Origin of the sequence: Phyllobacterium zundukense (genome assembly GCF_025452195.1) — a bacterium.
Lineage (GTDB): Bacteria > Pseudomonadota > Alphaproteobacteria > Rhizobiales > Rhizobiaceae > Phyllobacterium > Phyllobacterium zundukense_A.
In genome coordinates, this window is the sequence record NZ_CP104973.1 from 2875428 (window position 1) to 2931305 (window position 55878).

59 protein-coding genes and 1 pseudogene (2 of these 60 running past the window's edge) are annotated in these 55878 nt (G+C 56.7%); 31 read left to right on the plus strand and 29 right to left on the minus strand.

Going from position 1 to position 55878, the window contains the following annotated elements:
• On the plus strand, nt 1–215 hold the end of the coding sequence (locus N8E88_RS26440; RefSeq protein WP_262293182.1) for an epoxide hydrolase family protein. The gene continues 1084 nt to the left of window position 1, outside the view; 215 of the gene's 1299 nt are visible here — the last part of the coding sequence; its start codon lies beyond the left edge, outside the window; its stop codon occupies nt 213–215.
• Between the two features lie 7 nt (nt 216–222).
• Here the strand turns inward: N8E88_RS26440 and N8E88_RS26445 are convergent, their stop codons facing one another.
• The 3 genes from N8E88_RS26445 to N8E88_RS26455 all read right to left on the minus strand — a co-directional run bounded on the left by N8E88_RS26445 (nt 223) and on the right by N8E88_RS26455 (nt 2280).
• Nucleotides 223–867 carry an FMN-binding negative transcriptional regulator gene (locus N8E88_RS26445; RefSeq protein ID WP_262293183.1) on the minus strand — a complete coding sequence of 215 codons (645 nt, stop codon included), beginning with the start codon at nt 865–867 and terminating at the stop codon, nt 223–225.
• A gap of 76 nt (nt 868–943) precedes the next feature.
• A complete protein-coding gene (locus tag N8E88_RS26450) occupies nt 944–1438 on the minus strand; it encodes an anthrone oxygenase family protein (RefSeq protein ID WP_262293184.1) in 495 nt (164 codons plus the stop codon).
• Nucleotides 1435–2280, minus strand: coding sequence for an NmrA family NAD(P)-binding protein (locus tag N8E88_RS26455; protein ID WP_262293185.1), 846 nt, complete (start codon nt 2278–2280; stop codon nt 1435–1437). Before N8E88_RS26455 ends, N8E88_RS26450 begins: the two co-directional genes overlap by 4 nt.
• 125 nt (nt 2281–2405) lie before the next feature.
• On the opposite strand from N8E88_RS26455, the gene N8E88_RS26460 reads away from it, so the two are divergent.
• The 3 genes from N8E88_RS26460 to N8E88_RS26470 all read left to right on the plus strand — a co-directional run bounded on the left by N8E88_RS26460 (nt 2406) and on the right by N8E88_RS26470 (nt 5814).
• Complete coding sequence (locus N8E88_RS26460; protein ID WP_262293186.1) at nt 2406–3026, plus strand: TetR/AcrR family transcriptional regulator; 621 nt, start codon at nt 2406–2408, stop codon at nt 3024–3026.
• Nucleotides 3027–3030: 4 nt separating this feature from the next.
• Complete coding sequence (locus tag N8E88_RS26465) at nt 3031–3468, plus strand: SET domain-containing protein-lysine N-methyltransferase (RefSeq protein ID WP_262293187.1); 438 nt, start codon at nt 3031–3033, stop codon at nt 3466–3468.
• A 132-nt stretch (nt 3469–3600) separates the two neighbouring features.
• Nucleotides 3601–5814, plus strand: a complete 2214-nt coding sequence (locus N8E88_RS26470) for an adenylate/guanylate cyclase domain-containing protein (RefSeq protein WP_262293188.1) — start codon at nt 3601–3603, stop codon at nt 5812–5814.
• 8 nt (nt 5815–5822) lie between these two features.
• On the opposite strand, the gene N8E88_RS26475 is transcribed toward N8E88_RS26470, so the two are convergent.
• The 5 genes from N8E88_RS26475 to N8E88_RS26495 form a co-directional block, all read right to left on the minus strand.
• A complete protein-coding gene (locus tag N8E88_RS26475) occupies nt 5823–6347 on the minus strand; it encodes a YHS domain-containing (seleno)protein (RefSeq protein ID WP_262293189.1) in 525 nt (174 codons plus the stop codon).
• A 47-nt stretch (nt 6348–6394) separates the two neighbouring features.
• Nucleotides 6395–6952: an ankyrin repeat domain-containing protein gene (locus N8E88_RS26480; RefSeq protein WP_262295635.1), complete on the minus strand. Its 558-nt coding sequence runs from the start codon at nt 6950–6952 to the stop codon at nt 6395–6397.
• Nucleotides 6953–7223: 271 nt separating this feature from the next.
• Nucleotides 7224–9167 (minus strand): elongation factor G, encoded by a 1944-nt coding sequence (locus N8E88_RS26485; protein WP_262293190.1) that lies wholly within the window; start codon nt 9165–9167, stop codon nt 7224–7226.
• 79 nt (nt 9168–9246) lie between these two features.
• Nucleotides 9247–10536, minus strand: coding sequence for a CynX/NimT family MFS transporter (locus N8E88_RS26490; RefSeq protein WP_262293191.1), 1290 nt, complete (start codon nt 10534–10536; stop codon nt 9247–9249).
• Nucleotides 10533–11210: a FadR/GntR family transcriptional regulator gene (locus N8E88_RS26495; RefSeq protein ID WP_262293192.1), complete on the minus strand. Its 678-nt coding sequence runs from the start codon at nt 11208–11210 to the stop codon at nt 10533–10535. Before N8E88_RS26495 ends, N8E88_RS26490 begins: the two co-directional genes overlap by 4 nt.
• 153 nt (nt 11211–11363) lie before the next feature.
• Between N8E88_RS26495 and gatB the strand changes: the two genes are divergently transcribed.
• The 5 genes from gatB (at nt 11364) to N8E88_RS26520 (ending at nt 14854) form a co-directional block, all read left to right on the plus strand.
• Complete coding sequence (gene gatB / locus N8E88_RS26500) at nt 11364–12866, plus strand: Asp-tRNA(Asn)/Glu-tRNA(Gln) amidotransferase subunit GatB (RefSeq protein ID WP_262293193.1); 1503 nt, start codon at nt 11364–11366, stop codon at nt 12864–12866.
• On the plus strand, nt 12867–13376 hold the full coding sequence (locus tag N8E88_RS26505) for a GNAT family N-acetyltransferase (RefSeq protein ID WP_262293194.1): 510 nt from the start codon (nt 12867–12869) through the stop codon (nt 13374–13376).
• Nucleotides 13373–13855: a GNAT family N-acetyltransferase gene (locus N8E88_RS26510; RefSeq protein ID WP_262293195.1), complete on the plus strand. Its 483-nt coding sequence runs from the start codon at nt 13373–13375 to the stop codon at nt 13853–13855. Before N8E88_RS26505 ends, N8E88_RS26510 begins: the two co-directional genes overlap by 4 nt.
• Before the next feature lie 69 nt (nt 13856–13924).
• On the plus strand, nt 13925–14323 hold the full coding sequence (locus N8E88_RS26515) for an NADH:ubiquinone oxidoreductase subunit NDUFA12 (RefSeq protein WP_112531299.1): 399 nt from the start codon (nt 13925–13927) through the stop codon (nt 14321–14323).
• An 84-nt stretch (nt 14324–14407) separates the two neighbouring features.
• Nucleotides 14408–14854, plus strand: coding sequence for a DUF2155 domain-containing protein (locus N8E88_RS26520; RefSeq protein ID WP_262293196.1), 447 nt, complete (start codon nt 14408–14410; stop codon nt 14852–14854).
• An 18-nt stretch (nt 14855–14872) separates the two neighbouring features.
• Here the strand turns inward: N8E88_RS26520 and N8E88_RS26525 are convergent, their stop codons facing one another.
• The 8 genes from N8E88_RS26525 to N8E88_RS26560 form a co-directional block, all read right to left on the minus strand.
• Nucleotides 14873–15286: a VOC family protein gene (locus tag N8E88_RS26525; RefSeq protein ID WP_262293197.1), complete on the minus strand. Its 414-nt coding sequence runs from the start codon at nt 15284–15286 to the stop codon at nt 14873–14875.
• A gap of 130 nt (nt 15287–15416) precedes the next feature.
• Nucleotides 15417–16031, minus strand: coding sequence for a leucyl/phenylalanyl-tRNA--protein transferase (gene aat / locus N8E88_RS26530; protein WP_410010619.1), 615 nt, complete (start codon nt 16029–16031; stop codon nt 15417–15419).
• Nucleotides 16032–16034: 3 nt separating this feature from the next.
• The gene (gene accC, locus N8E88_RS26535; protein WP_262295637.1) at nt 16035–17396 is read right to left on the minus strand and encodes an acetyl-CoA carboxylase biotin carboxylase subunit; all 1362 of its coding nucleotides are present in this window, start codon (nt 17394–17396) and stop codon (nt 16035–16037) included.
• Between the two features lie 10 nt (nt 17397–17406).
• On the minus strand, nt 17407–17874 hold the full coding sequence (gene accB / locus N8E88_RS26540; protein WP_262293198.1) for an acetyl-CoA carboxylase biotin carboxyl carrier protein: 468 nt from the start codon (nt 17872–17874) through the stop codon (nt 17407–17409).
• Between the two features lie 36 nt (nt 17875–17910).
• The gene (gene aroQ / locus N8E88_RS26545) at nt 17911–18354 is read right to left on the minus strand and encodes a type II 3-dehydroquinate dehydratase (protein WP_262293199.1); all 444 of its coding nucleotides are present in this window, start codon (nt 18352–18354) and stop codon (nt 17911–17913) included.
• Nucleotides 18355–18480: 126 nt separating this feature from the next.
• A complete protein-coding gene (locus N8E88_RS26550; protein WP_262293200.1) occupies nt 18481–19278 on the minus strand; it encodes a DsbA family protein in 798 nt (265 codons plus the stop codon).
• Nucleotides 19279–19327: 49 nt separating this feature from the next.
• Nucleotides 19328–20713, minus strand: coding sequence for a M48 family metalloprotease (locus N8E88_RS26555; protein WP_262293201.1), 1386 nt, complete (start codon nt 20711–20713; stop codon nt 19328–19330).
• 331 nt (nt 20714–21044) lie between these two features.
• Nucleotides 21045–23963, minus strand: a complete 2919-nt coding sequence (locus N8E88_RS26560) for an Rne/Rng family ribonuclease (protein WP_262293202.1) — start codon at nt 23961–23963, stop codon at nt 21045–21047.
• A gap of 704 nt (nt 23964–24667) precedes the next feature.
• On the opposite strand from N8E88_RS26560, the gene N8E88_RS26565 reads away from it, so the two are divergent.
• The 3 genes from N8E88_RS26565 to N8E88_RS26575 all read left to right on the plus strand — a co-directional run bounded on the left by N8E88_RS26565 (nt 24668) and on the right by N8E88_RS26575 (nt 27202).
• Complete coding sequence (locus tag N8E88_RS26565; protein ID WP_410010705.1) at nt 24668–25873, plus strand: N-acetylmuramoyl-L-alanine amidase; 1206 nt, start codon at nt 24668–24670, stop codon at nt 25871–25873.
• A 14-nt stretch (nt 25874–25887) separates the two neighbouring features.
• Nucleotides 25888–26694, plus strand: coding sequence for an alpha/beta fold hydrolase (locus N8E88_RS26570; protein ID WP_262293204.1), 807 nt, complete (start codon nt 25888–25890; stop codon nt 26692–26694).
• 328 nt (nt 26695–27022) lie between these two features.
• A complete protein-coding gene (locus N8E88_RS26575; RefSeq protein WP_262293205.1) occupies nt 27023–27202 on the plus strand; it encodes a hypothetical protein in 180 nt (59 codons plus the stop codon).
• 32 nt (nt 27203–27234) lie between these two features.
• Here the strand turns inward: N8E88_RS26575 and N8E88_RS26580 are convergent, their stop codons facing one another.
• The gene (locus N8E88_RS26580) at nt 27235–28767 is read right to left on the minus strand and encodes an acyl-CoA carboxylase subunit beta (RefSeq protein ID WP_262293206.1); all 1533 of its coding nucleotides are present in this window, start codon (nt 28765–28767) and stop codon (nt 27235–27237) included.
• A 129-nt stretch (nt 28768–28896) separates the two neighbouring features.
• A complete protein-coding gene (locus N8E88_RS26585; RefSeq protein WP_262293207.1) occupies nt 28897–29337 on the minus strand; it encodes a VOC family protein in 441 nt (146 codons plus the stop codon).
• A gap of 267 nt (nt 29338–29604) precedes the next feature.
• On the opposite strand from N8E88_RS26585, the gene N8E88_RS26590 reads away from it, so the two are divergent.
• From N8E88_RS26590 to N8E88_RS26610, 5 genes are all read left to right on the plus strand, one after another.
• Nucleotides 29605–30186, plus strand: coding sequence for a cold-shock protein (locus tag N8E88_RS26590; RefSeq protein ID WP_262293208.1), 582 nt, complete (start codon nt 29605–29607; stop codon nt 30184–30186).
• A 160-nt stretch (nt 30187–30346) separates the two neighbouring features.
• Nucleotides 30347–30835: a DUF192 domain-containing protein gene (locus N8E88_RS26595; RefSeq protein WP_262293209.1), complete on the plus strand. Its 489-nt coding sequence runs from the start codon at nt 30347–30349 to the stop codon at nt 30833–30835.
• 11 nt (nt 30836–30846) lie between these two features.
• Nucleotides 30847–31602 (plus strand): alpha/beta fold hydrolase, encoded by a 756-nt coding sequence (locus N8E88_RS26600; RefSeq protein ID WP_262293210.1) that lies wholly within the window; start codon nt 30847–30849, stop codon nt 31600–31602.
• Between the two features lie 211 nt (nt 31603–31813).
• Nucleotides 31814–32638, plus strand: a complete 825-nt coding sequence (gene cysE, locus N8E88_RS26605; RefSeq protein ID WP_262293211.1) for a serine O-acetyltransferase — start codon at nt 31814–31816, stop codon at nt 32636–32638.
• A gap of 108 nt (nt 32639–32746) precedes the next feature.
• Nucleotides 32747–32953 (plus strand): DUF3126 family protein, encoded by a 207-nt coding sequence (locus N8E88_RS26610; RefSeq protein ID WP_099999261.1) that lies wholly within the window; start codon nt 32747–32749, stop codon nt 32951–32953.
• Between the two features lie 31 nt (nt 32954–32984).
• Here N8E88_RS26610 and N8E88_RS26615 read toward each other — a convergent pair whose 3' ends face one another.
• The gene (locus tag N8E88_RS26615; RefSeq protein ID WP_262293212.1) at nt 32985–33710 is read right to left on the minus strand and encodes a hypothetical protein; all 726 of its coding nucleotides are present in this window, start codon (nt 33708–33710) and stop codon (nt 32985–32987) included.
• 134 nt (nt 33711–33844) lie between these two features.
• Here N8E88_RS26615 and N8E88_RS26620 point away from each other — a divergent pair, with 134 nt between their 5' ends.
• Nucleotides 33845–34372 carry a gamma carbonic anhydrase family protein gene (locus tag N8E88_RS26620; protein ID WP_262293213.1) on the plus strand — a complete coding sequence of 176 codons (528 nt, stop codon included), beginning with the start codon at nt 33845–33847 and terminating at the stop codon, nt 34370–34372.
• 45 nt (nt 34373–34417) lie between these two features.
• On the opposite strand, the gene N8E88_RS26625 is transcribed toward N8E88_RS26620, so the two are convergent.
• From N8E88_RS26625 to N8E88_RS26635, 3 genes are all read right to left on the minus strand, one after another.
• Nucleotides 34418–35014 (minus strand): transglutaminase-like cysteine peptidase, encoded by a 597-nt coding sequence (locus N8E88_RS26625; protein ID WP_262293214.1) that lies wholly within the window; start codon nt 35012–35014, stop codon nt 34418–34420.
• A gap of 370 nt (nt 35015–35384) precedes the next feature.
• Entirely contained in the window at nt 35385–35993 is a 609-nt protein-coding gene (locus N8E88_RS26630; protein ID WP_262293215.1) for a PilZ domain-containing protein, read from the minus strand.
• 106 nt (nt 35994–36099) lie between these two features.
• Entirely contained in the window at nt 36100–36732 is a 633-nt protein-coding gene (locus N8E88_RS26635; RefSeq protein WP_262293216.1) for a PAS domain-containing protein, read from the minus strand.
• A gap of 309 nt (nt 36733–37041) precedes the next feature.
• Between N8E88_RS26635 and N8E88_RS26640 the strand changes: the two genes are divergently transcribed.
• Nucleotides 37042–37776 (plus strand): rhomboid family intramembrane serine protease, encoded by a 735-nt coding sequence (locus N8E88_RS26640; RefSeq protein WP_262293217.1) that lies wholly within the window; start codon nt 37042–37044, stop codon nt 37774–37776.
• 106 nt (nt 37777–37882) lie between these two features.
• Nucleotides 37883–38314 (plus strand): CBS domain-containing protein, encoded by a 432-nt coding sequence (locus N8E88_RS26645; protein WP_262293218.1) that lies wholly within the window; start codon nt 37883–37885, stop codon nt 38312–38314.
• 6 nt (nt 38315–38320) lie between these two features.
• On the opposite strand, the gene N8E88_RS26650 is transcribed toward N8E88_RS26645, so the two are convergent.
• The 3 genes from N8E88_RS26650 to folE form a co-directional block, all read right to left on the minus strand.
• The gene (locus N8E88_RS26650; protein WP_262293219.1) at nt 38321–39289 is read right to left on the minus strand and encodes a patatin family protein; all 969 of its coding nucleotides are present in this window, start codon (nt 39287–39289) and stop codon (nt 38321–38323) included.
• Between the two features lie 291 nt (nt 39290–39580).
• Nucleotides 39581–40003: a phosphoribosyl-AMP cyclohydrolase gene (hisI, locus tag N8E88_RS26655; protein WP_262293220.1), complete on the minus strand. Its 423-nt coding sequence runs from the start codon at nt 40001–40003 to the stop codon at nt 39581–39583.
• A gap of 16 nt (nt 40004–40019) precedes the next feature.
• Nucleotides 40020–40646, minus strand: coding sequence for a GTP cyclohydrolase I FolE (folE, locus tag N8E88_RS26660; protein WP_112531326.1), 627 nt, complete (start codon nt 40644–40646; stop codon nt 40020–40022).
• A gap of 274 nt (nt 40647–40920) precedes the next feature.
• Here folE and N8E88_RS26665 point away from each other — a divergent pair, with 274 nt between their 5' ends.
• The 4 genes from N8E88_RS26665 (at nt 40921) to N8E88_RS26680 (ending at nt 44756) form a co-directional block, all read left to right on the plus strand.
• On the plus strand, nt 40921–41367 hold the full coding sequence (locus N8E88_RS26665) for an iron-sulfur cluster assembly scaffold protein (RefSeq protein WP_262293221.1): 447 nt from the start codon (nt 40921–40923) through the stop codon (nt 41365–41367).
• A 4-nt stretch (nt 41368–41371) separates the two neighbouring features.
• Nucleotides 41372–41737: a membrane protein insertion efficiency factor YidD gene (gene yidD, locus N8E88_RS26670; protein WP_262293222.1), complete on the plus strand. Its 366-nt coding sequence runs from the start codon at nt 41372–41374 to the stop codon at nt 41735–41737.
• A gap of 115 nt (nt 41738–41852) precedes the next feature.
• Nucleotides 41853–43841 carry a threonine--tRNA ligase gene (thrS, locus tag N8E88_RS26675; protein ID WP_262293223.1) on the plus strand — a complete coding sequence of 663 codons (1989 nt, stop codon included), beginning with the start codon at nt 41853–41855 and terminating at the stop codon, nt 43839–43841.
• Between the two features lie 96 nt (nt 43842–43937).
• Nucleotides 43938–44756, plus strand: a complete 819-nt coding sequence (locus tag N8E88_RS26680; protein WP_262293224.1) for a lysophospholipid acyltransferase family protein — start codon at nt 43938–43940, stop codon at nt 44754–44756.
• 6 nt (nt 44757–44762) lie between these two features.
• On the opposite strand, the gene N8E88_RS26685 is transcribed toward N8E88_RS26680, so the two are convergent.
• Nucleotides 44763–45725, minus strand: a complete 963-nt coding sequence (locus N8E88_RS26685) for an RgsD C-terminal domain-containing protein (RefSeq protein ID WP_262295638.1) — start codon at nt 45723–45725, stop codon at nt 44763–44765.
• Between the two features lie 344 nt (nt 45726–46069).
• On the opposite strand from N8E88_RS26685, the gene N8E88_RS26690 reads away from it, so the two are divergent.
• Nucleotides 46070–46663 (plus strand): nitroreductase family protein, encoded by a 594-nt coding sequence (locus tag N8E88_RS26690; protein WP_262293225.1) that lies wholly within the window; start codon nt 46070–46072, stop codon nt 46661–46663.
• 8 nt (nt 46664–46671) lie between these two features.
• Nucleotides 46672–47286, plus strand: coding sequence for a flavin reductase family protein (locus tag N8E88_RS26695; protein WP_262293226.1), 615 nt, complete (start codon nt 46672–46674; stop codon nt 47284–47286).
• Here the strand turns inward: N8E88_RS26695 and N8E88_RS26700 are convergent.
• Nucleotides 47275–48141, minus strand: coding sequence for an HpcH/HpaI aldolase/citrate lyase family protein (locus N8E88_RS26700; RefSeq protein ID WP_262295639.1), 867 nt, complete (start codon nt 48139–48141; stop codon nt 47275–47277). The two genes, N8E88_RS26695 and N8E88_RS26700, sit on opposite strands and share 12 nt — an antisense overlap.
• Complete coding sequence (locus N8E88_RS26705) at nt 48141–48596, minus strand: MaoC family dehydratase (protein ID WP_262293227.1); 456 nt, start codon at nt 48594–48596, stop codon at nt 48141–48143. Before N8E88_RS26705 ends, N8E88_RS26700 begins: the two co-directional genes overlap by 1 nt.
• Nucleotides 48597–48757: 161 nt before the next feature.
• Here N8E88_RS26705 and N8E88_RS26710 point away from each other — a divergent pair, with 161 nt between their 5' ends.
• From N8E88_RS26710 to lpdA, 5 genes and pseudogenes are all read left to right on the plus strand, one after another.
• Nucleotides 48758–49900, plus strand: coding sequence for a DUF2336 domain-containing protein (locus N8E88_RS26710; RefSeq protein ID WP_262293228.1), 1143 nt, complete (start codon nt 48758–48760; stop codon nt 49898–49900).
• 425 nt (nt 49901–50325) lie between these two features.
• Entirely contained in the window at nt 50326–51576 is a 1251-nt protein-coding gene (locus N8E88_RS26715; protein ID WP_262293229.1) for a thiamine pyrophosphate-dependent enzyme, read from the plus strand.
• Nucleotides 51577–51579: 3 nt separating this feature from the next.
• Nucleotides 51580–52593, plus strand: coding sequence for an alpha-ketoacid dehydrogenase subunit beta (locus N8E88_RS26720; protein WP_262293230.1), 1014 nt, complete (start codon nt 51580–51582; stop codon nt 52591–52593).
• Nucleotides 52594–52597: 4 nt separating this feature from the next.
• A pseudogene (locus N8E88_RS26725) lies at nt 52598–53900 on the plus strand (dihydrolipoamide acetyltransferase family protein).
• A 3-nt stretch (nt 53901–53903) separates the two neighbouring features.
• Nucleotides 53904–55301: a dihydrolipoyl dehydrogenase gene (lpdA, locus tag N8E88_RS26730; RefSeq protein ID WP_262293231.1), complete on the plus strand. Its 1398-nt coding sequence runs from the start codon at nt 53904–53906 to the stop codon at nt 55299–55301.
• Between the two features lie 373 nt (nt 55302–55674).
• Here lpdA and N8E88_RS26735 read toward each other — a convergent pair whose 3' ends face one another.
• Nucleotides 55675–55878 carry the 3' portion of a RidA family protein gene (locus N8E88_RS26735; RefSeq protein WP_262293232.1) on the minus strand. 192 nt of this gene lie beyond the right edge of the window, so the window shows 204 of its 396 coding nt (coding positions 193–396); its start codon lies off the right edge, out of view; it ends in the stop codon at nt 55675–55677.

Below are 55878 nucleotides of genomic sequence, written 5' to 3' on the forward strand. Positions count from 1 at the left end.
CGGCGGTCGAGATGACGTCCGAGATATCGCTGCCGGTGGCGATCACGGTATTTCCTTTCGAAAACTATCGCGCCCCCGAGACCTGGGCGCGGCGCGCCTATCGCAACCTGATCTACTTCCACGAGGTCGACAAGGGCGGGCACTTCGCCGCGTGGGAACAACCGGCGCTTTTCAGCGCCGAGCTGCGGGCCGCGTTCAAATCGCAGCGTCAGTAGCAGACAATCAGGACTTGGCCCCGCCAGCCCGGACCAAGCCGGCCATGGCGCGCGCTTCCGTCGTGTGCTGATCGGCTTCGAGCCCGTCCGCGACGCCGGTGCGGTCGTTTTCGGGACGATTCTGGCTGACCTTCCACTTGCCTTCAATCTCGGCGATTTCGATCTCGATGCCGACAATGCCTTTCAGCTGCGAGTCGATATAGGTTTCCGGGGCGTCATTAACCGCCCATGGCGCGGCGCGGGGCGCTTCGTTGCGGGCGGTAAGCTGCGAGACATGGGTCCGCAGCCAGTTGCGATCCTCGATGATTTTCGCCGTGCCGCGCACCTGCACGATGGCATAGTTCCATGTGGGCACGACCTTCCCAGTCTCCTGCTTGGTCGCATACCAGGATGGCGTCACATAGGTCTGTGGCCCCTGAAAGACTATGAGCACGCGGCCGTCACTCGCGAGCTGGCGCCATTGCGGATTGGCGCGGGCCACATGGGCGAAGAGCGTGCCCTTGGGCGAGGCCCCTGCATCGAGCAGGAAGGGAATGGCATTGGCGTTCGGGCCGTCTTCACCGCTGTTGATCAACAGACCGAGCGGATGCGCCCTGATGAGCGCGTGCTGGATTTCGAGCCTTTCCTCGCGGAAATGCGGCGGCTGATACATGGTATGCTCCTTGGCATTTTGGCGCCGGAGTGTGCATCAGGACCGGGCTTTGCACAAGGCGGCGAGGCGCCGCGGTTTACGTGGCGGCGGCCTGCCTGCCATAGGCGAGGATGAAGGCGATGAGCGCGCCGATACTGGCGAAGGTGCGGACATGGTTCCACGGCAACCACTCGGCAAGATAGCGGGTCCACAGGGCGGCGCCTTCCGGGCTCGTTGGCGAGACGGCGGCGAGCGCATCATTGAGCGGGACGTTGAACACCATGGTGACGACGATGACACCGGCAAGATAGAGCAGGCTGCCGACAAGCAGCCAAGCGGAGCCCGGCTCGACCCAGCGCAGGATGCTGGCGATGCCGAGGCCAAGGCAAAGCACCGCCGTACCGAAGAAGGCGAGGCCGAACGTGGCGTTGAGGATCGTCACATTGATCGAATTCATGGCGGCGATGCCCTGTTCTGGCGGCAGTTTTGCCAGCGCCGTCATGATGAAGCTGGAGAAGGCGAAGAACAGGCCGGCCATCAGGCCGCTGCCGAGCGCGGCAAGAAGGGTCAGAAGCGGGATGAGGGCGATCATTGCGCGCCCTCCCAGATGCCGGTCGCAGCGGCTTCGCTGGCGTAGGCGGTGAAATCGCGCGGCGCGCAGTCGAGCGCTTCGCGGACGCCGTCGGTCAAATATTCGTTGCGCCCGTCGAGCACCACGGTGAAGAGCTCATTGACGAGAGCGGCGATATCGGCCGGCACCTGATGTTGTTGGAGACCTTGCATGAATTCCTCCGGACTGATGGTTGCGTAAGTTACAGGGCGCCCGGCGGCCTTGGCAATCTCGGCGGTGGCTTCGGCGAAGGTCAGTGCGCGCGGGCCGGTGACCTCATAAAGCTGGCCGATATGGCGATCATCGGTGAGCGCGGCGGTGACGATATCGGCGATGTCATCGGCATGGATGAAGGGTTCGCGCACCGTGCTGGCCGGCAGCGCCATCTCGCCGGCGAGAATCTGGCCGAGCAGCATGCTTTCGCTGAAATTCTGCATGAACCAGCTGGCACGGACAATGGTCCAATCGGCGCCGGAGGCCCGCAAGACTTGCTCGGCGCGCTGGGCTTCCGGTTCGCCGCGGCCGGAGAGGAGGACGAGACGCTTGACGCCTTTGGCGATGGCGAGACGGGCGAGGTCGCCTACGGCTTCGGCAGCGCCGGGGGCGGCGAGATCGGGATAATAGGTGATGTAGCAGGCCGAGATGCATTCAAGCGCGGGTGCCCAGGTTTCGCGGTTTTCCCAATCGAAGGCAGGGTTAGCACTGCGCGAGCCGATGCGCACGGGGACGCCTTGCGCGGTCAGGCGCTCGGCGACGCGGCGGCCGGTCTTGCCGGTGCCGCCGATGATCAGAACCGGGAATTTCGAGGTGCGGAAGGTGGTCATTTTCATCTCCATATGTCTCGCCGCAGCGACTTTCTAAACGGGCTCTTAAACATGAGTAAGTCTCATATTTGCAAATGTGATAAATCCTCATATTATAGGAGTCAAGCAAAATGTGAGGAATGCTCATGAATGAGATTGGACCCATCGAGAGCGTGCGGCGCGAGCCGACGCAAAAACGCAGCCGCGAGCGGGTGGAGCGGATATTGAGCTGCGCCTCGACGGTAATCAAGAAGAGCGGCAGCGATGCCATGCGCATGAGCGACGTGGCGGAGATGGCGGGGATTTCGATCGGTTCGCTCTATCAGTATTTTCCCGACAAGGGCGCGGTCATCCGCACGCTGGCGGAGCGCTACAATGTGCTTGGCCAGCAATGTATTGCGGAAGGCCTGCAGGATGTGCAGGGCAGGGAAGGTTTGCGGCGGGCGTTCGGCGAACTGATCGATGTCTATTACGCGATGTTCCTCGCCGAGCCGGTGATGCGCGACATCTGGTCGGGGACGCAGGCTGACAAGGCGCTGCGCGATATCAGTCTTGCCGACAGCCGTATCAATGGCGCGGTGCTCGCGGCGGCGCGAGCGCGCGTCGATCCCAAGGCGGACCGCGATGAACTGGAGGCATCGAGCTTTCTGATCATGCAGCTCGGCGAGGCGACGATGCGCCTCGCGATCTCGGTTGAGCGCGGCGAGGGCGATGCGCTGGTCGAGCATTTCAAACGTATGGTGCTGCGCGAGATGATGGAGGGGTGAGGTGATGATCGAAGCCACTATCGACACCTGCGCCGAGATTTTCCTCAACGGTGAGGCGCTGATCGAGACCATTCCGGACACCTATCTCGCGCCAAGCAAAACGCAGGGACGAGGGCTGCACACGTACCGGGCATGGGCGAAGGATGAGGTGCTTTGCGTGCTCGACGGGCAGGTGGTGGAAGCAAACCGTTATCCCGTGCTACTGACCGAAATGGAGTGGAACGCCCTGCCGGGTGAGATGCTGCTGGTGCGTCCACTACGTACAAGCTACGGTTTCATCAATCACAGCTTTGATCCGAACTTGGAGATCGGGCTTGACTATCGGACGATCAGTGCTCTTCGGGCGATAACGGCGGGCGAAGAATTGAAGCTCAATTACGCCGCGCAGCCTGTGCCGAAAGGCTATCTTGAGCGCGATGATACCGATTTCCTGAGGGATTGAGGATCGACACCCACCGCCGCAATGGTATCGCTCGCTGACCTGCTGTAGGATACGGCGGGAGCCGTTGTGCTCCTTGTTTTTACGCAATTCCGGACGGAAAATCGCCGGAATTGTTCTAAGGGGCCCGGGGGCATGGAGCGCCGTCTTGCAGCCGTTCTGATCGCTGATGTCGTCGGTTACAGCCATTTGAGCCAGATCGACGAGGAGGGAACGCGCGCCCGTTTTCAGGATGACCTCAGCGAAGTCTTCGAGCCGAAGATCGCCGAGTATAGTGGGCGGCTGGTCAAGACCATGGGTGACGGCCTGCTGGTCGAGTTCCAGAGTGTGGTTGCCGCCTTGCGTTGTGCGGTCGAGGTGCAGCGCGAAAAGGCCGAGCGCAATGCTGCCGCTCCACGGGAAAATCGCCTGGTTTTTCGCATTGGTGTCAATCTCGGGGACATCATGGTCGAGGGCGAGGATATTCACGGCGACGGCGTCAATATTGCCGACCGGATACAGACGCTCGCGGAACCAGGCGGCATTGCGATTTCCGGAACGACCTACGATCAGGTGAAATCGAAGCTCCCGGTTGGCTATGTGTCGCTCGGTGAGCAGAGGGTTAAAAATATTGCCGAGCCGATTCGGATATATCGCGTCGTGCTCGATCCTGCCGGAGCGGGCAAGACAGTCGGCACGAAAAAAAGCCTGTGGCGATGGCGCGTGCCTGCCGTTGCGGTGCTTGTCCTGGCGCTGCTCGGTGCGGGATTGCTGTGGTGGAAACCTGCAGCGTTGTTCCAGCCTGCGTCACTTGTCGAGCGATTTGCCTATCCGCTGCCGGACAAGCCTTCGGTGGCGGTGCTGCCCTTTATCAATGTGAGCGGCGACACGGGTCATGACCACCTTGCGGCGGGGCTGACAGACGATCTCATCACCGAACTCTCAAAGGTCTCGGGCCTGTTCGTGATCGCACGGCATTCGGTTTTCGCCATCCAGGATACGGCCGGAAAGATCCAGGATGTGGCCGCAGAACTCGGCGTTCACTACGTTCTTGAGGGAACCTTGCAGCGTGCAGATTCCCGGCTGCGGATCAACGTCAAGCTGATCGACGCGCTTACCGGTCTTTCTTTGTGGGCCGAGCGATATGACCGCCAATATGCCGACCTTTTCGCGGTTCAGGACGACGTCATTGGCAAGATCATTTCTGCGCTTGAAGTCAAGCTGAGCGAAGGCGAGCGTGACCAACTGGCGCGAATACCGACAGAAAACCTCGAGGCCTATGACTACTATCTCCGAGCGGAACAGGAAGGTTTTTATTACAGTGACGTCGAGACTTACCGGCGAACATTGTCATATTACCAGAAGGCGCTCGATCTCGATCCAAGCTTTGCCAATGCCCATGCGGGGATCGCCCGCGTGGCTGTGGATGTCTGGCGCAACGATTACAACTATCTCTGGTCGGCAGCAGTGGCGCGAAAGATAGCCTACGATGCAGCCGGTCAGGCCCTGAAGCTGGATCCAAACAACGCTCGTGCGCATACGGTGCTCGCGCTTCTGCAACTGGTCGACGGGCGCGAGACAGAGGCAAGGGATTCCGCCAACAGGGCGGCGGCGGCACAGCCAAACGACGCGGAGATCGTCGGCAATCTGGCCCTTATCCTGGCACAAACCGGCAGCCGCGCGGAGGCGGTGACCGAGATGGAAAAGGCGTTGCGGCTCGATCCCACGCCGCCGCCAAGCCTTCAGTTACTTGCTGGCATTGTTTTTTATACGGCGCGCGACAGCGAACGGGCGGTTCCCCTGATGGAGACCGCGCGCGATGCTCTTCCCAAAGCGGAGCCAGCGCGCGAGTATCTCGCTGCTGCCTATGTGGATCGCGGCGACCAGACGCTTGCATCCCGGGAAACGGGAAAATTGCTGGAACTGTTTCCAGACACCAATCTGACCTATTACGGTTATCTCTATGATTATTGGCGGGAAGACGATCTGCGCCATCATCTGGACGGGCTACGCGCTGCCGGGGTGCCTGAATGGCCGTTCGGCTTTGAGGCCAACCCAGCCGACCGGATCGAAGAGGCGGAATTGAGCGCGATGGTCAATAACAAGACCTGGACGGGCAAGCACAAGAACGGCACCGAGTTCATCCAGTATTTCGATACGGCCGGAAACACCGCATACCGCAGCGCCAACACGAATATAACCGGCTTCATCGAAGTTCGCGGCAATCGCCTATGCGAGCGGTTCGGCGGCTATTTCCTGGATCGGATGGTATGCGGCTATGTTTACCGCAATACGGCGCCGGAGCAGCGCGACGCGAAATATGTCCATGTCACGCCGCGCGCCTTGATGTATTTTTCCATTGCCCCGTGACGTATCTTTCAGTTGGCGGGGCCCTTCTGCCAATCCGTCTGCAACTTCTCGGCAACGAGCGTGTTCTCGACGTCGGACCAGTGCTTGCGCGAGTCGGTGAGCTTGGTCGGGTTCTTTTCAAACCCATCCGCGGCTCCCGGATCATAGCTTATGTACAGTTTGCCTTCGATGATCCGCCAGGCTTTTGGGTCCACGTTGGTCGTGACCGTCCCGAACGAAACGCCGTCTGCGCAATAGCCGCCATATTGCGGCGCGTACTTGGCTGGATCTGCGATGAAGAGATCGCGATTTTCTGCGCTGGCGAAATGCCACGTCGCGCCGAGCCATCGATGTGAGTATTTGTCGGATCCCTGGACGGCCTGGTTCTGCGTGAAATAGGCGACCGGGTCGTAGCCCTTGATCGCCACGTCGCCGAAATAGCCGGTGTTGACGAATTCTTCGGCCCCGGCAGGTGGCGTGAACGAGAGCAGCATTGCGGCCGCAGCCATAGATGCAGCAATTTGAAACTTGCGTTTCAAGCGGTGTTCCAGCATTTCAGTTTCTCCCTTGGTTCCGGTACGGCGTTACCGGCGACCAGCCGTCATTTGCGCTTGGTGCACTCGGTAAAAAGCCATTGGCCAACCAGATCGGCCTTCTGGCATTCAGCCCCCGCTTTCATCAGCAGGGCAGCCGCATCCCAATGTTCCCGCCATCCAGCCTGGGTGAGTGGCGTATAACCGTTGCGTTCTTTTGGTTCGACTTCAGCCTTGTTGGTCAATAGAAATGCGACCACATCGGCATGGCCCTCTTCGGCAGCAGCATGCAGAGGTGTCATATGATAGAAGTTCTTCTCGTCATTGACTGCTGCGCCCTTCTCAACCAGCAACTTTACCGTATCGAGATTTCCGCCATAGGCAGCAGCGTGCAAAGCCGTCAGGCCGCCTTTGTTGCGAATTTCGATGTTCGAGCCGCGTTCGAGCAGAAGTGCCACCACGTCCGGCTTTCCGGCCAGCGAGGCGATGAGGAGAACCGGCTCGCCGGCGTCATCCGGTTGCGCGATGTCAGCGCCCTGATCCAGCAATTGTTTAACGGTGGCGACATCGCCATTTTTGGCAGCCTCATGCAGCGGCCCCGCCAGCGCGGACGAGACCCCCAACATTCCCCCGATAAATGCAACGCAAAAAAGGTTCACCGAACGTCCCCCGTTTCAGCATCTTGAGCGGCGCGGGAACGTATCACATCGAGGCCTGAACCGGAATTAACCCCTAGGGATTAGAGTCCGTCTTGAACGTCTACTGCGGTGGTCATCTGACGCGGTTTTCTGCGCTTCCGGTGCTCACGTACCAAAATGTACGCTGCGCTCCGGTTCTCGAGAACCACGCCATATGCCTCGCCGCAGCGACTTTCCAGGCGGACTCTCGGCCTAGCATTCAGCTTGCATGCGCGCTGATGATGGCATCGGCTTCTTTCCCATAAAGCTCTTCGAAATGATCGAAGTTCTTCGCAAATGTGCCGATGCCCTGTGTAGCGGAGCGCAGCGAGCGCGCCAGTTCGTCGAGCGCACTGCCGGGAATGAGCGCGCGGAAGACATCCCATCCCTTGGCGGATTCATCGCGGTCGAAGCCCAGAACCTGGCCCTTGAAGGAGGAGACGATGGGTACGAGGCTGCCGGAATAGATGGAGGGGATGTGGATCTCCACACGGAAGATCGGCTGCATCAGTACGGCGGATGCCTGGGCGAGCGCGTCCCGGACCCCCATTTTCCCCGCAGCCCGGAATGCGAATTCGGAACTGTCCACGGAATGGTGCTGGCCGTCGGTCAATATCACGCCGACATCGATGACCCGAAGACCCAGCGGGCCTTTCTCCATCGCTTCGCGCGCTCCGGCCTCGACCGCGGGAATGAAATTGCGCGGAACAGCACCACCCTTGACGGTTTCGCCGAAGCTGAAGCCTTCGCCGCGTTCATTCGGGTGGATGCTCAGTTTCACATCGGCAAATTGTCCGGCACCGCCGGTCTGCTTGCGATGGCGGTAGTGAACATCCGATGTCTTGGAGATCGTCTCGCGGTAGACCGGGCTTGGCTGGCGGTCGGTTACGTTGACGTGAAAGACCTCCGCCAGGGTCTTGCACAGATCGCGCAAATGTACCGGTCCCTGGACGCAGACCAGTTGAGCGCCGGTCCCTTCCTCCTGCATGACCTTGAGGCCGTGATCGGTCTCTGCGAGCTTTGCCAGCGTTTCGGAGAGCTTGGTTTCGTCCCGTTCGCTATCGGGTACCAGTATGCGTTCCAGCATGGGGGTAGGCGGCTCTGTCCATGCCGGTGATGGGACAGCTGCATCAGCCGTCAGCAGCGACGGAACAGGCAAATGGTCGGATTTGACCGTGGCGAAAACGTCGCCGGGGAGTATCGCCGCTGGAACGGGTTTGCCGGTTCCGGGATCCTGCACGGGTCCCAGACGGGAGCCGGCAAGCACGGACCCCTGCTTGAGGCCGTCGCCGAGAGCACGGACAAGCACCGACTTGCCGACGTTCTGGCGGTGATAGCCGTGGAAGCTCACGCCGACCAACGCCGTCTCCTTGATGCTGACGGCCGCTGCCAGCCGTGCGCGAAGAGCATCGCATTGCGGCGCTTCGTGACGCAGTGCCTTCATCAGGCGCATGATGCCATTGCTATGGCTTGCGGCGCCGACGAGAACGGGGATGACACGGTTTTCCCGCAGAACGCGCGAAGAGATGGCATAAATGGCATCGCTGGCCGGTTCGCGGTCCTCGATGAGTTCCTCGAGCAGCCAGTCGTCGAATTCGGAGAGAGATTCGAGAAGTTCCGCCCGCGCTTCGTGTTCGCGCTCCACGACATCGGTGGGAATTTCGACCAGCGCGGATGTCTGGCCCTCGCGGTAACGCCAGGCACGCTCCGAAATAAGGTCGCAGCTGCCGACGATCTTGTCGCCTTCGCGGATCGGGATCTGCCGCAGGAGCAAGGTGTGGCTGGCAAAGTCCTGAAGCGAAGCTATGACGTCTCGGAGCCGTCCCCTTGGTTCATCCATCCGGTTCACGAACACGATACACGGTGTTCCCGAAGCTTCGATCACCCGCAGATAGGGAGCCGCAAGAACAGCTTCCTCGGGGTTCGGCGACACACACAAGATGCACGCATCACTGGCCAAAAGTGCGTGCTGGGCGTGGGCCAGGGCCTCACCTGAGCCGGGCGCATCCAGTGCACACCACGCTTCGTTTCCGAACTCGAATTCCGTCAGGCCCAATCCGTATGGAGAGATGGATTTTTTCGATGTACCTTCCAGTGCGGCCAGTTTTTCCACGAGCGTGGATTTCCCGGCCTGCGAGGGGCCGAGTACCGTAAAGCAGCGCATGGCGTTCCTCCCTGCCACGAACAACAATCTCCAATGCTAGGATGCCCTAGACCGCCCTAAAGCGCTAGAGCGGAAGGCATTATGAGAGTTCGATTGTTTTCGCACCGACGTGGATCGAACGCCCGGCGCCCCAACCGAACAGGGCCGCTCCAAGCCCCAGAAGCACGAACAGCACAGCTGTGGCGGAGAAACTCCCGGTGAGGCTGTGAATGAGCCCGACCAGAAGCGGACCCGTTGCGGCAAGCATATAGCCGATGCATTGCGCCATGCCGGAAAGATGCGATGCCACATGTGCATTAGGTGATCGCAAAACGATGATGGTCATGGCAATGGCAATCAGCCCACCTTGACCAAGGCCCTGGACGACAGCCCACACCCAGACCATTGACAAGGGTGCGAACAGAAAACCGAGCAGACCGATGACCGCAAGCGCAACGAGCGCCACATTGAGCAGCCGCTGGTCCCTGCAGCGCACTGCGATCGATGGAACGAGGAGGCAAGCACAAACCTGCGCCATAACCGACACGGATACGACGACGCCCGCCGTAACGCCGTCGAGCCCGCGCTCGCGCAGGATCGGCGATAGCCAGCCGAAGACGCAGTAAGCCAAAGCCGATTGCAGCCCCATGAACAGGGTGACCTGCCAGGCAAGGCGATCGCGCCAGAGACCTTCGACCCTGAACCCGGCATGTTTCGTGCGGACTTTCCTGAAGAAGGCATGCGGGAACCAGATCACCGCAACGAGTATCGCCGGCAACGCCCATGCACCTAGCGCCAGCGACCACGAGCCGCCGAGCACGCGCTGCAACGGCAGGGTGAAACCGGCTGCGCTGGCTGCTCCTGCACAGAGCGCCATCGTGTAAAGGCCGGTCATCATGCCGGTTCTCGAGGCGAAGTCGCGTTTCACAAGGCCCGGAAGCAGAACATTGCCGACGGCGATACAGGAGCCGGCAAGGGCGGTCCCAAAGAATAGCAATGGCAGCGAGCCGAAGCCGCGCAACGCGGTACCCAACGCCAGAAGCAACAGCACGGCCAACAGTGTGCGTTCGGAGCCGATGCGCTGTGCCAGCCTTGGCGCGAGCGGGGCGAAGACGCCAAGGCAGACGACGGGCAGGGTTGTCAGAACGCCGGCGCCGAAAGAGGACAGCCCCGTCTGTTCGATGATCTCCGGCAAAAGCGCAGACGCGCTGGAAAAGACCGGACGGAGATTGAAGGCGATGAGGACGAGGCTCAACCCCGTGACGATCTGCGCGGCGCGGCTTGCAAAAACCGGAGGCCTGGGCTGTGGAACGCTGTCGGCTTCGGCATCGATCAATTGTTCGCTGGCGATATCCTGTGGTCCGGAGCTGGGGGATATATGCTGGTTCATGATGCGAGAAGCCGATCGAGTTCAAGAAGAATGGGAGCCATGAAGGCCCGGGTAGTGAGAGTTGCTTTCTCCGGATCGCCCGAGGCGATGGCATCGATGATGGCGGAATGAGCAGCCATGTCGGGTTCGGGGAGTTCGCCGGTCACCGTGGCCTTGATGATTTCCTGGGTCGAAGCCGAGAAGAATTCGTAGACCTCGATGAGTGCGCTGTTTCCGGAAGCCGCAACAACCGCCTTGTGAAATGCAAGGTCCTGTTCGACATAGCGATCATGATCGGCGGGGTTGTACTCGCCGCGATCGCTAAGCATTTGCCGAAGTTCGGCGACGACCTCCGGTGTATGGCGTGTTGCTGCAAGACGCGCGCCCTCCACTTCGAGCGCACAACGCGTCTCGACCTGATCGCGAAGCCCGGTGCGCCGGATTCGGAGCAGACTGTCCTCCGCGTCGATCACCGAACGCACATAGGTCCCCGAGCCCTGTCTGGTTTCAAGGATGCCCTGAGAAACGAGGACGCGAACGGCTTCCCGCACGGTGCCGCGACTGACGCCCAGCATGTCGGCAAGCGTCGCCTCATTCGGGATGCGCTCTCCGATCTGCCAGCGGCTGGCGGTGATTTCAGCACGAATATTTTGAATCGCAGTATCTGCAAGATTGGTACGCATGGCGGGCTGCATGAGGACAACTCCTAAAGTCATCTGATGACTTAATGAATACTTTCGTCGTCGCCATGTCAATCCGATCGCATCAGAATGGAGAAACACTTGCCTCATGCAACAGATTGCACTAGCCAATAAGGACAGATATTTAGCCAGGAATTACACACCAGCATGACTCTCGTTGATACGCGTACGCCGGAACCCAAGCGTTTTGTTTCAGGTGCCACAGGCGATTGGGAGATCGTCGTCGGCATGGAAGTCCATGCGCAGGTCACCTCCAATTCGAAATTGTTTTCCGGTGCATCGACGATTTTCGGCGCCGAGCCTAACGAGAATGTGTCGCTCGTCGATGCCGCGATGCCGGGAATGCTGCCGGTGATCAATGAATGGTGCGTGCGCCAGGCAATCCGTACAGGGCTTGGCCTCAAGGCGCAGATCAACCTGAAGTCGGTTTTCGACCGCAAGAACTATTTCTATCCAGATCTGCCGCAGGGCTACCAGATATCCCAGTTCAAGCAGCCTATCGTCGGCGAGGGCAAGATGATCATCTCGGTCGGTCCGGATAAAAAGGGCGAGTTCGAGGACATCGAAATCGGCATCGAGCGTCTGCATCTTGAGCAGGACGCCGGCAAATCGCTGCATGACCAGAATCCGACGATGTCCTATGTGGATCTGAACCGGTCCGGCGTGGCGCTGATGGAGATCGTCTCGAAGCCGGACATGCGTTCCTCCGATGAAGCGAAGGCATACCTCACCAAGCTGCGCACGATCGTACGTTATCTCGGTACCTGTGACGGCAATATGGACGAGGGCTCGATGCGCGCCGACGTCAACGTCTCGGTGCGTAAGCCCGGCGGTGAATTCGGCACACGCTGCGAAATCAAAAACGTAAACTCGATCCGCTTCGTCGGCCAAGCCATTGAGTATGAGGCGCGGCGCCAGATCGCCATCCTTGAAGATGGCGGCTCCATCGATCAGGAAACGCGGCTGTTCGATCCGGTAAAAGGCGAGACACGTTCGATGCGCTCCAAGGAAGAGGCGCATGACTATCGCTATTTTCCTGATCCGGATCTCCTGCCACTGGAAATCGAGCAGGCCTTTGTCACCGCTCTCGCGGATGATCTGCCGGAACTGCCGGACGACAAGAAGGCGCGCCTCGTCTCGGAGCTGGCGCTCTCGGTCTATGATGCATCGATCCTCGTCACGGAGAAGGCGATTGCCGATTATTACGAGGCTGTCGCCAAGGGCCGCGATGGCAAGCTTTCCGCCAACTGGGTGATCAATGATCTGCTCGGCGCCCTGAATAAGGCAGGCAAGGGCATAGAGGAATCGCCTGTGTCGCCGGAACAGCTCGGCGCCGTAATCGATTTGATCAGGGAAGGCACGATTTCAGGCAAGATCGCCAAGGATCTTTTCGAGATCATCTGGAATGAAGGTGGCGATCCCCGCGAGTTGGTCGAAAGCCGGGGCATGAAGCAGGTCACGGATACCGCCGCGATCGAAAAGGCCATCGATGATGTCATCGCCGCCAACCCCGACAAGGTCGAGCAGGCCAAGGCAAAGCCAAGCCTAGCCGGCTGGTTCGTCGGACAGGTGATGAAATCGACGGGCGGCAAGGCCAATCCTCAGGTTCTCAGCGACATGGTCAAGGCAAAACTCGGGATCACCGAATAGATGTGGGTTCGCAGCGCAACGAAGGAAGATCTGGACGCGGTGCGTGACATGCTCGCCCTGACCTGGCACGCGACCTATGACGATGTTTACGGCGTCGAAAAAGTGAAGGCGATCACCGATCGATATCATTCGCTCGATGCGTTGAAGAAGCAATTGGCAAAACCCTATTCGGAATTCATCATTGCCGATGATGGCGCCGATATCATGGGAATGGCCTACGCGTCGCAGAAGGATCACAAGCTCTCGATCCTCAACCAGCTCTATGTGCATCCGGAACATCAGAAGAAGGGTGTGGGTTCGTTGCTGCTGGCGGAAATGGAGAGTGCCTTTCCCGGTGTCTACGCGCTGCAGCTCGAAGTTATCGAAGCGAATCAAAGGGCTCTGAGCTTTTATGAAAGCAGGGGATCCGAGCGTACGAACAACCGGATCGAAAACTGGGGTGAGCCGAATTCGGGTATTTCCGTGGTTGTGCTGGAGAAATCCCTGACTGGATTTGAGCTCGCACCGTGACGGCAGAAATTGATGTGACGTTCCGGCAGGCAACGATCGATGACCTGCGAGCACTGATTGCGCTGTTTGCAGATGATCCGATCGGTGGTCACGGCGATACAACCGATTCCTCGGCGGTGCCGCTGTATGCAGGTGCCTTTGCCGCAATCGAAGCCAGTCCAAACGATCTACTTTTTGTGGGTGTTGTCAGCGATGAGGTGGTCGCAACAGCGCAGGTAACCTTCATCACTTCACTCACGGGCCGGGGGACGAAGCGCATGGTTATCGAGGCGGTGCAGACGCGAGCCGACATGCGTGGCAAGGGAATTGGTGCGAAGTTGATCCAGCATTGCCTAGATGTTGCGCGCGAGCGCGACATTGCGCTGGTGCAGCTGACATCGAATGCCAAGCGGCAGGATGCCCACCGTTTTTACGAGCGCCTTGGTTTCGAGAAGAGCCATGCCGGATTCAAAATGCGGTTGGCTGTAGCGTCAACTTGACCCTTGCTATCGGGCAATGATACGGCCATACCAAACAGTCTCAAGCGTTATGGACAAAGCAGGATTGCTATGAAGACCTTCATGACCCAGTTTTTCACGTGGTGGAATGGACCGACACTCGGTACCCGCTTCTTCACATGGCGCAAAGGCACGAAAGTTGGCGAAGATCAGTTCGGCAACGTCTATTACGAGGGCACCTTCGATTCGGAAGGGCGCAAGCGGCGCTGGGTAATCTACAACGGTTATGCGGAAGCTTCAGCTATCCCTGCCGGCTGGCATGGCTGGATACACCACAGGGTTGACACTGCACCTTCGCAAGAAAATTATAAGCCGTATCCTTGGGAAAAGAATCACCAGGCAAATCTCACCGGTTCCGCCGCTGCCTATCGACCGCAGGGCTCGATTGCGCATGGCGACAACCGGCCGACCGTGACCGGCGATTACGATGCCTGGACACCGGGCGCCTAGTCGGGTCTTCTTCTGCCACATTTGCTCTTTATCGACAGGCTGGAATCGAAATCCTCTCGTGCGCGCACTGAAACCGGAAATGACATGATCAGTCGGAAAATTCGCTCTTTTGCCGTCGGGCTGATCGCTGCTGGTCTATGCGGTGCTGTCTCAGGCGCATCGGCCCAATCGACCGAGAAAATTTCAAATCCGATCGCTGTCTTTTCCGGCCTCGACAAGATCACCGGACGAATCACCACTTTCGACGTCTACATCAACGAAACGGTACAGTTCGGCGCCCTGCAATTGACGCCGCATGTCTGCTACACGCGTCCCGACACGGAGACGCCGAAGACAGATACGTTCGTCGAAGTCGACGAGATAACGCTGGACCGCAAAATCCGCAAGATCTTTTCCGGCTGGATGTTTGCCGACAGCCCCGGCCTCAATGCGGTCGAGCACCCGGTGTACGATGTGTGGTTAAAGGCTTGCAAACAGAAGTCGGATGTTCCGGCTCCGGATGCCGCCCAGACGGGCGGAACCCAGAACTAGTTCAGCAAAGCTAATAGCCTACATTGGCTTCGAGCAGTTGATCATCCAGGGTGTACCGTAGCGATCGACGAACATCGCAAAGCGTTGAGCCCAAGATGTTTCTCCTATCGGCATCATGATGCTGGTCGCGCCTTCAGAGAGTTCGGCAAACACACGGTCTGCTTCATCTGGCGTATCCGTGTTGATGCTCACGGTCATGCCCTGTGCCTTCTGAAAATAAGGCGGCGGTGCATCCGATCCCATCAGCATCGTATCCCCGACTTTCATGCTGACATGCATGATATTCTTGGCCAGTTCCGGCGCCGACGTGTTGCCTTCGGGCATCTCGTCATAGCGGACCATGAACTCGATCTTTCCGCCCAGCACTTTCTCGTAAAATTTGAACGCTTCCTCACATTGACCGTCGAAGTTCAAATAAGCATTGAGTCTCACGATAGCTCTCCTTGTGGTTTTCAAGTTGTTCCGTTCCAAGGACGAACGGAAATCCAGCTCCCCGACATTCTTCTCGAAAATGTTTGAACATTGGTCGGGTTCCGACCATACAACGGATCTGCGACGGTTTTTAGAACTCGGCCGGCTGTGCCAAAGCATTTTCCAGCATCTTCTGGTATTGGCGCCGGGGAACTTCAACCGCGCCGAAGGTTTCCAGATGATTGGTGGTGAATTGGGTGTCGAGCAGCGTGAAATTTTTTTCGATCAGATGACCAACCAGATGGACGAGGCAGACTTTCGAAGCATCCCGCTCGCGTGAGAACATGCTTTCACCGAAAAATGCCGATCCCAGCGCGATCCCGTAAAGGCCGCCAACAAGGTTTCCATCGCGCCAGGCTTCGACCGTGTGGCAATAGCCGAGATCGAACAGTCTGCCATAGGCTTCGCGTATCGGGCGATTGATCCATGTGCGGGCGCGTTCACCGCTGCCACTGGCACAGCCGGCAATAACACCCGCGAAATCCGTATCGTAGCGAATGTCGAAACGGCCTTGGCGCACCTTCTTGCGCAGGCTGCGCGAGACATGGAAATTCTCAAAGGGGAGGACGCCGCGCTTTTCCGGACGTACCCAGAAGATTTCGGGATTGTCCGCCTCTTCGGCCATGGGAAAAACCCCGGTTGCATAGGCGCGCAGCAACAATTCGGGGTCTATTCTGAATGCTTCTTGCGGGTTCTTACCCGTCATGCCTTATTCTTCTGCAGCGTCTGCTGCGTCACCAGCCAGATAATGTTCCAGCCAATGGATATCATAATCGCCATTGGCAATGTCAGGATTATTGATCAGATCCTGAAACAGCGGCAGCGTGGTCTTGATACCGTCGACAACGAACTCATCGAGCGCCCGGCGCAAGCGCATCATGCATTCGACGCGGTTGCGGCCGTGGACGATGAGCTTGCCGATAAGGCTGTCATAATAGGGCGGGATCTTGTAGCCCGTATAGACGCCTGAATCGACGCGAATGCCAAGGCCCCCCGGCGTATGCCAATGGGTGATCGTACCCGGTGAGGGCGTAAATGTCCGCGGATCTTCCGCATTGATGCGACATTCGATGGCATGGCCGGAGAAGCGAATATCCTCCTGTGTCACCGATAGTCCGCCGCCGGAGGCAACGCGAATCTGCTCGTGCACAAGATCGATGCCGGTTATCGCCTCGGTTACGGGATGTTCGACCTGAAGACGGGTGTTCATTTCGATGAAATAGAACTCGCCATTCTCGTAAAGGAACTCGATGGTGCCGGCACCGCGATAACCCATGTCGGCCATGGCATTGGCGCAGATCATGCCGATGCGCTCGCGCTCATCCGAATTGAGGGCAGGCGAGTTGGCTTCTTCCCAGACCTTCTGGTGCCGGCGCTGCAACGAACAATCGCGTTCACCGAGATGGACGGCCTTGCCAAAGCCATCGCCCATGACCTGAACTTCGATGTGGCGCGGCTGCTGGAGATATTTTTCGATATAGACGGCATCGTCGCCAAAGGCAGCACCGGCCTCGGTGCGAGCGGTTGACAGTGCAACCGAAAGCTCGTCTTCGTTCATCGCGACCTTCATGCCGCGACCGCCGCCGCCTGCCGAAGCCTTGATGATGACCGGGTAACCGATTTCGGCACAGATGCGCGCCGCTTCCTTATCGTCGGTGACGCCGCCATCTGAACCCGGAACGACGGGAATGCCGAGCCGTTTTGCGGTGCGCTTGGCTTCGATCTTGTCGCCCATGATGCGGATATGCGCGGCAGTCGGGCCGATGAATGTAATATTGTGCGCTTCGAGGATCTCGGCGAACTTGGCGTTCTCAGACAGGAAACCGTAACCTGGATGGATCGCATCGGCGCCGGTGATTTCGCAGGCCGCAACGATCTGATGGATATTCAGATAGCTGTCGCGGGAAGGGGGCGGTCCAATGCAAACGCTTTCGTCGGCAAGTCGCACATGCATGGCGTCGGCGTCGGCGGTCGAGTGAACCGCGACCGTCTGGATGCCGAGCTCCTTGCAGGCGCGCAGGACGCGCAGGGCAATCTCGCCGCGATTGGCTATGAGTATTTTTTGAAACATCATGCTCTCGCTACTCGATCACAACCAAGAACTCACCATATTCGACGGGTTGGCTGTCTGTGACGAGGATGGCGGTAACGGTACCAGAACGTGGAGACGGAATCTGGTTCATCGTCTTCATGGCTTCGATGATCAGAAGCGTCTGACCTTCCTTGACCTGTGATCCAACCTCGATAAAGGCGCGGGCACCAGGCGCGGGGGAAAGATACACGGTTCCAACCATCGGCGAAGGAATAGCATTCTTCGAGGGATCGGCGACAGCAGACGCGACCGGAACAACCGCTGCCACAGGGGCGGGAGCGGCACCTGCCGGGGCCTGGGCATAGACCGGGGCTGCGGCCTGCATCGTTATCTGCCGCGATACGCGAATGCGAAGGTCTCCCTGCTCGATCTCGATATCCGTGAGGTCGGTCTCGTTCAGGATTTCCGCGAGATCGCGGATCATGACCTTGTCGATCCCGGTGGTTCTGTTAGCCATGCTTTTTCAAGCCCCTTATACCTGTTTGGCGGTCCGCTACTCAGACGCTGCCAGCTTGACGAGTGCGCGCAGGCCCATCACGTAGCCATCGACCCCGAAGCCACATATCACCCCTTTAGCCAAAGGGGAAACGTAGGAGTGATGGCGAAATGACTCGCGCGCGTGAATATTGGAGAGATGAACCTCCACCAGCGTGACGGCGGCAGCGCGGATGGCATCATGCAATGCGATAGATGTATGCGTGTAGGCGGCAGGATTGATCAGCACCAATGCCTTTTGCTCGCCTGCCTCCTGAATCCAGGTGACCAGATCACCCTCATGATTGGACTGGCGAAAGACAATGTCGACGCCTAGGCTATCACCTTCGGCACGGCACAGAGCTTCGATATCGCTCAATGTCGCAGCGCCATATATTCCCGGCTCGCGCTTACCAAGCATATTCAGGTTCGGGCCGTTAAGGATAAAGATTTGCTGTTTCATGATTTACCGGATGGTTTCGCGAAATCGTGGTCCCATATAGACGGCTTATCGGCAAGCGAAAAGCCTGCAAAGCACCCTTATTGCTTGTCCACAAAGGGTTTTGCCAAGCAAAAGTAAATATTCAGGCTATTTGTTGCGAATATGGCTGATCTTTTCGGCGAGGACATCCGCACCAAGCGCGCCGGGCACGACTTCATTACCCACGACATAGGACGGGGTGCCGGTAATGCTCAGGCTATTTGCCAGTTCGAAGTTTTCGTTGAAAGCCTTGGTGACTTCGGGAGATAGCATTTTCTCGCGGATTTGGGCTTCGTTTGCGCCCAGTTTGATCGCAATAGCCATCGCCGACGCTTCGGTTGCGCGTCCTTCGCCACCGAGGAGATCACGGTGGAACTCCAGATATTTGTCTGGCATGAGCGCTTTGAACGCCTTGGCGACGATATGCGCGCGTGTTGAGTCCGCACCAAGGATCGGGAACTCTTTCATCACGAAACGAAGGTTCGGATCGCTTTTCAGCAGGGCGTCCATGTCCGGCAATGCTTTTTTGCAATAGCCGCAATTATAGTCGAAGAATTCAACGATCGTGACATCGCCTTTCGGATTGCCGAAGACCGCATCCATCGGCGATTGAAATATCTTGTCCCTGTTTTCGCTGATAACTTCTGTTGAAGCTTCCTTTTGCGCGGCTTCCTGCTTGGCAGTGAGAGCGGTCTGGACCTCGATCATGACCTCGGGATTATTGATCAGATAATTGCGCACAATCCCTTCAATTTCTGCTCTGTCGGTCGTGGACGCTGCGGTTGAAGACATCTCCGGCACAGCACTGGCGACAACGACATCAGACCGGCCAGCCTGATAGCCAAGGGCGAGGGCGGCAACGCCAACGAGGCCGGCGGCGGCACCGATCAGGGCGACTTTTGTCATGATGAACTGTCCTTTTTTCAAATTCTGTTGGAACGCGTGTTGCCGCGTCTCACTTGCGCTTTGCATTGATGATGTCTTGGGCCTGTATCCACTCGGGCGTGCCGTTTTTCAAGCCACGCTGCGCACGAATGGCAAAGATTTGTGCGTCCTGGATCTTGCCTGAATAATATTTCTGTTCCGCGCTGGCGAGATCGGACCTGACCATGTCGCCCGTCTGAGCATAGGCTTGGGCCAAATAGCCATAACCTGACGGATATTCACGATCGCTGGCAATTCCAGCCTTGATTTCCTTTATGGACGCCTTGAGATTATCCGGCGTGCCCGACAGCATGAGAGCCCGCCCATAACTCATGCGGATCAAACTGGATTTGCGCGGATCGAGCGCGTTTGCCTTCTGAAAGGCCTTTGCCGCGTCGCTCGCCTTGTTCTGCTTCAACAGGATCTCGCCTCTGATCTCCTGGAAATAGGGGTTCTTCGGTTGTTCCTTGATCAACACGTCGATCTTTGAAAGCGCGGACTGGGAGGAGCCGTTAAGATAGGTTGCAATGGCATCGCCGTAGCGCGCACCGATATTGCGCGGATCCTTGCGGAAGGTCTGCAATACACTTGCACCGCCGCCAGTATAGGCGGCAATCTTGCCGCGCATCATGTCATGACGTTGCTGCAGCGCCGGATTATCCAGCTTGTCATAATAAGGACTGGCGTGAGCGAGAACTTCAAGGTTTGCGATACGTTCCCGTGGCATCGGGTGGCTGATCCGGTATGGGTCGACGCTGGTTCCCGTCAATGCGAGCGCATTGGAGAAGCGCTCGAACGTGGTGAGCATGCCTTTGGCCGATTGTCCCGTGCTTGCGAGATAGGTGATGGCTGAACGGTCCGCGGCCATTTCTTCGGAGCGTTGATAGTTGAGCAGGTTGCGCATGGCGGCTTCGGGACCGCTCATCGCAATACCCATACCTGCTTTCGATAGGCCGCTCGCTCCGCCTGCGGCGCCACCGACGACAGCGCCGATACCAAGCAGGCTTGTAACAACGGCCAGAGTCTTCGCAGCGGCCAGTTGTTCACGCAGCTTGAATTCGTGACCACCGGCAAGGTGACCCGTTTCATGTGCGAGAACGCCGATGATTTCATTGGGCGTCTGCGCCTGGAGCAGGGCACCTGTATTGATAAAGATGCGCCTGCCGTCGACGAAGGCATTGAAGCTGTTGTTGTTGACCAGAACTATCCTGATCGCGTTTCTGGAGAGGCCTGCGGTTTTGATGATCGGGCTCGCATAGTCTGTGACCAGCGCCTCGATTTCGGCATCGCGTACGATCGGTACGGATGATGACTGGGCAGTGGCAGACACGGTTTGCGCTACGCACAGTGCACCGGCGGCCCCTGCAACAATCGCACCACGCACAAAATTAGCTATTGGTTGAAATAAACCAGTCATTTGAAATGCTACCATACCTATTCGTACCGAAATCGATGTTTGAAAGAAAGTAAGCTTATTGGAAGCTCCGTGAATTGTGAAAAGCCAGTTAGCAACAAAATTGTGCGTGGTTCGCCCTTCGACAAGCTCAGGATAGAGCTCACCATGAGGGAGGTGGATTATTTACATAAGTAATTACCAACATGGCAGCACTTGGCTCCCCGCAACCCACCTACCTCCCTCATGGTGAGCTTGTCGAACCACGCACAGCAGTATTGCCAACTATAGGACGACAAAGAAAAACCGGCGATACACCGGTTTTTCCAAATCACTTTTTAAAGTTCAGCGCTTTTCAAAAGAAGCCTTTCTTCTGCCACCAGCCCTTTTTGGCCGGTTCAACTTCGGACTTCTTCTCTTTGCCGGTTGAGGTGACGACAGGCGTGCTGGACTCAACCACTTTGGGCGCTGGTGCCGGTGTAGATTCTACCGCGGGCTCAACCTTTGCCTCTACCGGTTCAACAGTGGCCGCTGGCTCCGAGGCCTCGGTTACAACGGGCGCATCGGCTTTTTTCGCCGATTTACGCGGGGCGCGTTTGGGCTTTACAGGGGCTTCGGGTTCCGCTTCGGCTAGAACTTCTGCGACGGCGATCTCGGCGGCTTCGATTGCCGCCTTGGAGCGCGATCTGCGTTTTACCGGCTTCTTTGCAAGGATATCGTCGATTGCCACAGGTTCTTCAGCAGAAAGCACCTCAGCCGTCGCTGGCACTGAAGCAGCTTCAGCTGCATCGGCGATCGCCTCGATCGTCTTCGGCTTGGAGAAATCGGGCAATGGGATCGACACGAACACAGGCTCGGCATCCGGCACGGCTCTGGCAGTTACGCGATTTTCTGCATCGTCGCCGTCATCGAAGCGCTTGTTCTTCCGCCCGCCGCGGCGTCCCCGCCGGCGCTTCTTGCGCCGTTCGTTTTCCTCTTCGCGCGCCTTGGTTGCCGCTGCGTCTTCGCCTTCGACCGCTGGCTGGTCGGCGTCATCGTCATCGCTAATGACCTGCTGGCCATGCTCGACACCTGCCGATTCCTGGCGATCGCGACCACCGCGCCGCCGCCGCTTGCGCTTGCGTTTGCGCGATGCGTCGTCATTGTCAGCGCTCCGTGCGGTCTCGCTGGTCTGCACCTCGGCGCCGTCATCATCCGCATCTTCGATGACCGGATCGCTTTCGTCGAAATCATCGGCGATGCCGAGAGTTGGTGTCTCGGTCAACGGAACGATCGGGCCAAGGGCTATCGAGCCCTTGTCGATGGCGAAGTGCTGGGCGCCAACGCTGTCGTCGGCTTCAATGCTGATGGTCAGGCCAAAACGTGCTTCGAGATCGGCGAGGTTCTGGCGCTTGTGATTGAGAACATAGAGCGCAGTCGCGACAGTCGTGCGAACAATGATGTTATTCTGCGAATGACGGAGCAGATATTCCTCGATCGAGCGCATGACGTGCAGCGCGACAGAGGAGGCGGAGCGTACGTGTCCTGTGCCACCGCAAACTGCGCAAACCTGGGTCGTTGATTCCAGAACGCTGGCGCGGATGCGCTGACGCGACATTTCAAGCAGGCCGAAATGGGAAATGCGGCCGACCTGGATGCGGGCCCGATCATCTTTCAGACAATCCTTCATCCGCTTTTCCACCGCCCGGTTGTTGCGGTTTTCTTCCATGTCGATGAAGTCGATGACAATCAGGCCGGCAAGATCGCGCAGACGCAACTGACGCGCGATTTCATCTGCCGCTTCAAGATTTGTCTGCAAAGCAGTGTCTTCAATGGAATGTTCGCGCGTCGAGCGTCCGGAGTTGACGTCTATTGCAACCAGCGCTTCGGTCTGGTTGATTATGATATAGCCGCCGGACTTCAAGGTCACTTGCGGCTGCAGCATGCGATCGAGTTGTGCCTCGATGCCATTGCGCGCGAAGATCGGAGTCAGTTCGCGGTAGGGCTGAACGACTTTCGCGTGGCTCGGCATGAGCATGCGCATAAAGTCCTTGGCCTCGCGATAGCCTTCTTCACCGGCAACTGCAATTTCCGTGATGTCCTTGTTGTAAAGGTCGCGGATCGAACGCTTGATCAGGCTGCCTTCCTCATAAACGAGAGTCGGTGCAGACGATGCAAGTGTAAGGCTGCGAACATTCTCCCACAGCCGCATCAGATATTCGTAGTCGCGCTTGACTTCCGGCTTGGTGCGCATGGCGCCGGCGGTGCGCAGGATCACGCCCATGCCTTTCGGCACTTCGAGATCCTTGACGATGTCCTTCAGGCGCTTGCGATCCTGGATGCTGGTGATCTTGCGCGAAATACCGCCGCCACGTGCGGTGTTTGGCATCAAGACTGAATACCGACCGGCGAGCGAGAGATAGGTCGTGAGGGCTGCACCCTTGTTGCCGCGTTCTTCCTTGACCACCTGAACGAGCAGGATCTGACGGCGCTTGATGACGTCCTGAATATTGTACTGACGGCGCTGGAACCGCTGATGCGTCGGAACTTCTTCCATCGCATCTTCAGCACCGACCGATTCGACTTCATCGAGTTCGTCGTGGACCTCGTCTTTGTCCTCGTTCGAGCGACTACGCGATCTCCTCGAATTACCTTCGCCGGCATCATCAGATACCGGCCTTTCATCATCGCTTTCTGTTGCTTCGTCCGCAGCGCCGGTATTGACGGCTTCCGAAATCACATCCGCTTCAATGGCAGCTGCCATAGTCTGGCTACCACCTTCCGGTGTCGAGTCGTCGTCGCTTGATTCGTGCGAAGCGGCCTGTGTGGAGGCTTCGCCCTCGTCATCGGAAGTGGCGACGTCTTCGTCGGAAGCGTCGAGCTTGGATGCGTCGTCTTCCTGCCGTGGACCACGGCGGCCGCGACGGCGACTACGCGTACCGCGATCATTGCGATCGCGGCTACGCTGTTCGCTGGCGTTCTCCTCGTGATCTTCGTCCTGGCTTGCGGCTTCCGCCTCGGCATCGATCAGGGCCTGCCGATCGGCGACCGGGATCTGATAGTAATCAGGATGAATTTCGCTGAAAGCGAGAAAGCCATGGCGATTACCGCCATACTCGACGAATGCAGCCTGAAGGGAAGGTTCTACACGCGTCACCCGCGCCAGATAGATATTGCCTTTGATTTGTTTTTTATGTTCAGATTCAAAGTCAAATTCTTCAATTCGATTGCCGCGAACCACGACAACCCGTGTTTCCTCCTGGTGGGAGGCGTCTATTAGCATTTTGTCCGACATTATACTTCTTCTCCCCGGCCGAAACGCTGCCAACGCGAGACAGCCAGGAAACCTGCAAGGTTTCTGGCGCCGCGTCTTCACATTTGCCGGATATATTAAGGTTCGCAGAAACAGACAGACACGGCGACACGCGGAGTTGCCCTCGGGCAGCCGCGGCTTGCAAGCCGGTTATATTCACGTCTGTAACAAACATTCCTGTTCCTGACGAAACGACCTCTACGAATGGCACGCTTCTCAGCTGTGCCGACACTGTTAATACCCCCGAAAGGGCTGGCTCGATGCGCCTTGGCTGCGCGATCTGCCGTTCACAAAAAGCGTTGCCGACAATCCCTGTCGGCTCGCGCTAAATTCTTTTTTGGTTACCCCGGCGAATTCGCCGATGCCGCTCCATGTCCCTGTCTTCATTGTCAGCCGGTTATTTACCGTGACATCAAAGAGCCCGATTCTGGACGGCAGAAAAGTAACCCACCTTTGCTTTTAGGAGGTGCGCCGCGTTATGACAAGGGGGTCTTCATAATCGTGTCATCGGCACATAACATACCATGACCCCATAAGATAATATTAACCATGCTTCCCTACCTATTGCTTAGACATAGTGTGTTGTCGGCAGGGTTCCAATGTGAGCCATGTCTGATACAACGATGGAGAGGGGAAGCCTGTCCATCGGCGGGCCAAGCGAGATGAGCGTGATCTGTCGGATATTCATGGCTGCCGTATTCGGCCTTCTTGTCTTCGTACAAGCGGGCAGTGCGTCTCATGCGGCAGGTGAACTGGCCGCGTTGACATATCAAGCTGCCGGCGACGAGTTGCGTACGCGCGTCGTCATCAATTTCGACCGCGAGCCCGATGTATCGACAATGCTGCTCGATCAACCGCACCGGCTGGCAATCGACATTCCCAAAGCGGTTTTTGCCTTTGACAAGAAGTCTGTGGAGCCACGCGGACTGATAACAGATGTGCGCTACGGACTGATCGACGATCAGCGTTCGCGCCTGATCTTTACGCTCAAGGGGCCCTTTGTGGTCGAGCAGCTCAACGTCATCAAGAATGACAATAGTCCTGGTTACCGGCTGGTGGCGGATTTCGTCGCTGCGTCGGACCGTGCATTTGCGGAAGCATTGAAGACACAAAATGCAACCACTGCGTCAACGAATGCCGCTCCAAAGGGCGACCGGCTCGCGGTCGCGGCGCCAGATGAGGCGAGCAAGGGACCGAAGCCATTTACTATCGTCATCGATCCCGGTCACGGCGGTATCGACAGTGGCGCGGAAAGTGCAAGCGGCATCATGGAAAAGAACGTAACCTTGATGTTTGCCCAGCAATTGCGCGACGAGCTCGCCAAGCTGCCGGGTCTGCGGGTGGAGATGACCCGTAGTGCCGATACTTTTCTGCGGCTGACCGAACGGGTTCGTATCGCCCGCCAATACGAAGCAAACCTCTTCATTTCGATTCATGCGGATACGATCAATCGCGGCAGTATACGCGGGGCTACCGTCTATACCGTTTCGGACAAGGCGTCGGACGCGGAATCGCGCGCCATGGCCGATCGTGAAAACCGTTCCGATGCGGTGGCGGGTATCGCCTACGACAACGAGACACCGGAGATTGCCGATATTCTCATGGACCTGACACGGCGTGAAACCCACACGTTCTCCTTGAGCTTTGCCAAGACTGTGGTGAAGTCGCTCAAGAAAGACGTCACCATGATCAACAACCCGCATCGTTTTGCAGGGTTTCAGGTACTGCGGGCGCCGGATGTGCCGTCTGTTCTGGTCGAGATTGGCTATCTTTCCAACGCCGAAGACGAAAAGCTCATGCTTGATCCGGCGTGGCGAACCCATGTAGCGGAGAGACTTGCCTCGGCTGTCGGCGAATTTGCCAACATGAAAACGGCCGGAGCGCTGAACTAGATCAGGTTTCTTCAATGCTGCCGAACGACGACGACCTTGAGAATTTCGAAGCGCATGGCGCCGCGCCGTTGCCGGTCACAAGCGATCAAGGTTACGTGGATCACGATGGCGCGCGGATCTGGTTCGCCACATACGGCGCCGGTTCGCCCGTAATCCTGCTGCATGGAGGCCTCGGCCATAGCGGTAATTGGGGTTATCAAGTTCCAATGGTGGTCGGCTTGGGCCGTCGCGTTATACTCATTGACAGCCGGGGTCATGGGCGTAGCACGCGCAATTTGCGGCCGTTTACCTATGAGTTGATGGCGTCCGATGTTCTAGCTGTGATGGATGCACTGCACCTCGAAAAGGCGGCCGTCGTAGGTTGGAGCGACGGCGCGTGCATAGCCCTCGTCCTTGCCATGCAAGCTCCTGCACGAATTGCTGGTGTATTCTTCTTTGGTTGCAACATGGATCCCAGCGGCACAAAGGAAATCATACCCAGCCCGACCATCGACCGATGTTTCAGCCGCCACGCCAAGGACTACGCCGCGCTGTCGGCCACGCCGGATCAATTCATGGCGTTTGTCGATGCGGTTGGTCTGATGATGAAAACCGAACCCAACTATACTGCGAGCGATTTAGCTGACATCCATACACCCGTCGCGATCGTACAAAGCGAGCATGATGAGTTTATCAAGCTCGAACACGCCAAATATCTCGCCGGGAGTATTCCGGGGGCGGAGTTGTTCCTCTTGCCTGGCGTGAGCCATTTCGCACCGCTGCAAAGACCAGAGCAATTCAACGGCGTAATGCGGTCTTTCCTCGACAAGGTTCTGGCCTGAAGAACGAGAATGCTCGCGTCATGGCTCAACCAGGACCGCGGCAGTTAGTTGCCGTTTGCGTAATTTACGCAAAGTTTTTTACACACGAGAGCATGAGTATTGCGCTGCAGCATGACGATTCTAAACGGATAGCTATTTTATGCACTGGTGAAGGAACCTTTTACCAATCCATTGGTTTCATTCAAATACAAGTCAAAATCCGATACAAATAGTGATTTGTTAAATCGGTTTAGTTCTCGTACATAGTGTGCAGTGCAACGGAATATAAATCCGGTTGCGGTAAGGATTGCTCGCGTAAAGAGCGGCTTTAATGGAGGGTGTTCGAATAATGATAACAATAACCAAAGACACATCATCATCAAATGAAACAAATGTATTGAAGATGGCACAAGTGGCCGCTGCCAAGACGATCGTCAAGGCGACCAAGAAGCTAAGCGAGCCTTGCGACAAGCGCACGATTTCCCAGATTTTACGGGAATCCAATGGTGGTTTCAGCTTCCGTCGCTGAAACCATAGTTCAATTCAGATCATAACATACTGTCAGAGCGGGATATTATCGTGCTTCTTCCAGGGATTTTCGAGATCCTTGTTGCGTAACATGCGAAGTGCCCTCGAGATCCGCTTGCGGGTTGAATGGGGCATGATGACTTCGTCGACATAACCCCGCTCTGCAGCGACAAATGGCGAAAGAAAACGATCCTCGTAGCGCTTCGTATGCGCTGCGATCTTTTCTGCGTCGCCAATATCCTTTCGGTAGATGATTTCAACCGCGCCCTTGGCGCCCATCACGGCGATTTGAGCCGAGGGCCATGCGTAATTGATATCGCCACGCAAATGCTTTGACGCCATGACGTCATAGGCGCCACCATAGGCTTTGCGGGTGATCAGGGTGATCTTCGGCACAGTTGCCTCGGCATAGGCAAAGAGCAGCTTGGCACCGTGTTTGATCAAGCCGCCATATTCCTGCGCTGTTCCCGGAAGAAAGCCTGGAACGTCGACAAAGGTCACGATCGGGATATTGAAACAATCGCAGAAGCGGACGAAGCGCGCTGCCTTGCGCGAGGCATCACTGTCGAGAACGCCCGCAAGGACCATCGGCTGGTTGCCGACGATGCCGACCGTGCTGCCTTCGACGCGGCCAAACCCGACAACGATGTTTTTGGCAAAATTTTCCTGTATCTCGAAGAAATCGGCCTCATCGACGGTTTTGCGGATCAGCTCCTTGATATCGTATGGCTTGTTGGCATTGTCCGGCACCAGCCGATCCAACGAAAAATCCATTTCATCCGTTGACTGATAGCACTCGACCGCGGGAATTTCGGCCGTGTTCGACGCAGGCAGGAAATCGATCAGCCGGCGCATCTGCAGGAGCGCGGCGACATCATTGTCGTAGGCGCCGTCGGCAATCGAGGACTTGGTCGTATGGATCGATGCGCCTCCGAGCTGCTCTGCCGTCACTGTTTCATTGGTGACAGTCTTTACAACGTCGGGGCCGGTGACGAACATATAGGACGTGTCGCGCACCATGAAGATGAAATCGGTCATGGCTGGCGAGTAAACGTCGCCGCCGGCGCAAGGCCCCATGATGACAGAGATTTGCGGGATGACGCCGGAGGCGAGCACGTTGCGCTGGAAAATCTCCGCATAGCCGCCAAGAGCTGCCACGCCTTCCTGAATACGGGCACCGCCGGCGTCGTAGAGCCCTATGACAGGGGCACGGTTGCGCAGCGCCATATCCTGGATTTTTTGAACCTTCTCCGCATGGGCTTCGGAAAGCGAGCCGCCGAAAACCGTAAAATCCTTGGCGAAGACGAAAACTGTGCGGCCATTGATAGTGCCCCACCCGGTGACGACCCCATCGCCGGCGAATTTTGTCTCTTCCATGCCGAAATCGGTCGAGCGGTGTTCGACGAAGGTGTCGAACTCCTCGAATGAGCCTTCGTCGAGAAAAATGTCGATGCGTTCGCGCGCTGTGAGCTTGCCGCGCTTATGCTGCGCTTCGATCCGCACCTTGCCGCCGCCTTCGCGCGCAACGTTCCTGCGACGCTCAAGCTCGATCAGCACATCCTTCATGGCGTCCTCCTCGTTTTGTCGTTTGATAACAGGAGAGGGCAGCGCGGGGAAGGGATTTGTCTTGGCGTACCCGACCGCCGCAGAGCGGCGCTCGGATACGCGTTTAAGTTGTGTTCGCGAGCTAAGGTTTTACCAGGTGCCGGTGTTCGGCATCGACAGCCAAGGCTCCTGTGGCGGTAGCGCAGGGCCCTTCTGGATGAGCTCGATCGAGATGCCATCGGGCGAGCGGATGAAGGCCATGTTGCCGTCGCGTGGCGGCCGGTTGATCACGACGCCTTTGTCTGCCAGGTTTTGGCAAGTCTCGTAGATGTTGTCGACGACATAGGCAAGGTGTCCGAAATTACGCCCGCCTGTATACTCCTCCGGATCCCAATTATAGGTCAATTCGAGCTCAGGAGCTCGTTCCGCGGCCGATCTTGCCTTGTCTTTCGAGGCCGCGAGGAAGATCAGGGTGAAGCGTCCCTTCTCATTTTCGGTACGGCGAACCTCTTCCAAGCCGAATTTGTTGCAATAGAAATCCAGTGACTCATCGATGTCACGGATACGGACCATTGTGTGAAGATAGCGCATCTTTTGCCTTTGATTTCTTTCATGGGGTTGAAAGTCGACGGCAACCGGCAATTTGCACAGGTTGAACGCCGTCCAGTTTTCGTAACACTTCCTGTCTAGCTCCACAAACTTGTGATTTAGCCGAAAGGAACACCGCTGAGGATAAACACGCGTTTTGCGTGTGGTTTTCAACAAAACATGCAGATGATACTTGCTCTTCGGTGTTGGACAGGTGTTATTCTTCAAGCAGAGAATCAGTACCTCGCAGGAGAGGAGGGGCTTCGCTTCATGTCTGACCGAACAGTATCAGCCCGGCAGTCCCCCGCCGACGAAGGCATAAGCGACAGTTTGGACCTTATCGAAGTTTCGGGCGCGATTAAATGGTTTGATGTGGCCAAGGGATACGGGTTCATCGTTCCCGACAATTCTGATCTACCTGACATCCTTCTCCATGTTACCTGCCTGCGCCGGGACGGCTTCCAGACGGCGCTGGAAGGCGCCCGTGTCGTTTGCGAGGTCAAGCAGGGCGAGCGTGGCATGCAGTGCTTCCGCGTCAAATCCATGGACAACGCGACTGCCGTTCATCCGACCGAAATGCCACCCGTCCGCACGCATGTGACCGTCACACCCTCAAGCGGACTTGAGCGCGTGCTGGTAAAGTGGTTCAACCGGACGAAGGGCTTCGGATCCCTGACGCGCGGCGAGGGAACAGAGGATATTTTCATTCACATGGAAACGCTGCGGCACTTTGGCTTGACCGAACTGCGTCCGGGACAAGTTGTGCTGATCCGCTTCGGCCATGGTGAGAAGGGGCTGATGGCCTCCGAAATTCATCCCGACATTGGTACCCAACTGCCGTCGTCCCACTAGGGTATGTTGATATTCACGCCATGACGGTCTGCAAACGGCACTTTTCTGTGCTTCCGGTGCTCACGTACTTCAAGTACGCTCCGCTCGCCGCAAGTGCGGCCCCAAAACCACCGTTTTGCCTTGTCATGATCGCGAATCTCAACGCACTCTGGAGCAATTGATGTATCGCCTGAAATCTGTTCTCGCCGTCGTTGTTTTCCTGCTGTTTTCAGCGATCCCTGTTCTGGCGCTCGATCAGACGCCGCCTATGCATCTTCCCATCGACCACACGGCGCTGACGATCAATAGTGCCAAGGGCGACATTCCGTTCCAGGTAGAAATTGCCGACACCGACGAAGAGCGCGAGCGCGGCCTGATGTTCCGCACCGATTTGAAAGACAACAGCGCCATGCTGTTTGTTTTCGACGACACCCGTCTTGTCACCATGTGGATGGAGAACACGCCCTCCGCGCTCGACATGCTCTTTCTGGACGATAATGGCCGTATTTCCGCTGTTCGCGAAAATGCGGTGCCATTTTCCCGCTCAATCATTTCGTCTGGTGGTCCGGTGCGTTTCGTTGTCGAGGTCAAGGCCGGCACCGCGAAGCGTCTCGGCTTGACAACTGGCGACAAGGTGCGGCATCCCGCTATCGAGGCGATTGCGCACTAACGGACCTGACAATGCAGTTTTTCCACAATGACGGACTGAAGCTTGCTTATCTGGACGAGGGCGAGGGCGAGCCGATCCTGCTCATCCATGGCTTTGCTTCATCCTCCTTCTACAATTGGGTTCAACCCGGCTGGATGCAAACGCTGACGTCCGCCGGATACCGCGCCATCGCCATTGACAATCGTGGTCATGGCCAATCGGACAAGCCGCACGACAAGGCGGTCTATACGCCGACGCTCATGGCGGGCGACGCCGCCGCGCTGCTGGATCACCTTGGCATTCCGACGGCGCATGTCATGGGTTACTCCATGGGTGCGCGCATCAGTGCGTTCCTGGCGCTCGAACATCCTGCTCGCGTTCATGATCTTGTTTTTGGCGGTCTTGGCATTGGCATGGTCGAAGGTGCAGGAGACTGGTCGCCAATCGCCGAAGCGCTTATGTCCACCGATCCGGAGGCGATTACACATCCGCGCGGAAAAATGTTCCGGATGTTTGCCGACAAGACCAAGAGTGACAAAATCGCGTTGGCGGCCTGCGTTATCACCTCCAAGGAAGAAATCAGCGCAGAAAACATGGCCCGGATAACCCAGCCAACTCTCGTCGCTGTCGGCAGCAAAGACGACATCGGCGGAAACCCGCATGATCTTGCGGCATTGATGCCGCATGGTGAGGCGATCGATATCCCTGGCCGGGACCATATGCTCGCGGTCGGCGACAAAGTGTTCAAGCAGGCCGTTCTGGATTTCCTCAAACGCCACAGCATCTAACGAAGCGCGTGCTTCCGGACGTTCATTGCTTGCGGGACAAGGCCGCATAAGCTAAGGCGATCTTGAAATAACAGGGTCTGACATCAGCCAAATCAATCGCAGGTTCAAAATTTCTTGCGCAATCGATCTGGAAATCAGCGTGTCAAGCAACCAATTTTGCCTTATGCTCGTTGTTTGAGAAATATTATTGGCCGAATGCCTGGAGTAGGAAATGTCCGCAAGCAGTCCGATAAAGATGACCGGATCGGTCAAGCAGATGGACCCGATCTGGCTCGCAATCCGCGCCGAAGCCGAGGAGGCTGTCCGCAGCGAACCGCTTTTGGCGACGTTCCTTTATACGACAATTCTCAACCATCAATCGCTGGAAGAAGCGGTCATTCATCGCATTTCGCAACGGCTCGATCACCCGGATGTGGAATCGGAATTGCTACGCCAGACCTTTACGGCGATGGTTGAGGCAACGCCGTCCTGGTCACAGATCCTGCGCGTCGATATCCAGGCCGTTTATGATCGTGACCCGGCTTGCGACCGGTTCATGGAACCCGTGCTGTATTTCAAGGGTTTCCAGGCAATCCAGACGCATCGGCTTGCCCATTGGCTATGGAAGGAAGGGCGGAGAGATTTTGCGCTCTACCTGCAAAGCCGTTCCTCCTCGGTTTTCCAGACCGATATCCACCCGCAGGTTCCCATGGGACAGGGAGTGTTCTTCGACCACGCCACCGGTATTGTCGTCGGCATGACCGCTGTCATCGAAGACAATGTCTCGATCCTTCAGGGTGTCACGCTCGGCGGTACGGGCAAGGAAACCGGCGACCGGCATCCCAAGATACGTCATGGCGTTCTCATCGGCGCCGGCGCCAATATTCTCGGTAACATCGAGATTGGCCATTGCTCCAAGGTTGCCTCAGGCTCCGTCGTGCTAAAACCCGTTCCGCACAATGTCACTGTTGCCGGCGTTCCTGCTCGTATTGTGGGTGAAACAGGCTGTGCCGAACCCTCGCGCGCCATGGACCAGCTGATCACAAATTTTGACTGAATCGCGGCTCTACGGGTCTCGGCGCTCCAAGGCGATCGCAATCAACCCTTTACAGGGGCGACTCTCGCATGCCAAAAGCGCCTGAATTTCATATGACAGGAGACCTCCGTGAAACCCGAAGAACTGAAGAAACTCGACAGCTATTTCAAGCGGACATTCAGAAATACGGAACTCACTGTAAAGGCTCGTCCACGCAAGGATGATTCTGCCGAACTCTATCTCGGCGACGAATTTCTTGGTTTGATCTACAAGGATGAGGACGAGGGTGAACTCTCCTACAATTTCTCGATGGCCATCCTCGAGATGGATCTCTGAGTCTCTTGATCGAGTGACGCTGTTGGAGGCGTCACTTCTGCCCTTTGAGATGGGCTTCGGCAAATGTTCGTATTTGCTGATCCAGCTTTTGCCAGTCTCCAAGTATTTCCCTTGGAAAGCGATAGGTTAGCTGCAAATCCTCACCAAGAAATATATCCCGCTGGCACGATGCAAGGTTGGTCTTCGAGGTTTGCTCGTCAAGACATCGGGCAACGAATGGCAACCGGCCTGCCTGTTCCGCCGAAACCATCAGTTCCTCATTTACAAAGCCACTGTCGGCTCGTAACTTCTGTGTCGTCAAACCAGCCGGACCCTTCGAGCCGGGACCCTCGGTCAGGGTGCTATAGATCGGACCGTATCGCCCCGACATATCCTGCGAGGTGGCGCGCGGCTCGAAGGTCAGGAATAGGAGCCGCTTTTCCGGCCCCGCACTATTGAAATCCGACAGGAACGCCGGCTGGTAACCCAGCATGTCCGGCCAATGCAGGTATAGGTCGACGCGTTCGGCATCGCCGTTTCGGCGCTGCCTTTCGAAGCGGATCGTGTTTGCCGGAACCTCAAGCACATTGTTGCCAATGACGATCTCCCGAGGCTTTGTGTCTTCCGTATGGCCGCCAAGCGAGATCGTGTGGCCGAGGTAATGGCCGGCGATGGTCAAACACAATGATACGAGCGCCAGCGTTGCGATGGCATAAAAGACGCGTCGCAGCAGCGCGCTGCCAAAAATTGGCTCTATTCTCTGCGCTCGATACTGCATGACTTTCGGGCCCCGCCTTGAGTGCACTCAACTTAACGCGACATGTGCTGATTTATGGTTAATCGAAAGTGAAGGTGGCCTCGCCAAGCCTTCCGCCCTTCGCTAAGCTTGCCGAGCGAATCCAGGGAGAAGCCATGCCGATTTTCACGCTTGACGGACATTCACCGGAATTTGAGCATCGGGCGTCCAATTGGATAGCGCCTGACGCTACCATTGTCGGCAAGGTATTCCTGGGTGAGAACGCCAATATCTGGTTCGGTGTGGTCCTGCGCGGCGACAACGAGTTGATCCGCATCGGTCGCGACACCAATGTTCAGGAACATACCGCCATGCACACTGATATGGGCTATCCGCTGACTGTTGGCGAGGGCTGCACGATTGGACATCGCGCCATGCTGCATGGTTGTACCATCGGCGATAATTCGCTGGTCGGCATTGGCGCTATCGTCCTGAATGGCGCAAGGATTGGCAAGAATTCCTTTGTCGGCGCGGGCGCACTCGTTACCGAGCGCAAAGAGTTTCCCGACAACTCACTCATTGTCGGTTCGCCGGCGAGGGTCATACGGACGTTAGACGAGGCGGCGATTGAGGGCCTCAGGCTTTCGGCAGCGCATTATGTCGAGAATGGCCGACGCTTCATGCGAGGCCTGGAAATAGACTGACAGCAAAAAGCCGCCTCCAGAGCCGGCTTTTTTGTGTCGGAGTTCCTATTTGATACTGCCGACCAGGAGCTGGCGCTCGTCATTGATCGAGACCCACGCGCCGGTATTGTTCGCGGCCTGACGCTTCAGATAGTCGTAGCTAGTTTCGTTCCACGGCTTTATGCGCAGTTCAAGGTTGTCGAGAACGTAATCGCCGCGATCCGTGCGAACGGTGAGAACCGCATGGCCTTCGCCGTTCATCTGGCGAACGACAGTGATCAGGAGATCACTGATTGGCACACCGCTCTCGTTCAGCAGCTTCCGCTTCAGAAGGACGTAGTCTTCGCAATCGCCGACGCTCGTCGGATATGACCAGACTTCCGCCTTGCCCCAGATATCCATATCTGTCGCGGGCTGGATCTGTGCATTCACCTGGCTGTTGATCTGAACCATGAGATTCCAGATCTTCGGCGTTAAATGAGCAGGGCTGTCATCGCTGCTCTTTATATTGCACTCGTTTCTGTAGGCCTGACAAAATTCGTAATGTCCGATCGGCTGAGACGTACGTCCGCCTGTCTTCATGAATGCCATGCTCGAATCGGCTTGTGCGGTCATGCACATCAAAAAGAAGGCCGCTCCAAGCAAGATTGTACGTTTTATCATTTCCCGTCGTCTCCCCGGTTGAGGCGACAATGGCAGAGAGAGTTTGACCGAGCGGAAATGTCGATGAGTAAATATGAATCAAGTTAGTAGCAAAAAATAAACTAATTAGACTATAACTTAGTATTAAGATATATTACTGTTTTATTTAAATGTGATATATATTGTATTTATAGAAATATAATAGGATTAAGCATTCATTGATGCGAATATTTAGTGATTTATAATGGCTTAATGCCTCATCGACCATTGGCGATGTTTCGCCAGCTTTCGGTGGCAATTTCGTCAAAAAAATATCCGGGATGTAAAAAATCACAACGAAATGCAGTCGATTGCATCGGGCTGGACGAATTTATCAAGAGAATAGAGGGATTTACCCTTCAAAAGCGATATCGATCGCTTCGCGGCTTTGCACTGTCGCGAATTCGATTGCGATGCCTTCTTCGAAATGACGCACCACGCGGCCACGCATGGAACCGAGGATAACCTGGCTGTTCAGGGCAGGGCGCATGCGCAATTCAACGGCCGCTCCCGATATGGAAAGATCGAGGATACGGCAAGGATATTGCCTGCCATCGGCCATAGATAGCGTCGAGATGGGGTTGCGCGGCGCGATGCGCTGGTGACGCCGGTCTTCCGGCATGTCCAGTTCATGTTTATTGGCGAGCCACGTCAGTTGCGCGGCGATCTTGTTCTTCTTGCGATCCGAAGCGGTCAGCGAAACCTGAAATCCGCCATTGACCATGCGCTCGATGGTGCCTTCTACGCGGCCGATATGATCAATGTAGGCAACAACCCGCTCTCCATTATTCGCCATCACATCCGTGGTGATAATGACATCGCCGGGGGACATTTCATCGATCTGGCAGACATGCTCGGTACGATCCTCCAGCATGAAGCGACCGTATAGTTGCACTTTCACGCTATAGTACTTGCCCGCGGCGGCAAGATTGGGGCTCGAAACGTCACGGTATATTTGCATGAAGGCTGTCCAGATATGGGAATCGACAGTGTTTGATGGTGAAAGATTACGTCACAAGTCTTAACGCGAAGGTAACGATGACGACCGTTGCTTAGAAATTGCTAACCTAGTCGCTGGTTCTTCCGCCATCGAATACGAGCAGATGCCCGACCTTGCGGCTGATGATCGTCCGCGCGGCGGGCAGGGTTGTGGATGCCGTATTCTCCGGAGCCGTGAGAATGGAATCACCGGGCAAACCGCGTGCCGGGTAACGCGGATCGATGATCGAAATCGATTGGAGGCGGTTTTCGACAACAGGATCGGATTCGAGCCAGAAAGGCCTGCCAAGGGAAATGACCATCCCGATTAGATGCCGTTCATTGGCTTCGCTGGCGAGTGGCAAAAGAATCAACTCGAACAGGGCTCTGCGGCCACGAGTACTTTTACCTTCGTAAGTCAGCTGCACGACCGACTTGTTCGTCATGCTGTTCTTGATAAGGCGTACGATATTGCTGCGGTCTTTTAACTGCCAGAACGAGGCAAACGATGCGCCCCTCAATTCCCGGCCATAGACCGAACATATGCGTGTTCCGGCGAGGCGGAAGCGCGGCTCGCCCGGTCCGATTGCCTGGACGATAAAGGTATCGGCAAGATATTTTCTGATCGAGGCGGGTGCTATCTCCCGGCGCTCCGGCGCGGCGCGAGTGCCGCGCAGCCTGTTCCAATAAGCAAAAAGCTCGCTTGTTCCATCATGCCGCATAGGATCATCTGCTTTCGGCGCTCAACGCGATTCTTCTTGTCGTCCCGACTCTGTCACTGACAATCCGCTGACGCCACCAAAGATGACATGCTCTCCACCGCGGCAGTCGATTAAGGTTAACAAGTGGTTTCGATTGAGTCGTGGGCGGCGCTGTGAGACAGTGCTTTCACTAGAGTTTGCATGATCAACTATCCTGAAATTCGAGGCTGCCCAGACCCACTGGGTGGCCTTTTTTCTGTTCATGGGCTTTGCACCCGAGACCCGAACCAGATAGCGTTCCGCAACTAGCAATAAAGGCCATGAACAAGCATGAACGATTCAGCGGATATCCGGAACCGGTCCACCAAGGGCGAGCCGATCTTCAATATTCCGGGTGTCATACTGGCCATCATGGCCGTGTGCGGCATTGTGTTCGTTCTGGAGACCTATGTCCTGAGTGACGAGCAGACCAACGCATTTCTTTTGAATTTTGCGTTCATTCCGGCGCGTTTTTCAGAATATGGCGGGTTCGCGTCGCCGGCCGCCTGGCTGACAACCGTGACCTACTCACTGATGCATGGGAGCATCGCCCATATAGCGCTTAATATGATTTGGCTGGCCGCCTTCGGGTCACCACTGGCGGCGCGGATCGGTCCGCTGCGGACGGCGCTGTTCTGGATCGTAACGTCGATCGCTGCTGTGATGACGCATTTTGCGGTCCATCCGGACAGCATCGCGCCCTTGGTCGGCGCTTCAGGTGCCGTTTCCGGCATGATGGGCGCGGCGGCGCGTTTCGGTTTCCGCCGCTCTCCCTTGCGCAATTCAGCTGCCTTTATGGGCGATATCCTGCCAATCGGGGAGGCGCTTCGCATGCGAACCGTACTGACCTTTCTCGGTGTGTGGTTTGTCACCAACATTCTTACCGGAATGCTCTCCGTCGGCGTCGATAGTACTGCGACAATTGCCTGGGAAGCGCATATTGGCGGCTTTCTTGTCGGCTTCCTTGGCATTTCCTTGTTCGACAAAAGTGACAGCGGTCGAATGGATCCGGAATTGATGGTATAATTGCAAAATAGTTGCAATAGGCAGCGCATACGCGCACCATGAACTAGATCATCGGACGTATCCGGGGGATGCGATGGTCGAGAAGCAATGTGCAAGGAGGATGTACATGACTGTCAAACTGATTCTCGAACGAAAAGGCTATGACGTATTCAGCACGGCGCCGGAGACGACGCTCGGCGATGCAATTACGATCCTCGCAAAGCACAAGATCGGCGCAATTGTCGTTTGTGACGGGAACAATGCCATCAAGGGCATTTTGTCCGAGCGCGATGTTGTCAGGCAGCTTGCCGCACAGGGTGCCGATGCCTTGTGGAAGCCGATTTCGGAAAGCATGACCATGAAGGTCAAGGTCTGCAGTGAGAAGCACACGATCAATCAGGTCATGGAAATCATGACGCAAGGCCGGTTTCGCCACCTGCCCGTGGAAAAGGACGGGCGTCTGCACGGAATTGTCTCGATCGGTGACGTCGTCAAACTTCGCATCGAGGAAGTGGAGCGTGAGTCGGAAGAGATCCGCAGCTATATCGCTACTGCCTGAAGCGGTTCAAAAAACGAGTTTTTGCATGCGCTCCAGTTCGCCGAGGCGAGCCATGGTCTCTTCATAACCGAGTTTGATCGCCTCGTCGGCACGATGGAATTCGGCGAGGCCAACATGACCGATCTTCGGCATCAGCATGATGTCAGGCGGATCGCCTGCCATGCGTGCACGTGAAATGCGGTCCTGGATGATGTTGAACGATTCCATCATGACACCGGTGATGCCCAGCCGCTTAGAGTAGGAAGGGTGGGAGCGCACTGCTTCGCCATCGCCTGAGCCAGGATTGGGCGCCTCCGCTGCGTGCTTGATGACAGCGGCACGGCCAAACTGGTCATAATGCAGGTTGACGGCGACAACCAGCGGATGTTCGTAAGACCGGCAGACCGCGACGGGAACCGGGTTTACCAGCGCACCATCGACGAGTGTCCTGCCATTGCATTCAACAGGCTCGAACACGCCGGGCAGGGCATAGGAAGCCCGCATCGCGGTTATCAGGCTGCCGCGTGTCAACCAGATTTCATGACCGGTGTTGATCTCGGTGCACACGGCGATAAAGCGCTTTGGCAGATCTTCAATAGCCAGTTCTTCCAGGTGTTCGCGCAGGCGGCGATCGAGTTTCATGCCGCCGAAAAGGCCATTGCCCCGAAAGCGCAGGTCAAGCAGGCTGAAAAGGCCCCGCTTGGTCAGGCTGCGGGCAAAATCCTCAAGCTGGTCAAGCTTGCCACCCAGATAGCAACCGCCAACAAGGGCGCCGATCGATGTTCCGGCAATCATCGAAATTTCTATGCCAGCCTCATCAAGGGCGCGCAGTACGCCGATATGAGCCCAACCGCGAGCAGCACCGCCACCAAGCGCGAGCGCAATCGGTGTCTTGCTGTCGCGAGGCTTTTCCGGTGTGATTACTGGCACATCCGGAGTGTTATCAATACCGATCGGTTCTGCCGCGCGCATCCGGCGCGATGCCCATTCGAGCATAGCATATACTCCTGAAACACTGCTCTTTCACTATTCCTATGTATTGGTATCCAAAGGATGAATATTGCGGATTTGTGACCCCTTAGCCAACCAATGAAATGGGATTACAAAAGACGATGATGGCGGTTGCGAGGCATAAAGGTTTTCCTGACCATTATTGTCCGTATGGCTAGGTCGTGAACTCATTGTGGGGTCGAAATGGTGTGGGGCCATCTTTTCGGATAGAAGGAGCTGAGGTGATGGAGGCGCCATTGTCGATTTCTGTGGTGAGTTCATGGCCCAAGAAGGCCTCTATTTGGTCTCTAACTGCATTACCAATGATGATGTTCCATCCGTCGTGACAATCTGACGATAAAAACAAGAGCGGCGTCCGGTATGGCAGGTTGGGCCATCGCCGGCGACGGTTACTTTCAGCCACAGGGCATCCTGATCGCAGTCGGTGCGCATTTCGACTACCGTCTGCAAATTTCCGGATGTCTCGCCCTTTTTCCAGAGGGATTTGCGCGAGCGCGACCAATAATGGGCGATGCCGGTTTCCAGAGTCAGCTTCAGCGCATCGGCATTCATGTGCGCGACCATCAGCAGTTGGCCGTCACGGGCATCTGTAACGACCGTTGTTATCAACCCAGACGTATCGAAGCGCGGTGCGAACACCGCGCCTTCTTCATTGTCATGTTTGTCGCTCAGGGAAGCGGAGAACAAATCGTTCGGCATAATACCAATTCTGGAACTACCGGCCCCTGACGAGTGTCATGAACCGTACCTGCTCGTTGATTTCAGTCTTGAACGATCCGGTAAAGGTCGTCGTGGTGGTCGTCGAACCGGCTTTACGGATGCCGCGCATAGCCATGCACATGTGTTCTGCCTCGATCATGACCGCAACACCGCGCGGGCGCAGCGATTCCTGGATTGCATTGGCAATCTGCGCCGTCATGCTTTCCTGCGTCTGCAGGCGATGCGCGAACATGTCGACCACACGGGCGATTTTCGACAAGCCAACGACCTTTTCTCCGTCGGGCAGGTAGGCTACATGCGCCTTGCCGATGATCGGCACCATATGATGTTCACAGTGCGAGAAGAAAGGAATATCCTGAATGAGGATCATGTCCTCATATCCGGCGACTTCCTCGAAGGTACGGCCGAGCACGTCGGCCGGATCCTGCGCATAGCCGGAGAACAATTCCTTGTATGTGTTGGCCACTCGTTGCGGCGTATCCAGCAGACCTTCGCGGTCCGGATTGTCGCCAGCCCAAAGCAGTAGCGTACGAACGGCTGCTTCGGCTTCTTCCTGGGTGGGGCGTCGATTATTATCCTGCTTGGCGGCTGCCGATTGCAGGACTTTGATTATAGCATCCATCGCGATCTCCCGTAGCCGCCCTCAAAGGAGCGACGAGTTAAACGGCAATACACGATAGTCGCTCCATGGGAACGGACGGTGTATTGAAGGCAAGCTGGAAGACGTTTCCAGCCCCGACTAACACAATATAACGCGTCGCGAAAATTTAATACATGCGACTTTGTGCTAGTGCGCTTCAATACTATATAGAGATTGAAATCGGGATTCATAGGGTCAAAACGATGCACAATGGCGCGTTCGCGTTAAACACTGTGTCGAATAACGGGCATTCATCATGATCAATGACGTCTACAATACGCGTATTCTGGAGTTTGCCGGAAATATCCAGCGGCTCGGGCGCCTCGATCAGCCGGACGCGTCAGCCACCGCTCACTCAAAGCTTTGCGGCTCGACTGTTACCGTCGACCTGAAGGTGAACGATGGCGTCGTTTCAGATTTCGCCCATGATGTGAAGGCTTGTGCGTTGGGGCAGGCTTCGTCATCGATCATGGCGCGGCATGTCATCGGCGCGACGGCACAGGAACTGCGCGACGTCAGGGACCGAATGTTCAAGATGCTGAAGGAAAACGGTACGCCGCCGGAAGGCAGGTTCGAAGATCTGAAGTTTCTTGAGCCGGTGCGCGATTATAAAGCGCGTCATAATTCCACGATGCTGACCTTTGACGCCGTGGTGGATTGCCTTGATCAGATCGAGAAGAAAAACGCCGAAGCCGCAGCGTAGACCAATGTCTGAAGACCCTGCACACGATCATACAACAAAAATTGTCAGCAAATATTCGCGTAACTGGCAAGGATCCTGGCAGAAAACGCCCGGACGTCTGTTGGGGACAGGGCTGATCAGGCTCTATCAACTTACCTTGTCCGGATTTGTTGGAAATTCCTGCCGCCATATTCCAACCTGCTCGGAATATGCTTACGAATCCGTCGCCCGATATGGCCTGTGGACAGGAGGCTGGATGGGTCTCTTCCGGTTTGTCCGCTGCGGCCCCGGCGGTACGCATGGGCTCGATCCGGTGCCGGCCGAACTGGACGGGCGGTTTGTATGGTATATGCCCTGGCGTTTTTGGAGCCTTCACCGCCCTCAGTCTTGAAGGTTAGGCACTTTACGCCGGACAAAACAGCATTTAGAAGTGCGCCCGCCGGAGCGGTTTCCGGCAAGCTAGATACCACCCGCAATCGTTGGCGGGACTGGATAGGAGAAAATTGATGTCACAAACAGTTGCCAAAACTGTATCCATGCAATTCCCCGATGGCTCAAAGCGCGAATATGACGCTGCCATGACCGGCGCGGAACTTGCTGAATCCATTTCCAAATCACTTGCCAAGAAAGCTGTCGCCTATGCGGTGGATGGCACTGTGCGCGATCTATCCGATCCGTTGCAGGCTTCAGGTGCGATCGAGATACTGACGCGGGAAGATCCGCGCGCGCTGGAATTGATCCGGCATGATTGCGCCCATGTTCTCGCCGAGGCCGTGCAGGAGTTGTTTCCGGGAACGCAGGTCACTATCGGCCCGGTGATCGAGAATGGCTTTTACTACGATTTCGCCAAGAACGAACCATTTACTCCGGATGATCTGCCGGTGATCGAGAAGAAGATGCGGGAGATCATTGCCCGCAACAAGCCGTTCACGAAGGAAATCTGGTCACGCGAGAAAGCGCGCAAGGTTTTCGCCGAGAAGGGCGAGGCGTATAAGGTGGAACTCGTCGATGCCATTCCCGAAGGCCAGGATCTGAAGATCTATCGCCAAGGTGATTGGTACGATCTTTGCCGCGGCCCGCACATGGTCTCGACCGGCCAAATTGGCAATTCCTTCAAACTGATGAAGGTTGCGGGAGCCTACTGGCGCGGCGACAGCAACAATCCGATGCTGAGCCGTATCTATGGGACGGCTTTCACCAACGATGCCGATCTGAACTCCTATCTGCATATGCTGGAGGAGGCGGAGAAGCGCGACCACCGACGTCTCGGGCGTGAAATGGACCTGTTCCACTTCCAGGAAGAGGGTCCGGGCGTCGTATTCTGGCATCCGAAAGGCTGGAAGATGTTCCAAAGCCTCGTCAGCTACATGCGGCGCCGGCTGGACAGTCATGGTTACAGCGAAGTCAATGCACCGCAGGTGCTCGACAAATCGCTGTGGGAAACGTCCGGTCATTGGGGATGGTACCGTGACAATATGTTCAAGGTCACGGTCGCCGGCGATGAAACTGATGACGAGCGGGTATTCGCGCTGAAGCCGATGAACTGCCCCGGCCACGTCATGATCTTCAAGCATGGTCTGAAGTCATACCGCGATCTGCCGGTAAAGCTCGCGGAATTCGGCAACGTACATCGCTATGAGCCATCAGGCGCGCTGCACGGTCTGATGCGGGTGCGTGGATTCACCCAGGACGATGCGCACATCTTCTGCACGGATGAGCAGATGGCTGCGGAATGCCTGCGGATCAACGATCTGATTCTCACGACTTATGCCGACTTTGGCTTCGAAGGCATCACGGTCAAGCTCTCAACGCGTCCCGACAAACGTGTCGGTTCGGATGAGTTGTGGGATCGTGCCGAAGAAGTCATGGGCCAGGTGCTCAAGACGATCGAGCAACAGTCTGGCGGCAAGATCAAGACGTCGATCAACCCGGGCGAGGGCGCATTTTATGGTCCCAAGTTCGAATATGTGCTGCGCGATGCTATCGGGCGTGACTGGCAATGCGGCACGACGCAGGTGGATTTCAACCTTCCGGAACGTTTCGGCGCTTTCTACATCGACTCCACATCGGAAAAGAAGCAGCCGGTGATGATCCATCGCGCCATATGCGGTTCGATGGAACGTTTTCTCGGCATCCTGATCGAGAACTATTCGGGTCATATGCCGCTGTGGTTTGCACCTGTGCAAGTCGTGGTCGCAACGATCACCTCCGAAGCCGATGAATATGGCAAGCAGGTCGCCAAGGAGCTGAAGGCAGCCGGTCTGCAAGTCATCACCGACTTCCGGAACGAGAAGATCAACTACAAGGTGCGCGAGCATTCCTTGCAGAAGGTGCCGGTCATACTTGTTTGCGGGATGCGCGAAGCCGAGGAGCGTTCGGTCAATATGCGCCGCCTCGGTTCGCAGAACCAGACGTCGCTGAAGCTGGACGAGGCGATCCAGCAGCTTAGAAGCGAAGCGACGCCGCCAGACTTGTTACGAGCAGCTGCCGAATAGCGAGTGTGTAAGCAAACATGACAGCGTGGTGGCTTCATCACGCTGTCATATAGTGTTGAGAAAATCCAGCCCGTTTCAATATTCTGCGGAGTCCGCGTGCAGTTTCCAGAGCTTTCTTATGCCAACGACACGCAGACCCGCCTGACCCAATGGCTCATTCGGGCCATCGAAGGCCTTTCCGGTCGCAACTATTATGCCGGGCTCTATAATACTTGGCGGAGCGACATCGTTCCCGCGGGTATCGATGTTTTCTGTCGCATGATGGATCTGATCAACATCCGGCTCGATGTTCAGGACCAGTGGCCACCGCAAAATCTGCCCGATACACCCTTGGTGATCATCGCCAACCATCCCTTTGGCATCGGCGACGGCATCGCGTCTCTGGCATTGGCCGAGCAACTCGGCCGGCCGTTCCGTGTTCTCATCAACAATGATCTGATGAAGGTGCCGGAAATTCGCCCCTATGCGCTTCCTGTTTGTTTCGACGAAACCAAGGAAGCAGTGACGATGAACATGGCGACCCGTCACGAGGCTGTGCGGCTTTTGAAACAAGGCGTGACGATCGTCGTCTTTCCTGCCGGCGGAGTTGCGACAGCGCCCAAGGGCTTTGGCCGGGCAGAGGATTTGCCCTGGAAGATTTTTCCGGCAAAGCTTGTACAGCAAGCCAAGGCATCGGTAATTCCGGTCTATTTTGGCGGACAGAACGGGCGCTTCTTCCACCTCGCGAGCAAAGTTTCGATGACCTTGCGTATTTCGCTGCTGATACGCGAATTTCGCAGATTGTCCGGTAAGGCAATCAATGTGCGGATCGGCCGGGTTATCGGCTGGGAGGAATTGAAGCCGCTGGAAGACCGCAAGCTATTGCTCGAACATCTTTACAATGCGGTTTTCTCGCTGCAGCCCAAGACTTCTTGATAGCGATCAATCGAGCGGCTCTTCGCCCTCGGCCGGTTGGTTCGTCGTTGCTGGTGAGCTTGCAGCTTCGGATGCGATCACTTCAACATCCTGATTGCGGCCTGCAACGACCTTGTAATCGCGCTGGTAGATGCGGTCCTTGTTCTTGGCGATGATGACATACTCGCCTTCCGCCAAGACGATCGAAGCAAAGGCGCCGACGCTTTCCCGCACGATATCGCCGGATGTGGTCAGGACGGACCAGGCAGTATCGGCCAGCGCCTCGCCACCAGCCTCGCGCACGAGCTTCATCGTCAGCAATGCGGCGCGGTGTTCCACGTTGGCTTCGGTGATCTTGCCGGCCTCGACACGGATATCCGAGCGGATCACAGCGTTCGCGGTGCCGTAGTTGGAGACGATCTGGTAGGTGCCGGTATTGAGTCGCACCACGCTATCGGGTTTTACGTCGGGGATGATCAGCGCACGTTCACCGCTCTGGTCAGCATGATCTTCATAGATGGAAAACCGCAGCTGATCGGGCGGTATGCGCCCGCCGCCTGAAAGGGTCGCGTTGAGTTTCACTCCGCCCGCATCGAGGATCATCGTTTCCGTGCGCTTGGCGCGCGTCATGGTGATGCGCTTCGTCGCGCCTGCACGCCCGAAAGCTACGTGCACCAGATAGCTGCCGGGAGCCAGGTTGAACGAGGTTGTTCCGCCCTTGGCGGTCGCCAGCAATGCGAGCTTGCCGTCGCCGCTCGGCTCCGGCGAGAATACACGCCAAACGAGGCCACGCGGGATTGCCTGGCCCTTGTCGGAAAGCTTGGCTGACAACACGAGTTCCGGTTCGTTGGCAAACGGGTTGTTCTCGGGAGCCTTCGGATTGGCGTACCCTTTAAGATTGGGAATATTGGGAATATCGAGGGCCGGGACATCGGGCAAGGCAGGTGCAAGCGCCTGCGCCGATGCGCCGGAGATGCTGGCAAACCCCATGGTCACAAGCAGCAGCGCACATTTAAGAGCCCGAACGAAAATTCGCCGCGAAGGGCTGCAAATGGCGTTTTTCTGCGCTCCGATGCTCACGTACCAAATGTACGCCGTGCGCCGGTGCTCAAAAACCACCATTTTCGCCGCTTCCTGACGAATTTTCGTTTGGGCTCTTAGGGACTTGCCGCCCGTTGAAATAAACTGGAATACACCCATGAAACGGTTTGATCCGAAGCCGATGGCAATTTCAAGGCTTTTTCTTAGCGTGCTACCTTTACTTGGGCGGCGAAACCACCACATTGTCCGCGCAAACGAGTATACGACTTAAATCAGGATCGCCGTTTTAAAACATGGATACATCTGCTCCCAATTCGATCATAGAATTCCTGTCAACCCGCAGTTCAACACCCATCTCGGCCATTGGTCTTCCGGGGCCCTCGGATGATGAAATCCAGACCATGATTCGTATCGCCTCGCGGGTGCCCGATCATGGCCGGCTCACCCCTTGGCGCTTTATTTTGTACCGGGGAGAAGCGCGCGTTCAGATTGGTAAATATCTTGCCGCTCTTGCCGAAGAGCGCGAAGGCCCGCTGACAGAACAACGCCGCGACCAGGAACTCAAGCGCTTTGCCCGCGCGCCATTGGTGATTGGCGTGGTTTTCTCGCCGGTCGAGCATCATATTCCGGAATGGGAGCAGTTCTTGTCTTCGGGTGCTGCGGCGATGAAGCTCGTCCTTGCGGCCAACGCTCTTGGCTATGCCACCAACTGGATCAGCAACTGGTACGCGTCCGATGAAAAGGGCCGCGCACTGCTTGGTCTGGCGCCGCATGAGCGCGTCACCGGCTTCGTCCATATAGGTACTTGCGCCCAGAAGGTGCCGGAACGTCCGCGACCGGAGATCAAGGATATATTGACTGAATATTCGGGCCCGTGGGAAGGCTAGGACCCTAAATGTTTTACAAATACGAGGACGGCCACGGCCTGCCGCATGATCCATTGAAGGCTATCGTTGCCCCGCGACCGATTGGATGGATCTCAAGCCGCTCGAAGGAAGGCAAGGTCAATCTTGCGCCATACTCCTTTTTCAACATGATCAGCACCAAGCCCTGTCTCATCATGTTTTGTTCTGAAGGCCACAAGGACAGCGTGTCGTTTATCGAGGAGACAGGCGAGTTCGCCGCCAATCTGGTCAGCGCGAACCTCTCCGTTGCCATGAACGCAACGTCGGTGAATGCACCGCGCGGTGTCAGCGAGTTCGAATATTCCGGACTGACGCCGGTCGACTGCACGTTAATCGATGCGCCGCGTGTGGCTGAAGCCTTTTCGACGCTCGAATGCGTCGTGACTGAAATCCGCAATCCGAAAGATCGCCACGGTAACCCGGTGGCTTCGATCATGGTCATCGGCGAAGTGGTTGGCGTGCATATCAGCGAAGACATCCTGACCAACGGCCTCGTGGACATGACAAAAGCCCAGCCGGTTTCACGCCTCGGCTATATGGATTTCGCGTCTGTTTCCGAGACGTTCCAGATGTTTCGCCCAAGGTGGGATGAATCAGCCGGCTGAACGAGCAATAAGCCGCTCCGCCCGTCGCAGATGCGGAAGGTCGACCATCTCGCCATCGATACCGATCACACCGGCAGCCGGATCAGCGGCGAACGCGTCTACTATCCGCCGGGCTTGCGCTACGGACTCCGGTGACGGTGTAAACGCGTGATTGATGATCGGTACCTGTGCCGGATGAATGGCAAGCTTGGCGGTGAACCCGTCGCGTTCAGCTTCGGTGCACTCACGCGCGAGCCCTTCATTATCGCGGTAGTTGATATAGACCGTGTCAATCGACGCAACATCTGCTGCCGATGCGCCGAGGATTGTCACTGCCCGAGCCATCCGGAAGACATCCGTATAACATCCGGACTCATCGCGGGCGGTACGGGCACCAATCGCGGCGGACAAGTCTTCCGCCCCCCAGCTCAAGCCAATCAAACGGGTTGATGCGCCAGGATAACTCGCCGCCGAAAGTGTCCCGATCGCAGTTTCGGTGATGATGGCGATTATCTTTGTCGAGCCTTCCGCGACGCCGGCACGCGCTTCGTGAACGTTGAGTTTGGCCGAGAGCCGCGTCACATCCTTGCCGCTGTTGGATTTTGGCAGGAGAATGCCATGGGGCAGGGATGGCATGACGACCGCTAGATCGTCATCGGCCAGACCGCTGGCGAGGTCATTGATGCGAACGAACAGGCGCGGCGAGGGCCTGTCTCGGTTTGCAGCAAGAAACTCGGCGGCTATCTTTCGTGCCGCTTCCTTGCGCTCGTTGCTCACCGAATCCTCGAGGTCGATCAGCAACACGTCGGCCCCGCTGGTCAAGCCCTTCTCCAGCTTCTTTTCCGAATCGCCCGGAACGAACAAGAGCGAGCGCATCAGGCGGCGGCCTTCGATTTCATCATGGCTTGCCGTGTGCATTTCGCGACAAGTACACCGAATTGATTGAAAGCCCGGTGCTCGAATTCGACGATGCCCCGATCCGGCTTTGATTTGGATTTCCTGGCCGAGATCACCTGGGTTTCGACCCGCACCGTATCGCCATGAAACAGCGGGGCAGGGAATGTCACGTCGGTCATGCCAAGATTGGCAATCGTCGTGCCAACCGTTGTATCGTTGACCGAAATTCCGATCATCAAGCCGAGCGTGAACAACGAATTCACCAGCGGCTTGCCCCATTCTGTCTTGCTGGCATATTCGAAATCGATATGCAGTGGCTGCGGATTGAGGGTCATGACCGAAAACAGCATGTTGTCGCTCTCGGTGACAGTCTTGTGCAGCGGGTGCTGGAATACATGTCCGATTTCAAAGTCTTCCAGATATAGCCCTGCCATGATCTCTCTCGTCTCCTCTTTTGCAGGAGTCTAGGTCGGCTTTACCGGGATCGCAACACGTGCGTGCTGCCGCCTTGTTATGGTTAATCGACATGGTGAACCGTTCGTAAACCTTTTGCTACTAAAGTCTATTGTAACAAAGACTGTGGGGCGCAAGATAAATGTCGGTACAGCACTATCTGAAAATGATCGATAATGTTTCGGTTGCGCAGCGTTGCCATGCGGCGGCTGCGTTGGCCCATATCTACCTGCATTCCGACCTCGATTTTGACGAACGTTGTGCCACAGAGACTGTACTGACGCTGCTCCTGGACGATCCTTCGCCAAAAGTGCGGTTGGCGCTGGCCGATGTGTTTTCCACAAGCGCTCACGCACCGATCCACATCGTTGCAGGTCTTGCCCGCGATCAGATAGAGATCGCCACCTATATGCTTGCGCGATCCGTCCTTCTCAGCGATGCCGATCTGATCGATTGTGTTGCTGGCGGAAGTGGCGACGCACAGAAAGTCATAGCGGCGAGGCCGAGGGTATCAATTGCGGTCAGCGCTGCAATCATTGAGATCGGCGAGACCATTGCTGTGCTGGAACTTCTGGCCAACACCCAGGCGCAGATAGCCGACATCAGCTTTCGCCGCTTGATCGAGCGCCTTGGTCATGTGGCTGAAATTCGTGCGCTCCTTGTCGACAATGAGCGACTGCCCGCAGATTGCCGCCATGCCTTGGCAATCTGCATTGCTGAGGCGCTGTGCCAGATGGACATTGTCGTGGCATTGATGGGCGAGCGGCGGGCCAGGCGCGTCACGCAGGAAGCTTGCGTCAAAGCATCGATAAGCCTTGTGGCGGAGACCCGCGTTGAGGAATATCCGGCACTGATCGAGCACCTGCAGTTGCGCGGTGACCTCACGACTGCATTCGTCATCAGGATCGTTGCATGCGGAAAGATCGATTTCTTCGGTGCGATCCTTGTTATGCTCTCGGGCTATAGCCTACCGCGGGTGCGAAGCCTTTTGATCGATGGCCGGGCCACGGCACTGTGTGCATTGTTCAGTGCTGCAGGGCTTCCCGCGACCACGCATCAGCCGCTGCGAGTGGCGCTCAACAGTTGGCACGGCGTTGCCAATGGCAAGCTGGTTATCAATTCCCAGGAAATTGTGCGCAGAATGATCGAGCAGGTCGCACCGGCTACCAATGGCACTGTTCCTGCCGCCGCGAATGATGACATGCTATCGCTGCTCAAGAGGATATATCTTGAGGCAATTCGGGAAGATGCGCGCGATCATGCAACGGCAATTGCCGCCGCTTAAGAGCCCATTTTGAAACTCTACTGCGGCGGTCATCTGACGCGGTTTTCTGCGCTTCCGGTGCTCACGTACTTAATGTACGCTGTGCTCCGGTTCTCGAAAACCACGCCATCTGGCTCACCGCAGCGACTTTCCAGACGGGCTCTGGCTCTTCCGCCGAACATTTCATTACAAAATGCGCTCAGGCTTTGATCGCATAAATGCGCGCGCTGCCGGTGAAGTGGCGAAAAATTGCTTTTTTGCCGGGCCCGATGTCACCGCTCGATAAAATATTCGCCGGAACTTTCAACAAGTTCAGGGTGTTATACGGAAGATCTCATCAGAAAAGCGCGGTAACCGTCCGGAATTCCTTGGAAAAGCCAATGCTGCCCGCATCATTTTTCATGATAGTGTACGGCACGATACGCGTTGATTGGGAGGTCTGTATTATGTCCGATGATGGTTCCCTTGGTGAACTTGGTCCGCTTGGCCTGCACGTGCCCGAACCGGCGGTGCGGCCCGGCGGTGCGCCGGATTTTTCCAATGTGGTGCTTGATGAGGCCGGCGCAATACGGCGCCCAGAAGTCGACGCAAACCCCGAGGATATACGCGACCTGGCTTTCTCTATCATTCGGGTACTGAATCGCGACGGTGAAGCCGTCGGCCCTTGGGCGGGTCTATTGACCGACGATCAGTTGATCGAGGGGCTGCGCCACATGATGACGCTGCGGACCTTCGACGCACGGATGCAGATCGCCCAGCGCCAAGGCAAAACCTCGTTTTATATGCAGCATCTTGGCGAAGAAGCCGTGAGCTGCGCCTTTCGCAAGGCGCTTGCGCCCGGCGACATGAATTTCCCGACGTACCGACAGGCGGGCCTGTTGATTGCTGATGACTATCCGATGGTCGAGATGATGTGCCAGATCTACTCCAACGAGCGCGATCCACTTAAAGGCCGCCAGCTGCCGATCATGTATTCATCGAAAGAGCATGGCTTCTTTTCAATTTCGGGAAACCTGGCGACGCAATATATCCAGGCAGTTGGGTGGGCGATGGCATCGGCCATCAAGCATGACACCAAGATTGCGGCTGGATGGATTGGCGATGGGTCTACGGCCGAATCCGATTTCCATGCATCGCTGGTGTTCGCTTCGACCTACAAAGCGCCGATCGTGCTGAACATCGTCAACAACCAGTGGGCGATTTCTACTTTTCAGGGCATTGCACGAGGCGGCTCGGGCACATTTGCGGCGCGTGGTCTCGGATTTGGCATTCCGGCTTTGCGTGTCGACGGTAACGACTATCTGGCGGTTTTTGCGGTGGCAAAATGGGCGATCGAGCGCGCCCGGCGCAATCTCGGGCCCACGCTGATCGAGTATGTTACCTACCGCGCCGGCGCGCATTCCACCTCCGATGATCCATCGGCATATCGGCCCAAAACAGAATCCGATGCCTGGCCACTGGGTGACCCTGTCATCCGGCTGAAGAACCATCTGATCGGGCGCGGTGTCTGGTCCGATGATCGCCACAAGCAGACGGAGGCGGAAATTCTCGACACTGTCGTTGCAGCACAAAAAGAAGCGGAAAGCTTCGGCACATTGCATGCGGGGGGCAAGCCATCCGCCCGCGACATGTTCGAGGGTGTCTACGAGCAGATGCCGCCGCATCTGCGTCGCCAGCGCCAGCAGGCGGGGGTCTGATCCATGTCACGCAAGACGATGATCGAGGCCATTCGCGACGCGATGGATATCATGATGGAACGCGACGACAACGTTGTCGTGTTCGGTGAAGATGTGGGCTTTTTCGGTGGTGTTTTCCGCTGTACCCAAGGTCTTCAGGCCAAATATGGCAAGACGCGTTGTTTCGATGCGCCGATCAGCGAGGCGGGTATTGTTGGCGCGGCGATCGGCATGGCCGCGTATGGGCTGAAGCCCTGCATCGAGATCCAGTTCGCCGACTATGTTTATCCCGCCTATGATCAGATCGTCTCGGAGGCGGCACGCCTGCGCTACAGGTCCAATGGCGATTTTACCTGTCCGATCGTCGTGCGCATGCCGGTTGGCGGTGGTATTTTTGGTGGTCAGACCCACAGTCAGAGCCCTGAAGCGCTGTTTACGCACGTTTCCGGCCTGAAAGTGGTCGTTCCCTCCAATCCGCATGACGCGAAGGGTCTGCTTATCTCAGCGATCGAAGACCCTGACCCGGTGATCTTCCTCGAACCCAAGCGGCTCTATAATGGGCCGTTCGACGGTCATTATGACAGGCCGGTAACGCCTTGGTCGAAGCACGACCTCGGCGAGGTTCCGGACGGTCATTATACGGTACCGCTTGGCAAGGCGATCAAGCGCCGTGAAGGTTCGAAGCTGACGATTCTTGCTTATGGCACAATGGTTTACGTGGCCGAAGCCGCTGCAGAGGAACATGGCATAGACGCCGAAATCATCGATCTTCGCACGCTTTTACCACTCGATCTCGAAACCATCATCGAATCCGTTTCAAAGACCGGCCGCTGCGTCGTCGTCCATGAAGCGACATTGACCTCGGGTTTTGGCGCGGAACTCGCGGCATTGGTCCAGGAACATTGTTTCTACAAGCTCGAAGCGCCGGTAGCGCGGGTAACCGGGTGGGACACGCCTTATCCGCATGCGCAGGAGTGGGACTATTTCCCGGGGCCCGTGCGTCTTGGACGCGCGCTTGTCGAAACGCTGGAGGGATAGCGCTATGGGTGAGTATATCATCAAGCTGCCGGATGTCGGTGAAGGCGTTGCGGAAGCTGAACTCGTTGAATGGAATGTGAAAATTGGCGATCTGGTGCGCGAGGACACGGTGCTTGCCGCTGTGATGACCGACAAGGCAACGGTCGAGATTCCGTCGCCAGTGGACGGCGAGATCATCTGGCTCGGCGGCGAGATTGGTCAGATCCTTGCGATCGGTTCGCCGCTGGTCCGCTTGAAGATTGAAGGTGAAGGCCACGTGGTCGAGGCCGTGCCAGCCAAACCGGTGAAGGCCGAGGCACCAGCAGCAGAGGCGGAGAAAAAGGCCGAAGTGCCAAAAGCTCCAGCCGAAAAACCAAAGCCAATAGCAGCTCTTACAGCGCCAAAAACGCCGGTTGTAACAAGTCCTTTTAGCGCCAACGCGCCGCGCGATGAAGGCGAGAAGCCGCTTGCGTCTCCGGCCGTTCGGTTGCGCGCAAAGGAGGCAGGCGTGGACCTTCGTCAGGTCAGCGGCACGGGCCCGGCCGGGCGCATTAGCCATGAAGATCTCGAAGCCTTCTTCGCGCGCGGTTCGCAAAAGCCCGGTGCCACGGCACTTGCTCCCGACAATTCCGTCAAGGAAATCAAGGTTGTAGGCTTGCGCCGCAAGATCGCGGAGAAGATGGCGATCGCCAAATCGCACATTCCGCACATCACCTATGTCGAGGAAATCGATGTCACCTCCCTGGAGGAATTGCGCGCAACACTCAATGCCAACAAGCGCGCCGAGCAGTCAAAACTGACCATTTTGCCTTTTCTGATGCGGGCGATGGTGCGGGCAATTGCCGATCAGCCGCAACTCAATGCGCTTTACGACGACGAAGCCAATGTTATCCATCAGCATGGCGGCGTTCACATCGGCATAGCGGCGCAAACGCCGAACGGCTTGGTGGTTCCAGTGGTCAAGCACGCCGAGGCGCGTACGCTCTGGGATTGCGCCGCAGAGGTCAATTTGCTGGCAGATGCGGCCAAAACCGGTACGGCAACGCGCGAACAGTTGAGCGGATCGACGATCACGATCACGTCGCTCGGCAGCATGGGCGGGGTGGTAACGACGCCGGTGATCAATTACCCTGAGGTTGCGATCATCGGCGTCAACAAGATCATGACACGGCCGATGTGGGACGGAACGAACTTTATCCCCCGCAAGATGATGAACCTGTCCTCGAGTTTCGACCATCGCGTTATCGACGGCTGGGATGCTGCTGTTTTCATTCAGCGAGATCAAGACGCTGCTTGAAACGCCGGCGCTGATTTTTGTGGAAGGTTGAGCGATGAAGGATATTTCCTGCAAACTGCTGGTCATCGGCGCGGGTCCCGGCGGCTATATCTGCGCCATTCGGGCTGGTCAGCTGAATGTCGATACGGTGATTGTCGAAGCGGCAAAGGTTGGCGGCACCTGCCTGATGGTCGGGTGCATTCCGTCCAAAGCACTGATCCATGCCGCGCAAGAGTTTGAAAAGGTTGCACATTTCGCCGCCAATCGGACACCTCTCGGTATTTCCGTGGGTGAACCGGCGATCGACTTTTCAAAGACTATCGCCTGGAAAGACGGGATCGTCAGCCGACTGAACAATGGCGTTGCCGGACTGCTCAAGAAGGCCAATGTCAAGATCGTCACCGGCAAGGCGAAATTCCGCGATGGCAAGACCGTGGAGGTCGAAACACTGACGGGCCAGCAGATCATCAGGGCAGAAAACGTAGTGATTGCAACGGGTTCGGCTCCTGTCGAGATTCCGTCGCTGCCGTTTGGCGGCAATGTCATTTCTTCGACCGAGGCGCTGGCTCTGAATAAAATCCCGGAGAACCTGGTCGTTGTCGGAGGCGGTTATATCGGTCTTGAACTCGGGACAGCCTTTGCCAAACTCGGCTCCAAAGTGACGGTTGTCGAGGCCTTGCCCAAGATACTGCCGCAATACGATGCGGAGCTGACCCGGCCAATCGTCAAGCATATCAATGAGTTAGGTATGACGATACTAACCGGAGCCAAGGCCAAGGGCATGAGCACCAAGGGCGATGCGCTGCTGATCGAAACCGTGGACGACCAGGATGAAAGAATCCCGGCTGACAAAGTGCTGGTGACCGTCGGCCGCAAGCCGGTGACGACCGGCTGGGGTCTTGAGGAAATCGACCTCGACATGGACGGAAAGTTCGTCAGAATCGATGATAAGTGCCGCACCTCGATGCGGGGCGTTTATGCCATCGGCGACGTGACAGGCGAACCCATGCTCGCACACCGTGCCATGGCGCAGGGCGAAATGGTGGCGGAAATCATTGCCGGCGAGAACCGCAGCTGGGACAAACGCGCCATTGCCGCGGTGTGTTTTACCGATCCCGAGATTGTTTCTGTTGGCTTTTCTCCCGAAGAGGCGAAGCAAGCCGGCCACGAAATCAAGATCGGCCTGTTTCCCTTCGCCGCCAATGGCCGCGCCATGACACAGGAGGGCGAGGAGGGATTCGTCCGCGTCGTCGCCGCTGCCGGCAACCATCTTATCCTCGGAATCCAGGCGGTCGGGCAGGGCGTATCGGAGCTCTCGGCCTCCTTTGCCCTTGCCCTGGAGATGGGTGCGCGACTGGAGGATATCGCCGGGACGATCCACGCCCACCCGACGCAGAGCGAAGGTTTTCAGGAAGCCGCCCTCAAGGCGCTGGGACACGCGCTGCATATTTGAGCGCAACTCAACGCAATCAGATTGAAGCTCCAGGTTGAAAATCCTGCGCCAGTTTCGCGGATTCTTGCATCAGAATCGGGAGTCCCTGCGCAGGAATGACTCCAACTTGCATCAAAAAAGTTTTGGAATGGCGGTTCATGGGGCCGAAATGCCGAAAAAACGCCCGGAAGAAGGCATCTCGCCGCAGAATTAATTGAACGATCGTTCAATTAATTCTCGGGGTGCTTCGGGTCTAAAAAATAGCCGGACTTGCGTCCGGCTTAATGGGGGGAACCAGGCGCGCGCCAAAATTCGGGGAGGAGGAGCCGCGCCTAGTCTTTATGATGTACTCCTGTTGGAGCCATACTTCAAGGACTAATACTTTTGATGTATATCACTCTAATACCGCCACTGCGTCAACTTCCAGCATATAATCGGGGTCGGTCAACGCCGCTACGCCGACCAGCGTGTCGGTTGGCTTGTGATCGTTGAACAAGGAAATGCGTCCTTCTTCGATCATGGCCAAGTGCTCGCGCTGATAATTGGCGACCAAGATTGTCAGCTTCGTAACCTGTCGAGGCTCCGCGCCCGCAGCGGC

What these genes read in the sequence shown, in the direction of transcription:
- N8E88_RS26445 (WP_262293183.1), bottom strand. Translation starts at nt 867, where the DNA reads ATGTATCAGCCGCCGCATTTCCGCGAGGAAAGGCTCGAAATCCAGCAC.
- N8E88_RS26450 (WP_262293184.1), bottom strand. Translation starts at nt 1,438, where the DNA reads ATGATCGCCCTCATCCCGCTTCTGACCCTTCTTGCCGCGCTCGGCAGC.
- N8E88_RS26455 (WP_262293185.1), bottom strand. Translation starts at nt 2,280, where the DNA reads ATGACCACCTTCCGCACCTCGAAATTCCCGGTTCTGATCATCGGCGGC.
- N8E88_RS26460 (WP_262293186.1), top strand. Translation starts at nt 2,406, where the DNA reads ATGAATGAGATTGGACCCATCGAGAGCGTGCGGCGCGAGCCGACGCAA.
- N8E88_RS26465 (WP_262293187.1), top strand. Translation starts at nt 3,031, where the DNA reads ATGATCGAAGCCACTATCGACACCTGCGCCGAGATTTTCCTCAACGGT.
- N8E88_RS26470 (WP_262293188.1), top strand. Translation starts at nt 3,601, where the DNA reads ATGGAGCGCCGTCTTGCAGCCGTTCTGATCGCTGATGTCGTCGGTTAC.
- N8E88_RS26475 (WP_262293189.1), bottom strand. Translation starts at nt 6,347, where the DNA reads ATGCTGGAACACCGCTTGAAACGCAAGTTTCAAATTGCTGCATCTATG.
- N8E88_RS26480 (WP_262295635.1), bottom strand. Translation starts at nt 6,952, where the DNA reads ATGTTGGGGGTCTCGTCCGCGCTGGCGGGGCCGCTGCATGAGGCTGCC.
- N8E88_RS26485 (WP_262293190.1), bottom strand. Translation starts at nt 9,167, where the DNA reads ATGCGCTGCTTTACGGTACTCGGCCCCTCGCAGGCCGGGAAATCCACG.
- N8E88_RS26490 (WP_262293191.1), bottom strand. Translation starts at nt 10,536, where the DNA reads ATGAACCAGCATATATCCCCCAGCTCCGGACCACAGGATATCGCCAGC.
- N8E88_RS26495 (WP_262293192.1), bottom strand. Translation starts at nt 11,210, where the DNA reads ATGCAGCCCGCCATGCGTACCAATCTTGCAGATACTGCGATTCAAAAT.
- gatB (WP_262293193.1), top strand. Translation starts at nt 11,364, where the DNA reads ATGACTCTCGTTGATACGCGTACGCCGGAACCCAAGCGTTTTGTTTCA.
- N8E88_RS26505 (WP_262293194.1), top strand. Translation starts at nt 12,867, where the DNA reads ATGTGGGTTCGCAGCGCAACGAAGGAAGATCTGGACGCGGTGCGTGAC.
- N8E88_RS26515 (WP_112531299.1), top strand. Translation starts at nt 13,925, where the DNA reads ATGAAGACCTTCATGACCCAGTTTTTCACGTGGTGGAATGGACCGACA.
- N8E88_RS26520 (WP_262293196.1), top strand. Translation starts at nt 14,408, where the DNA reads ATGATCAGTCGGAAAATTCGCTCTTTTGCCGTCGGGCTGATCGCTGCT.
- aat (WP_410010619.1), bottom strand. Translation starts at nt 16,031, where the DNA reads ATGACGGGTAAGAACCCGCAAGAAGCATTCAGAATAGACCCCGAATTG.
- accC (WP_262295637.1), bottom strand. Translation starts at nt 17,396, where the DNA reads ATGTTTCAAAAAATACTCATAGCCAATCGCGGCGAGATTGCCCTGCGC.
- accB (WP_262293198.1), bottom strand. Translation starts at nt 17,874, where the DNA reads ATGGCTAACAGAACCACCGGGATCGACAAGGTCATGATCCGCGATCTC.
- aroQ (WP_262293199.1), bottom strand. Translation starts at nt 18,354, where the DNA reads ATGAAACAGCAAATCTTTATCCTTAACGGCCCGAACCTGAATATGCTT.
- N8E88_RS26550 (WP_262293200.1), bottom strand. Translation starts at nt 19,278, where the DNA reads ATGACAAAAGTCGCCCTGATCGGTGCCGCCGCCGGCCTCGTTGGCGTT.
- N8E88_RS26555 (WP_262293201.1), bottom strand. Translation starts at nt 20,713, where the DNA reads ATGACTGGTTTATTTCAACCAATAGCTAATTTTGTGCGTGGTGCGATT.
- N8E88_RS26560 (WP_262293202.1), bottom strand. Translation starts at nt 23,963, where the DNA reads ATGTCGGACAAAATGCTAATAGACGCCTCCCACCAGGAGGAAACACGG.
- N8E88_RS26565 (WP_410010705.1), top strand. Translation starts at nt 24,668, where the DNA reads ATGGCTGCCGTATTCGGCCTTCTTGTCTTCGTACAAGCGGGCAGTGCG.
- N8E88_RS26570 (WP_262293204.1), top strand. Translation starts at nt 25,888, where the DNA reads ATGCTGCCGAACGACGACGACCTTGAGAATTTCGAAGCGCATGGCGCC.
- N8E88_RS26575 (WP_262293205.1), top strand. Translation starts at nt 27,023, where the DNA reads ATGATAACAATAACCAAAGACACATCATCATCAAATGAAACAAATGTA.
- N8E88_RS26580 (WP_262293206.1), bottom strand. Translation starts at nt 28,767, where the DNA reads ATGAAGGATGTGCTGATCGAGCTTGAGCGTCGCAGGAACGTTGCGCGC.
- N8E88_RS26585 (WP_262293207.1), bottom strand. Translation starts at nt 29,337, where the DNA reads ATGCGCTATCTTCACACAATGGTCCGTATCCGTGACATCGATGAGTCA.
- N8E88_RS26590 (WP_262293208.1), top strand. Translation starts at nt 29,605, where the DNA reads ATGTCTGACCGAACAGTATCAGCCCGGCAGTCCCCCGCCGACGAAGGC.
- N8E88_RS26595 (WP_262293209.1), top strand. Translation starts at nt 30,347, where the DNA reads ATGTATCGCCTGAAATCTGTTCTCGCCGTCGTTGTTTTCCTGCTGTTT.
- N8E88_RS26600 (WP_262293210.1), top strand. Translation starts at nt 30,847, where the DNA reads ATGCAGTTTTTCCACAATGACGGACTGAAGCTTGCTTATCTGGACGAG.
- cysE (WP_262293211.1), top strand. Translation starts at nt 31,814, where the DNA reads ATGTCCGCAAGCAGTCCGATAAAGATGACCGGATCGGTCAAGCAGATG.
- N8E88_RS26615 (WP_262293212.1), bottom strand. Translation starts at nt 33,710, where the DNA reads ATGCAGTATCGAGCGCAGAGAATAGAGCCAATTTTTGGCAGCGCGCTG.
- N8E88_RS26620 (WP_262293213.1), top strand. Translation starts at nt 33,845, where the DNA reads ATGCCGATTTTCACGCTTGACGGACATTCACCGGAATTTGAGCATCGG.
- N8E88_RS26625 (WP_262293214.1), bottom strand. Translation starts at nt 35,014, where the DNA reads ATGATAAAACGTACAATCTTGCTTGGAGCGGCCTTCTTTTTGATGTGC.
- N8E88_RS26630 (WP_262293215.1), bottom strand. Translation starts at nt 35,993, where the DNA reads ATGCAAATATACCGTGACGTTTCGAGCCCCAATCTTGCCGCCGCGGGC.
- N8E88_RS26635 (WP_262293216.1), bottom strand. Translation starts at nt 36,732, where the DNA reads ATGCGGCATGATGGAACAAGCGAGCTTTTTGCTTATTGGAACAGGCTG.
- N8E88_RS26640 (WP_262293217.1), top strand. Translation starts at nt 37,042, where the DNA reads ATGAACGATTCAGCGGATATCCGGAACCGGTCCACCAAGGGCGAGCCG.
- N8E88_RS26645 (WP_262293218.1), top strand. Translation starts at nt 37,883, where the DNA reads ATGACTGTCAAACTGATTCTCGAACGAAAAGGCTATGACGTATTCAGC.
- N8E88_RS26650 (WP_262293219.1), bottom strand. Translation starts at nt 39,289, where the DNA reads ATGCTCGAATGGGCATCGCGCCGGATGCGCGCGGCAGAACCGATCGGT.
- hisI (WP_262293220.1), bottom strand. Translation starts at nt 40,003, where the DNA reads ATGCCGAACGATTTGTTCTCCGCTTCCCTGAGCGACAAACATGACAAT.
- folE (WP_112531326.1), bottom strand. Translation starts at nt 40,646, where the DNA reads ATGGATGCTATAATCAAAGTCCTGCAATCGGCAGCCGCCAAGCAGGAT.
- N8E88_RS26665 (WP_262293221.1), top strand. Translation starts at nt 40,921, where the DNA reads ATGATCAATGACGTCTACAATACGCGTATTCTGGAGTTTGCCGGAAAT.
- yidD (WP_262293222.1), top strand. Translation starts at nt 41,372, where the DNA reads ATGTCTGAAGACCCTGCACACGATCATACAACAAAAATTGTCAGCAAA.
- thrS (WP_262293223.1), top strand. Translation starts at nt 41,853, where the DNA reads ATGTCACAAACAGTTGCCAAAACTGTATCCATGCAATTCCCCGATGGC.
- N8E88_RS26685 (WP_262295638.1), bottom strand. Translation starts at nt 45,725, where the DNA reads ATGGGGTTTGCCAGCATCTCCGGCGCATCGGCGCAGGCGCTTGCACCT.
- N8E88_RS26690 (WP_262293225.1), top strand. Translation starts at nt 46,070, where the DNA reads ATGGATACATCTGCTCCCAATTCGATCATAGAATTCCTGTCAACCCGC.
- N8E88_RS26695 (WP_262293226.1), top strand. Translation starts at nt 46,672, where the DNA reads ATGTTTTACAAATACGAGGACGGCCACGGCCTGCCGCATGATCCATTG.
- N8E88_RS26700 (WP_262295639.1), bottom strand. Translation starts at nt 48,141, where the DNA reads ATGCGCTCGCTCTTGTTCGTTCCGGGCGATTCGGAAAAGAAGCTGGAG.
- N8E88_RS26705 (WP_262293227.1), bottom strand. Translation starts at nt 48,596, where the DNA reads ATGGCAGGGCTATATCTGGAAGACTTTGAAATCGGACATGTATTCCAG.
- N8E88_RS26710 (WP_262293228.1), top strand. Translation starts at nt 48,758, where the DNA reads ATGTCGGTACAGCACTATCTGAAAATGATCGATAATGTTTCGGTTGCG.
- N8E88_RS26715 (WP_262293229.1), top strand. Translation starts at nt 50,326, where the DNA reads ATGTCCGATGATGGTTCCCTTGGTGAACTTGGTCCGCTTGGCCTGCAC.
- N8E88_RS26720 (WP_262293230.1), top strand. Translation starts at nt 51,580, where the DNA reads ATGTCACGCAAGACGATGATCGAGGCCATTCGCGACGCGATGGATATC.
- lpdA (WP_262293231.1), top strand. Translation starts at nt 53,904, where the DNA reads ATGAAGGATATTTCCTGCAAACTGCTGGTCATCGGCGCGGGTCCCGGC.